Annotated in this window: 53 protein-coding genes and 2 pseudogenes (2 of these 55 cut by a window edge); 29 read left to right on the top strand and 26 right to left on the bottom strand. The window is 66.5% G+C overall.

Annotated elements, in window-relative coordinates; translation table 11 throughout:
* The 5 genes in view from ABZZ22_RS00275 to ABZZ22_RS00295 are tightly spaced (at most 30 nt apart) and all read left to right on the top strand, a layout consistent with a single transcriptional unit that may run on beyond the window.
* Positions 1 to 658, top strand: partial view of an MFS transporter gene (locus tag ABZZ22_RS00275; RefSeq protein WP_354925492.1) — the 3' portion only. It extends 608 nt beyond the left edge of the window; the window shows 658 of its 1,266 coding nt (coding positions 609-1,266); the start codon falls outside the window, past its left edge; it ends in the stop codon at positions 656 to 658.
* 30 nt (positions 659 to 688) lie between these two features.
* Entirely contained in the window at positions 689 to 2,239 is a 1,551-nt protein-coding gene (locus ABZZ22_RS00280) for a bifunctional 3-(3-hydroxy-phenyl)propionate/3-hydroxycinnamic acid hydroxylase (RefSeq protein ID WP_354925494.1), read from the top strand.
* Positions 2,240 to 2,269: 30 nt separating this feature from the next.
* On the top strand, positions 2,270 to 3,259 hold the full coding sequence (tsdA, locus tag ABZZ22_RS00285) for a gamma-resorcylate decarboxylase (protein ID WP_354925497.1): 990 nt from the start codon (positions 2,270 to 2,272) through the stop codon (positions 3,257 to 3,259).
* Positions 3,256 to 4,326 (top strand): maleylacetate reductase, encoded by a 1,071-nt coding sequence (locus tag ABZZ22_RS00290; protein ID WP_354925499.1) that lies wholly within the window; start codon positions 3,256 to 3,258, stop codon positions 4,324 to 4,326. Before tsdA ends, ABZZ22_RS00290 begins: the two co-directional genes overlap by 4 nt.
* Before the next feature lie 10 nt (positions 4,327 to 4,336).
* Positions 4,337 to 5,218: an intradiol ring-cleavage dioxygenase gene (locus tag ABZZ22_RS00295; RefSeq protein WP_354925502.1), complete on the top strand. Its 882-nt coding sequence runs from the start codon at positions 4,337 to 4,339 to the stop codon at positions 5,216 to 5,218.
* Between the two features lie 262 nt (positions 5,219 to 5,480).
* Here the strand turns inward: ABZZ22_RS00295 and ABZZ22_RS00300 are convergent, their stop codons facing one another.
* Positions 5,481 to 6,038 carry a TetR/AcrR family transcriptional regulator gene (locus ABZZ22_RS00300; protein ID WP_354925505.1) on the bottom strand — a complete coding sequence of 186 codons (558 nt, stop codon included), beginning with the start codon at positions 6,036 to 6,038 and terminating at the stop codon, positions 5,481 to 5,483.
* 308 nt (positions 6,039 to 6,346) lie between these two features.
* Here ABZZ22_RS00300 and ABZZ22_RS00305 point away from each other — a divergent pair, with 308 nt between their 5' ends.
* From ABZZ22_RS00305 to ABZZ22_RS00325, 5 genes are read left to right on the top strand one after another with little or no spacing between them, the layout of a single operon-like run.
* Positions 6,347 to 7,099 carry an ATP-binding cassette domain-containing protein gene (locus tag ABZZ22_RS00305; RefSeq protein ID WP_354925508.1) on the top strand — a complete coding sequence of 251 codons (753 nt, stop codon included), beginning with the start codon at positions 6,347 to 6,349 and terminating at the stop codon, positions 7,097 to 7,099.
* A gap of 20 nt (positions 7,100 to 7,119) precedes the next feature.
* Positions 7,120 to 8,160 (top strand): ABC transporter permease, encoded by a 1,041-nt coding sequence (locus ABZZ22_RS00310; RefSeq protein ID WP_354925511.1) that lies wholly within the window; start codon positions 7,120 to 7,122, stop codon positions 8,158 to 8,160.
* Between the two features lie 32 nt (positions 8,161 to 8,192).
* Positions 8,193 to 9,209, top strand: coding sequence for a substrate-binding domain-containing protein (locus ABZZ22_RS00315; RefSeq protein WP_354925513.1), 1,017 nt, complete (start codon positions 8,193 to 8,195; stop codon positions 9,207 to 9,209).
* Between the two features lie 55 nt (positions 9,210 to 9,264).
* Positions 9,265 to 10,137, top strand: coding sequence for a cyclase family protein (locus tag ABZZ22_RS00320; RefSeq protein WP_354925515.1), 873 nt, complete (start codon positions 9,265 to 9,267; stop codon positions 10,135 to 10,137).
* Positions 10,138 to 10,141: 4 nt separating this feature from the next.
* Entirely contained in the window at positions 10,142 to 11,863 is a 1,722-nt protein-coding gene (locus ABZZ22_RS00325; protein ID WP_354925518.1) for a glycoside hydrolase family 3 N-terminal domain-containing protein, read from the top strand.
* Between the two features lie 266 nt (positions 11,864 to 12,129).
* Here ABZZ22_RS00325 and ABZZ22_RS00330 read toward each other — a convergent pair whose 3' ends face one another.
* From ABZZ22_RS00330 to ABZZ22_RS00350, 5 genes are all read right to left on the bottom strand, one after another.
* Positions 12,130 to 12,819, bottom strand: a complete 690-nt coding sequence (locus ABZZ22_RS00330; RefSeq protein WP_354925521.1) for a GntR family transcriptional regulator — start codon at positions 12,817 to 12,819, stop codon at positions 12,130 to 12,132.
* 106 nt (positions 12,820 to 12,925) lie between these two features.
* On the bottom strand, positions 12,926 to 14,293 hold the full coding sequence (locus ABZZ22_RS00335; protein ID WP_354925524.1) for an MFS transporter: 1,368 nt from the start codon (positions 14,291 to 14,293) through the stop codon (positions 12,926 to 12,928).
* A 133-nt stretch (positions 14,294 to 14,426) separates the two neighbouring features.
* Complete coding sequence (locus tag ABZZ22_RS00340) at positions 14,427 to 15,368, bottom strand: 3-carboxyethylcatechol 2,3-dioxygenase (protein WP_354925527.1); 942 nt, start codon at positions 15,366 to 15,368, stop codon at positions 14,427 to 14,429.
* Positions 15,365 to 16,303 (bottom strand): alpha/beta hydrolase, encoded by a 939-nt coding sequence (locus tag ABZZ22_RS00345; protein ID WP_354925530.1) that lies wholly within the window; start codon positions 16,301 to 16,303, stop codon positions 15,365 to 15,367. The genes ABZZ22_RS00340 and ABZZ22_RS00345 overlap by 4 nt, the downstream gene beginning before the upstream one ends.
* Before the next feature lie 32 nt (positions 16,304 to 16,335).
* Positions 16,336 to 18,294, bottom strand: a complete 1,959-nt coding sequence (locus ABZZ22_RS00350; RefSeq protein WP_354925533.1) for an FAD-dependent monooxygenase — start codon at positions 18,292 to 18,294, stop codon at positions 16,336 to 16,338.
* A gap of 311 nt (positions 18,295 to 18,605) precedes the next feature.
* Between ABZZ22_RS00350 and ABZZ22_RS00355 the strand changes: the two genes are divergently transcribed.
* A complete protein-coding gene (locus ABZZ22_RS00355; RefSeq protein ID WP_354925536.1) occupies positions 18,606 to 19,202 on the top strand; it encodes an isochorismatase family cysteine hydrolase in 597 nt (198 codons plus the stop codon).
* A gap of 179 nt (positions 19,203 to 19,381) precedes the next feature.
* Positions 19,382 to 19,603: a hypothetical protein gene (locus tag ABZZ22_RS00360; protein ID WP_354925538.1), complete on the top strand. Its 222-nt coding sequence runs from the start codon at positions 19,382 to 19,384 to the stop codon at positions 19,601 to 19,603.
* A 181-nt stretch (positions 19,604 to 19,784) separates the two neighbouring features.
* On the opposite strand, the gene ABZZ22_RS00365 is transcribed toward ABZZ22_RS00360, so the two are convergent.
* Together ABZZ22_RS00365 and ABZZ22_RS00370 are read right to left on the bottom strand one after the other, a co-directional pair.
* Positions 19,785 to 20,747: an amidohydrolase family protein gene (locus ABZZ22_RS00365; RefSeq protein WP_354925541.1), complete on the bottom strand. Its 963-nt coding sequence runs from the start codon at positions 20,745 to 20,747 to the stop codon at positions 19,785 to 19,787.
* Complete coding sequence (locus tag ABZZ22_RS00370) at positions 20,747 to 21,685, bottom strand: VOC family protein (protein ID WP_354925543.1); 939 nt, start codon at positions 21,683 to 21,685, stop codon at positions 20,747 to 20,749. Before ABZZ22_RS00370 ends, ABZZ22_RS00365 begins: the two co-directional genes overlap by 1 nt.
* Before the next feature lie 243 nt (positions 21,686 to 21,928).
* Between ABZZ22_RS00370 and ABZZ22_RS00375 the strand changes: the two genes are divergently transcribed.
* The 6 genes from ABZZ22_RS00375 (at position 21,929) to ABZZ22_RS00400 (ending at position 27,632) form a co-directional block, all read left to right on the top strand.
* Complete coding sequence (locus ABZZ22_RS00375; RefSeq protein ID WP_354925546.1) at positions 21,929 to 22,840, top strand: LysR family transcriptional regulator; 912 nt, start codon at positions 21,929 to 21,931, stop codon at positions 22,838 to 22,840.
* A 526-nt stretch (positions 22,841 to 23,366) separates the two neighbouring features.
* Positions 23,367 to 24,755 carry a Rieske 2Fe-2S domain-containing protein gene (locus ABZZ22_RS00380; protein ID WP_354925548.1) on the top strand — a complete coding sequence of 463 codons (1,389 nt, stop codon included), beginning with the start codon at positions 23,367 to 23,369 and terminating at the stop codon, positions 24,753 to 24,755.
* A gap of 3 nt (positions 24,756 to 24,758) precedes the next feature.
* Positions 24,759 to 25,313, top strand: coding sequence for an aromatic-ring-hydroxylating dioxygenase subunit beta (locus ABZZ22_RS00385; protein WP_354925551.1), 555 nt, complete (start codon positions 24,759 to 24,761; stop codon positions 25,311 to 25,313).
* Positions 25,310 to 25,525 carry a ferredoxin gene (locus tag ABZZ22_RS00390; RefSeq protein ID WP_354925554.1) on the top strand — a complete coding sequence of 72 codons (216 nt, stop codon included), beginning with the start codon at positions 25,310 to 25,312 and terminating at the stop codon, positions 25,523 to 25,525. The genes ABZZ22_RS00385 and ABZZ22_RS00390 overlap by 4 nt, the downstream gene beginning before the upstream one ends.
* The gene (locus ABZZ22_RS00395) at positions 25,522 to 26,772 is read left to right on the top strand and encodes an FAD-dependent oxidoreductase (protein ID WP_354925556.1); all 1,251 of its coding nucleotides are present in this window, start codon (positions 25,522 to 25,524) and stop codon (positions 26,770 to 26,772) included. Before ABZZ22_RS00390 ends, ABZZ22_RS00395 begins: the two co-directional genes overlap by 4 nt.
* 56 nt (positions 26,773 to 26,828) lie before the next feature.
* Positions 26,829 to 27,632 carry an SDR family oxidoreductase gene (locus ABZZ22_RS00400; RefSeq protein ID WP_354925918.1) on the top strand — a complete coding sequence of 268 codons (804 nt, stop codon included), beginning with the start codon at positions 26,829 to 26,831 and terminating at the stop codon, positions 27,630 to 27,632.
* Here ABZZ22_RS00400 and ABZZ22_RS00405 read toward each other — a convergent pair.
* A pseudogene (locus ABZZ22_RS00405) lies at positions 27,625 to 27,762 on the bottom strand (IS256 family transposase); the annotation flags it as partial. The gene ABZZ22_RS00400 and the pseudogene ABZZ22_RS00405 sit on opposite strands and share 8 nt — an antisense overlap.
* A gap of 260 nt (positions 27,763 to 28,022) precedes the next feature.
* On the opposite strand from ABZZ22_RS00405, the gene ABZZ22_RS00410 reads away from it, so the two are divergent.
* Complete coding sequence (locus ABZZ22_RS00410) at positions 28,023 to 28,763, top strand: IclR family transcriptional regulator (RefSeq protein WP_354925920.1); 741 nt, start codon at positions 28,023 to 28,025, stop codon at positions 28,761 to 28,763.
* Between the two features lie 43 nt (positions 28,764 to 28,806).
* On the opposite strand, the pseudogene ABZZ22_RS00415 reads toward ABZZ22_RS00410, so the two are convergent.
* The 8 genes and pseudogenes from ABZZ22_RS00415 to ABZZ22_RS00450 all read right to left on the bottom strand — a co-directional run.
* Positions 28,807 to 29,499, bottom strand: a pseudogene (locus tag ABZZ22_RS00415) (SLC13 family permease); the annotation flags it as partial.
* Between the two features lie 19 nt (positions 29,500 to 29,518).
* Complete coding sequence (locus ABZZ22_RS00420; RefSeq protein ID WP_354925559.1) at positions 29,519 to 30,355, bottom strand: PaaX family transcriptional regulator C-terminal domain-containing protein; 837 nt, start codon at positions 30,353 to 30,355, stop codon at positions 29,519 to 29,521.
* A 32-nt stretch (positions 30,356 to 30,387) separates the two neighbouring features.
* Entirely contained in the window at positions 30,388 to 31,140 is a 753-nt protein-coding gene (locus ABZZ22_RS00425; RefSeq protein WP_354925562.1) for a maleylpyruvate isomerase family mycothiol-dependent enzyme, read from the bottom strand.
* A gap of 1 nt (position 31,141) precedes the next feature.
* Complete coding sequence (locus ABZZ22_RS00430; protein ID WP_354925564.1) at positions 31,142 to 31,975, bottom strand: fumarylacetoacetate hydrolase family protein; 834 nt, start codon at positions 31,973 to 31,975, stop codon at positions 31,142 to 31,144.
* Complete coding sequence (locus ABZZ22_RS00435; RefSeq protein WP_354925567.1) at positions 31,972 to 33,105, bottom strand: cupin domain-containing protein; 1,134 nt, start codon at positions 33,103 to 33,105, stop codon at positions 31,972 to 31,974. The genes ABZZ22_RS00430 and ABZZ22_RS00435 overlap by 4 nt, the downstream gene beginning before the upstream one ends.
* Positions 33,106 to 33,136: 31 nt before the next feature.
* Positions 33,137 to 34,795 (bottom strand): AMP-binding protein, encoded by a 1,659-nt coding sequence (locus tag ABZZ22_RS00440; protein WP_354925570.1) that lies wholly within the window; start codon positions 34,793 to 34,795, stop codon positions 33,137 to 33,139.
* Positions 34,792 to 36,882 (bottom strand): acetate--CoA ligase family protein, encoded by a 2,091-nt coding sequence (locus ABZZ22_RS00445; RefSeq protein WP_354925573.1) that lies wholly within the window; start codon positions 36,880 to 36,882, stop codon positions 34,792 to 34,794. Before ABZZ22_RS00445 ends, ABZZ22_RS00440 begins: the two co-directional genes overlap by 4 nt.
* Positions 36,879 to 38,474: an FAD-dependent monooxygenase gene (locus tag ABZZ22_RS00450; protein WP_354925576.1), complete on the bottom strand. Its 1,596-nt coding sequence runs from the start codon at positions 38,472 to 38,474 to the stop codon at positions 36,879 to 36,881. Before ABZZ22_RS00450 ends, ABZZ22_RS00445 begins: the two co-directional genes overlap by 4 nt.
* A gap of 138 nt (positions 38,475 to 38,612) precedes the next feature.
* On the opposite strand from ABZZ22_RS00450, the gene ABZZ22_RS00455 reads away from it, so the two are divergent.
* The 3 genes from ABZZ22_RS00455 to ABZZ22_RS00465 all read left to right on the top strand — a co-directional run bounded on the left by ABZZ22_RS00455 (position 38,613) and on the right by ABZZ22_RS00465 (position 42,855).
* Positions 38,613 to 40,064: an aldehyde dehydrogenase family protein gene (locus tag ABZZ22_RS00455; RefSeq protein WP_354925579.1), complete on the top strand. Its 1,452-nt coding sequence runs from the start codon at positions 38,613 to 38,615 to the stop codon at positions 40,062 to 40,064.
* Positions 40,065 to 40,141: 77 nt separating this feature from the next.
* Positions 40,142 to 41,245 (top strand): NAD(P)-dependent alcohol dehydrogenase, encoded by a 1,104-nt coding sequence (locus tag ABZZ22_RS00460; protein ID WP_354925582.1) that lies wholly within the window; start codon positions 40,142 to 40,144, stop codon positions 41,243 to 41,245.
* Between the two features lie 263 nt (positions 41,246 to 41,508).
* Positions 41,509 to 42,855: an aromatic acid/H+ symport family MFS transporter gene (locus ABZZ22_RS00465; RefSeq protein ID WP_354925585.1), complete on the top strand. Its 1,347-nt coding sequence runs from the start codon at positions 41,509 to 41,511 to the stop codon at positions 42,853 to 42,855.
* 82 nt (positions 42,856 to 42,937) lie between these two features.
* On the opposite strand, the gene ABZZ22_RS00470 is transcribed toward ABZZ22_RS00465, so the two are convergent.
* Complete coding sequence (locus ABZZ22_RS00470) at positions 42,938 to 43,102, bottom strand: isochorismatase family protein (RefSeq protein ID WP_354925588.1); 165 nt, start codon at positions 43,100 to 43,102, stop codon at positions 42,938 to 42,940.
* A 14-nt stretch (positions 43,103 to 43,116) separates the two neighbouring features.
* On the opposite strand from ABZZ22_RS00470, the gene ABZZ22_RS00475 reads away from it, so the two are divergent.
* On the top strand, positions 43,117 to 43,401 hold the full coding sequence (locus tag ABZZ22_RS00475; RefSeq protein WP_354925591.1) for a MarR family transcriptional regulator: 285 nt from the start codon (positions 43,117 to 43,119) through the stop codon (positions 43,399 to 43,401).
* 21 nt (positions 43,402 to 43,422) lie between these two features.
* Here ABZZ22_RS00475 and ABZZ22_RS00480 read toward each other — a convergent pair whose 3' ends face one another.
* The 6 genes from ABZZ22_RS00480 to ABZZ22_RS00505 all read right to left on the bottom strand — a co-directional run bounded on the left by ABZZ22_RS00480 (position 43,423) and on the right by ABZZ22_RS00505 (position 49,478).
* The gene (locus ABZZ22_RS00480; protein ID WP_354925594.1) at positions 43,423 to 43,899 is read right to left on the bottom strand and encodes a (2Fe-2S)-binding protein; all 477 of its coding nucleotides are present in this window, start codon (positions 43,897 to 43,899) and stop codon (positions 43,423 to 43,425) included.
* Positions 43,900 to 43,909: 10 nt separating this feature from the next.
* The gene (locus ABZZ22_RS00485) at positions 43,910 to 46,243 is read right to left on the bottom strand and encodes a molybdopterin cofactor-binding domain-containing protein (protein ID WP_354925597.1); all 2,334 of its coding nucleotides are present in this window, start codon (positions 46,241 to 46,243) and stop codon (positions 43,910 to 43,912) included.
* 199 nt (positions 46,244 to 46,442) lie between these two features.
* The gene (locus ABZZ22_RS00490) at positions 46,443 to 47,339 is read right to left on the bottom strand and encodes an ABC transporter substrate-binding protein (RefSeq protein ID WP_354925600.1); all 897 of its coding nucleotides are present in this window, start codon (positions 47,337 to 47,339) and stop codon (positions 46,443 to 46,445) included.
* Entirely contained in the window at positions 47,336 to 48,022 is a 687-nt protein-coding gene (locus tag ABZZ22_RS00495; protein ID WP_354925603.1) for an ABC transporter permease, read from the bottom strand. The genes ABZZ22_RS00490 and ABZZ22_RS00495 overlap by 4 nt, the downstream gene beginning before the upstream one ends.
* Positions 48,019 to 48,672 (bottom strand): ABC transporter permease subunit, encoded by a 654-nt coding sequence (locus ABZZ22_RS00500; protein WP_354925606.1) that lies wholly within the window; start codon positions 48,670 to 48,672, stop codon positions 48,019 to 48,021. Before ABZZ22_RS00500 ends, ABZZ22_RS00495 begins: the two co-directional genes overlap by 4 nt.
* A complete protein-coding gene (locus tag ABZZ22_RS00505) occupies positions 48,669 to 49,478 on the bottom strand; it encodes an ATP-binding cassette domain-containing protein (RefSeq protein ID WP_354925609.1) in 810 nt (269 codons plus the stop codon). The genes ABZZ22_RS00500 and ABZZ22_RS00505 overlap by 4 nt, the downstream gene beginning before the upstream one ends.
* Before the next feature lie 62 nt (positions 49,479 to 49,540).
* Between ABZZ22_RS00505 and ABZZ22_RS00510 the strand changes: the two genes are divergently transcribed.
* Both ABZZ22_RS00510 and ABZZ22_RS00515 read left to right on the top strand, forming a co-directional pair.
* Positions 49,541 to 50,062, top strand: a complete 522-nt coding sequence (locus tag ABZZ22_RS00510) for a PadR family transcriptional regulator (RefSeq protein ID WP_354925612.1) — start codon at positions 49,541 to 49,543, stop codon at positions 50,060 to 50,062.
* Positions 50,059 to 51,048: a zinc-binding alcohol dehydrogenase family protein gene (locus ABZZ22_RS00515; RefSeq protein WP_354925615.1), complete on the top strand. Its 990-nt coding sequence runs from the start codon at positions 50,059 to 50,061 to the stop codon at positions 51,046 to 51,048. Before ABZZ22_RS00510 ends, ABZZ22_RS00515 begins: the two co-directional genes overlap by 4 nt.
* Before the next feature lie 299 nt (positions 51,049 to 51,347).
* Here the strand turns inward: ABZZ22_RS00515 and ABZZ22_RS00520 are convergent, their stop codons facing one another.
* Positions 51,348 to 52,280, bottom strand: a complete 933-nt coding sequence (locus ABZZ22_RS00520; RefSeq protein WP_354925618.1) for a 3-carboxyethylcatechol 2,3-dioxygenase — start codon at positions 52,278 to 52,280, stop codon at positions 51,348 to 51,350.
* Positions 52,277 to 53,254, bottom strand: coding sequence for a zinc-binding dehydrogenase (locus ABZZ22_RS00525; protein WP_354925621.1), 978 nt, complete (start codon positions 53,252 to 53,254; stop codon positions 52,277 to 52,279). The genes ABZZ22_RS00520 and ABZZ22_RS00525 overlap by 4 nt, the downstream gene beginning before the upstream one ends.
* A gap of 124 nt (positions 53,255 to 53,378) precedes the next feature.
* On the opposite strand from ABZZ22_RS00525, the gene ABZZ22_RS00530 reads away from it, so the two are divergent.
* From ABZZ22_RS00530 to ABZZ22_RS00545, 4 genes are all read left to right on the top strand, one after another.
* The gene (locus ABZZ22_RS00530) at positions 53,379 to 53,762 is read left to right on the top strand and encodes an SDR family oxidoreductase (RefSeq protein WP_354925623.1); all 384 of its coding nucleotides are present in this window, start codon (positions 53,379 to 53,381) and stop codon (positions 53,760 to 53,762) included.
* An 81-nt stretch (positions 53,763 to 53,843) separates the two neighbouring features.
* Complete coding sequence (locus ABZZ22_RS00535) at positions 53,844 to 55,244, top strand: aromatic ring-hydroxylating dioxygenase subunit alpha (protein ID WP_354925626.1); 1,401 nt, start codon at positions 53,844 to 53,846, stop codon at positions 55,242 to 55,244.
* Positions 55,241 to 55,579 (top strand): non-heme iron oxygenase ferredoxin subunit, encoded by a 339-nt coding sequence (locus ABZZ22_RS00540; RefSeq protein ID WP_354925629.1) that lies wholly within the window; start codon positions 55,241 to 55,243, stop codon positions 55,577 to 55,579. Before ABZZ22_RS00535 ends, ABZZ22_RS00540 begins: the two co-directional genes overlap by 4 nt.
* On the top strand, positions 55,579 to 56,112 hold the start of the coding sequence (locus ABZZ22_RS00545) for an FAD-dependent oxidoreductase (protein WP_354925632.1). It continues 693 nt past the right edge of the window; the window shows 534 of its 1,227 coding nt (coding positions 1-534); the start codon lies at positions 55,579 to 55,581; its stop codon lies beyond the right edge, outside the window. The genes ABZZ22_RS00540 and ABZZ22_RS00545 overlap by 1 nt, the downstream gene beginning before the upstream one ends.

Consider the following 56,112-nt stretch of genomic DNA (forward strand, 5'->3'; position numbering starts at 1 on the left):
CGGGGCCACCGCCGGTGGTAGGGACCTCGGTGCGCTTCGAACCCTGTTCAGCCCCGGCGTGTGGGTCGCGACTGTCCTGTTCTGGTTGATCTCCTTCTGCGGGCTGCTTCTCGTCTTCGGGATCAGCACCTGGCTGCCCACGATCATGCAGGCCGCCGGCTACTCCCTGGGTGCCTCACTGAGCCAAGCGGCCGCGATGTGGGTTGGCGCCGGTGTCGGCATGGTCGCCGGTGGGGCGCTCGCTGACCGGATCGGCATCAAGAAGGTGGTGGTGGTCGCGTTCCTGGCGGGTGCCGCCGCGCTCCTTCTCATGAGCACCCGACCGCCCTTGGCCATCCTGTTCATCCTGATGTTCGTCAGCGGGCTCGGATTCATCGGCTCGCAGGTACTCACCAACGCCTTCATCGTCACCCGCTATCCCGACGATCTGCGCGGGCCGGCCATCGGCTGGGCGCTGTCGGTCGGTCGTATCGGCGCAATCGTCGGGCCGATGATGGGAAGTGTCATTCTCACGTCCGGCCTTGACGTCAAGTGGAACTTCTACCTGTTCGCGATTCCCGGCTTGGTCGGCGCGCTTCTAGCGCTGTGCGTGCCCGTGATCACCCGTCGTCGGCGCGCCGCGCTCGACGCTGTCGAATCCGTCGCCCGTCCCATCTGATCGGATCCGATCTCGAACCTGGAGTCACTCATGAATCTCGAAAATCTCGATACATCCGTGGACGTCGTCGTCGTAGGCGCTGGTCCGACCGGCCTGAGCCTCGCGGCGCTGCTGGGACAGCAAGGCCTCGACGTGGTCGCTCTCGAGCGCTACGAAGGGCTGTACAACCTTCCGCGAGCAGCCGCGTTCGATGACGAGACGATGCGGACATTCCAGAAGCTCGGCGTCGCCGAGAAGATGCTGCTGGGTACGAATGTCCAGAGCGGGTACACCTGGGTCAACGGTCAAGGCGACGTGCTGCTGGACATCGAGTATGACAATCCCGGCCGATGCGGGTGGCCCGCTCAGTACATGATGTACCAGCCGCACGTTGAGACGGTCCTCCACGAGCGGGTTCGTTCGATGCCGAGCGTGGAACTTCAACGCGGCGTCGCCGTCACCGCCGTGGATCAGGACGAACATGGCGTTACGGTGACCACGCAGACCGCGCAAGGTCTGGAGCGTCAGATTCGCGCCAGGTACGTCGTCGGCTGCGACGGAGGAAACAGCACGGTTCGTGAGAGCCTGCGCATCGGGCTCGACGACTACGGCTTCTTCGAGAATTGGCTCGTCTGCGACTTCGAGCTCCGCCGAGACGTGCCCGGTCTGCCCACTTTCCGGCAGGTCTGCAACCCCGCAGAACCGATCGCTATCGTCAACATCGGACCCCGGTTCCACCGGTTCTCTTTCCGGCTCGAGGCGGAAACCACCCGCGACGAGGCGACCGAGCCTGAGAAGGCATGGGCCAGAGTTCGCGACTACTTGACGCCAGCCGACGCCGAGCTGGTACGCACCGCGAACTACACCTTCCGCTCCTGCATCGCCCAGCGGTGGCGTGACCGGCGCGTTCTGCTCGCCGGGGACGCTGCACACCAGATGCCGCCGTTCCTGGCCCAAGGAATGGTTTCCGGGATTCGCGACGCGCGGAACCTCGCCTGGAAGCTCGAAATGGTTCTCGGAGGCTATCCGGACGAGCTCCTCGACACCTACCAGGCGGAGCGCGAGCCACACGTCCGATTCATCACCGAGAAGGCCATCGAGCTCGGCCGCGTTCAGACCATGCGCGATCCCGTCGCCGCGAAGCGCCGCGACGCCCAGATGATCGCGGCACGAAGGGCGAACCAGAAGCCTGACAAGTTGATCTATCCGGCACTGTCGGGAGGGCTGATCTCGAACAGTGGTGAGTTGCTCCCGCAAGGGCTCGTCTCGTCCGCAGAGCGCACAGCGCTGCTCGATGACGTCGTCGGAAGCGGCTGGTTGATCCTGGTCAATGGCGCGCCGGTCCTATCAGGAGTCCCAGCAGAGGATCGTGAAGCCTTCACTCGAGTCGGAGGTAGGGAAGTCGCGCTCGGACTGTCCAGCATGTTTGAGCCCGCCGACCTGTCCGATACCGGTGGCACCTATGCCAAGTGGTTTGCGGCGACCGGATGCGTCGCAGCCATCGTGCGACCCGATAGCTACATCTACGGGCTGGCGCACGACTCTCAGGAGCTCGCGGCGTTGACCAAGGAACTCCTGACCCAGCTCTCCGTCCCCGCCTGACCGCCACTCGAAGTAGAGAAGGAAGTTCACATGAACGGAAAAATCGGACTCGAGGAGCACTGGGCCATCCCTGAGACGCTCCAGGATTCAGCGGGCTTTGTGCCCGGGACCTTTTGGGATGAGCTCCAAGACCGGCTCCTCGACGTAAACGGTCGCCGCCTCAAGCTGATGGACGAGCACGGCATCGAGAAGATGATCCTCTCGCTCAACGCCCCTGCCGTGCAGGCCATCCCAGTGCGAGCTCGGGCCATCGAGGTCGCACAACGGGCGAATGACGCTCTGGCGAAACAGTGCGAGGAACACCCAGACAGATTCCGCGCCTTCGCGGCCCTACCGCTTCAGGATCCCGAGGCCGCCGCCGCAGAGCTGCGGAGGTGTGTGACCGAGCTCGGGTTCGTGGGCGCGCTGGTCAACGGCTTCAGCCAGGACGAGAGCATGGGTGGCGGTCAAGAGCCCCTGTACTACGACCTGCCTCGCTACCGGCCGTTCTGGGCTGAGGTGGCTGAGCTGGACGTTCCGTTCTATCTCCACCCCCGCAACCCGCTGCCGGCGGATGCCCGCATCTACGCCGACCACCCGTGGCTGCTGGGGCCCACCTGGGCATTCGCCCAAGAGACGGCGGTCCACGCTCTTAGGCTCATGGCGTCGGGGCTCTTCGACGAACACCCATCTCTCAAGATCATCCTGGGTCACATGGGAGAGGGCATCCCGGCCATGCTGTGGCGCATCGACAACCGAAACGCCTGGGTCGACCTTCCCCCGACCTATCCCGCCAAGCGGAAGTTGGCGGAATACTTCACCGAGAATTTCTATCTGACGACCTCAGGAAACTTCAGAACCCAAACTCTGATCGACGCGATGCTCGAGGTCGGCGCTGACCGCATCATGTTCTCCACCGACTGGCCCTTCGAGAACATCGACCACGCCGCCAACTGGTTCGACAGCGCTTCGATCTCGGAGGGTGACCGCCTCAAGATCGGTCGCACGAACGCGCTCTCCCTGTTCGGATTGGACCGATGACACTGAGACCCGATGGGTTCGTTCACGCCTCAGGACCCGTACGGGTCGTCTTCGGGCGCGGCGCGCTCGCCTCGGTCTCGGAAGAAGTCGAACGCCTGGGGATGAGGAGGGCTCTCGTTCTCACGACACCGCGGCAATCTGGCGAGGGAGAGGACCTGCTCAAGGGACTCGGACCCCTAGCCGTAGGGGTGTTCTCGCGCGCCACCATGCACACGCCTGTCGAAGTGACCGAAGAGGCGGTGTCGATCCTGAAGGAACTCGACGCCGACGGCATCGTTGCCCTCGGCGGGGGCTCGACGACCGGTTTGGGGAAGGCGATCGCGGCGCGGACTGGGGTTCCGCAAGTAGTCGTCGCGACGACGTATGCCGGCTCTGAGGTGACTCCTGTGCTCGGCGAGACGCAGGACGGAGTCAAGCGCACGCGAAGCGGCCCCGAGATTCTCCCGGAGACTGTTATCTACGATCCGTCGCTGACGGACGGGCTGCCGGTGCCGGCAAGCGTGTCGAGCGGGCTCAATGCCATGGCCCACGCCCTTGAAGGCCTCTACGCGCGGGACCGCAGCCCGATCTTCCGTTTGTTCGCCGTCGAGGGTCTGCGTGCCTTCCGAGATTCACTCCCAGTCCTTCAGCAGGAACCGCACAATGTGAGTGCCCGCGACCGGGCTCTCTATGCTGCCTGGCTCTGTGGCACAGTGCTCGGGGGCGTGGGAATGTCACTGCATCACAAGTTGTGCCACACCCTGGGCGGAGCCCTGGACCTCCCGCATGCAGAGACTCACGCGATCGTTCTGCCCCACACGATGGCGTACTTGGCAACTGAGGCAAGCGAGGAGCTGACGTCGGCCGTCGAACTCTTCGGCAATCCACTCGGTGGCGCCCTGCACGATTTCGCCTCGTCACTCCAAGCGCCGCTGCGCTTGGCGGATCTGGGTGTGCAGGAAAGCGACCTGGACGGCGTCGCCGATCTCGCCCTTCGGTCCCCGTACTGGTCACCAAAGCCCTTGGAGCGGGACGGCATCCGACGGCTGCTTCATGATGCTTGGGCCGGAAACCGCCCGACGAACTGAGGAGTTCAAGTTGAAGTACTTCACCGAGAAGGATTCGGTCGAGACCGTTCTCGCACGGACGAGCGTCGCTGCGGACGAGCGGCTGCAGGAGGTGACAGCCGCCTTGGTTCGCCATCTGCACGCGTTCGCGAAGGAGGTTTCCCTGACGGAAGCCGAATGGGGCGCGGCCGTGTCATTCCTGACGAAGACCGGCCAGATCTGCAGCGATGAGAGGCAGGAGTTCATTCTGCTCTCGGATGTGCTCGGTCTCTCCATGCTGGTTGACGCGATCAATCACCGAAGACCCGCGGGGGCCACCGAGAGCACTGTCTTCGGGCCGTTCCACGTTGCCGGCGCTCCCGTCCGAAGCATGGGTGACGACATCTGCCTCGACGGGAAAGGCGAAAGCTGTCGATTCACCGGTCGAGTCTTGAATCTCGACGGAACGCCAATCGAAGGAGCATGCGTCGACGTATGGTCCGACAATGCCGATGGCTTCTATGACGTGCAGCAACCCAACGTCCAACCCAAGTGGAACAATCGAGGACGTTTCATCACGGGACCGGACGGGCGCTATGAGTTTCTCGGAATCAAACCGACCTCGTACCCGATTCCCGACGACGGCCCCGTCGGCCAGTTGCTCACGCAACTGGGCCGACACCCGTACCGCCCGGCGCATGTGCACTTTCTAATCACCGCCTCCGGTCACGAACGCCTCGTCACCCACACGTTCGCGGAGGAGGACCAGTATCTGGCATCAGATGCCGTTTTCGGGGTGAAGGAGTCGCTCGTAGCGTCGTACGAACGGCTTGAAGCCGGGGCCACGCAGTGGCACTGTGAGTTCGACTTCGTGCTGACCCCAAGCAACGCAGTGCCTCCGCTCAGCACCAGTTCGACTCACATTCGTGGCTGATGCCGCGAACCTTGGAGGAGGCATCGAGTCGGTCGAGCTGGCGATGACGGTCGTGGAATTGGTCGGGAGTTCCGGAGCCCAGTTCGGTCCCTCACCTCCGCAGAGGGCGGGGCTGACAAATAGAACGCCCGACCAATCGGAGTCAAGCGACGGGAACTGAGCCAACCTCTAGTCTTCGCCTGTGGACGAGTTGGCAAAGTCGCATGGCAGCGGGTCTCGGTGGTGCCGGCGTGTCCAAGGAGTACCGGCGAACTGCGGAGATTCAGCCGAGCGGATCTAGTAGGTGCTCGTTGACTCGTGCCCGAAACTGGGCCGGCATGTCAATGACGGTCGGCTGATAGAGCCACTGGATCTGCAGCCCATCCAGGAGCGCCGTAAGTTCAATGGCCGCGCGAACTGGGTCTGAGTCGTCGCGCAGCTGCCCTGCGTCGGCGAGAGCCTCCAAGGCCGCCCCGATCCAGGAACGAACGGATTCGTAGCGGGCATGGAAGTACCCGTTCGCAGGATGGTTGGGATGCGTGGCCTCAGCACCTAGGACGGCGAAGAGACTGACCAATCCAGGTTGCGAAGCATTGTGCTCCACCAACGCGATCATTCTTTCGAGGAAGTCGCGAGGATTCGACCGGGGCTCCTGACTCCCATCGAAGAAGCGCATCCGATTGACCTCGTCGCGATGCTCCAGGACGGCCGCAAGGAGCGATTCCTTGGTCGCGAAGTGGTGCAACAGACCAGCCCTGGTGACACCGCAGTCCTGCGCGATCTGAGCCATTGTCGTGTTCCAATACCCGACCGTGCCGAACGCGGCGAAAGCCGACTCCATGATCGCAGCCTTGCGTGCGATGCCCGACGCGTACTGGCTTGGTCTCTGACTGCCCATGTCATCCTCGCTGGTTCGATTCGTCGTGCCGATACTTTCACCATCTTCTGAAGCGTCTGCTTCTGCCCCCGACGTCCGACTGCTGCTGGGCGTCTCTCGGCACACGCTGCCCGCTAGCTCACCGCAGAGGTGACTGAATCGAAAACCTACACCAACGTTAGTTTTCGTGTTACGGTCGTCACGCGCGCCGGCCAAGGTGCCGGACAGAAACGGAGAACGAACATGGCGATGCAGTGCAAGGAGCGCTCGCGATGACTGGGGCCTGCGTGGTTGGATGCCGACGTATCGCCAAGCGATTTGGACATGTCGACGCGCTTCGTGAGGCAAATACTGCCGTCGGTGCTGGGAAAGTCGTTGCGCTTGTAGGTGACAACGGCGCTGGTAAGTCGACGCTCATGAAGACCTTGCTCGGCATCAATCGACCCGATCGCGGGGAGGTGATCATCGATGACCGGCCAGTTCAGCTGCACAGCATTCGCGATGCGCAGGCGCTCGGGGTCGAAGCTGTGCATCAGGACCTTGCACTCGCGCCGCAGCTCTCGGTCGTCGACAACATGTTCCTCGGCCACGAGATCGCTAGCCGCGGACTCGGTGTCCTGGCACGTGATGAGATGGCTGATCGCGCGGCGAAGGCCCTTGCTGAACTCTCGATCCAGCTTCCATCACTAACCGTGCCAATCCGCGAACTGTCCGGTGGACAGCGTCAGGCCGTCGCTGTTGCGAGAGCCGTGATGTGGGCGCGTACAGCAGTGCTCATGGACGAACCAACGTCGGCGCTTGGAGCGCGGCAGTCCGAGATCATCGTCGATCTGATCCGTGCCGTCGCTGCTAGAGGTCTAGGTGTTCTCGTCGTTTCGCACGACCTGCCACGCATCCTCCAAGCGGCAGACACCGTCACCGTGCTGTGGCGAGGCGAGACCGTGCTCGACGCGCCGGCGAGCGACCTCACGGTGCCTGACCTGGTGGCGACCATGGTCGGCTACCGGAAGGACGGCGCGGCGTGAGCGCAACTGGATCGGTTACCATGACGGAGTTCGATGACAGAGCGCGTCGGGCCGCGTCGCCTCTCACCGTTTGGCTGAAGACGAGGGGCGCTTGGATCCTTCTCCTGGATCTGGCGCTGGTGGGTCTATTCACCGCGCTGTCCGAAGGACATGTGTTCTGGTCCGAGGCGAACGCGCAGGCCCTTCTCCTGGGCGTCTCTGAAACACTGCTCTTGGCTCTAGGGCTCGCGATGATGCTCGGTGCGGGGACATTCGATCTGTCTCTCGGGGCAAACCTCGTCTTGTCATCCGTCGTCGGTGCGATGGTGATGCACCGGTTCCAAAGCGCGCCGGGCGACCCAACGGCGTACGCGGTTCCATGGCTTGTGATCCTGACCGGTTTCGTCGCCGCCATCGCCGCCGGGATGCTCTTCGGGCTGGTGAATGGCCTGCTGGTCGCCTACGGCGGTGTAAACTCGCTCATCGCAACCCTGGGCACGATGGGGATCGGCACCGGTGTGGCCCTTCTGCTCAGTGGCGGGGCAGACGTCAGTGCCCTGCCTGTGGTCCTGCAGGCCGAGCTCGGACTTGGCACCGTCGGTGGGGTTCCATTGCCCGCGATCGCTGCGGCCGCGGTGGCGCTCGTGTTGTGGGCAGTTGTCCGGTTCACCCGCTACGGGCTGCGCGTGCGCGCCATCGGGTCGGACCGCACCGCAGCTGAGCGTGCCGGCATCCGTTCGCGCCGATACATCCTGTCGCTCACCGTCCTCGCTGGCGCCTTGGCAGGACTCGCCGGGTTCATCGACTTGTCGCGATTCGGGTCCACCGCCATCAACGGCCATGCGAATGACGCTCTCGGCGCGGTCACGGCCGCGGTCATCGGAGGCACTCTGCTCGAGGGGGGCCACATATCGATCACCGGGGCAATCTGGGGTGCGGCCCTGGCTGTGATCCTTCAGTCCGGCCTAGTCGTTCTCGGAGTGTCCGCCTTCTGGCAGCTCGTCGCCGTGGGCGGCGTCCTGCTGGCCGCAGTCCTACTCGACCGAATCGCCATGTTTCAGCGCAACCGGCCCGGGACCTGACGCGCAACAACGCTGTTCCATCTACATCCCAAATGGAGAAACCCGTGATTTCCAATCGGTCCACCAGGCATGCCGTCGCACTTCTCGCCGCGGCTGTGCTTTCCCTCGTTGCTGCAGCATGCTCCGGTGGCGATGCGGCCAGCTCGGGAAGCAACAATGACAAGATCGCAATTGCCGCGGTCCTTCCCAATACCTCAGATCCGTTCTGGGCAACGATTTCGTGCGGCGCTGAGGCCAAGGCCGACGAGCTTGGTGCTGAGCTGACGACCTACAACTCGACCTCGGTCGACGCGAACACCATCGCCTCCAACTTTCAGGCGGCCCAGCTCAGCTCACCCGACGGCATCCTGGTGAGCCCGTTCAACAACAACCAGTTCATCGGGCAGTATCAGAGTCTTATGAAGAAGGGGGTGCCGATCGTCACCCAGACTCCGACCGAGCCGACCAGCGAGTACAAAGCAGTCTTCAGCAGCACCGACACCGCAGGACTGGTGCAGGAGGTTGTGGACGTGATCCCAGATGGTGCTGGTACCGCGGTGTTCCTAGGCGGCGCGCCTGGGATCCCTCCGTTGGAGAAGCGGACGCAGCCGTTCGTTGACGCTCTGTTGGATGCCCGCACCGACCTGGCGCCATTGCCAACCGAGTACAGCGGGTTCGACATCAACAAGGCGACGACGATGGTCTCGGCTCTGATCTTGGCCCACCCTGACTTGAAGGTGATCATCGCGGCGGATGGACCGGATGGTCTCGGTGCTGCGGCAGCTATCAGACAAGCTGGCAAGACCGGAGAGATCGCTCTCATCGCCTTCGATGCCGTTCCTGGTGAAGTCGATGCCTTACGCGAGGGAACAATCTCCGCTCTGATCGCCCAGAACCCAACCGAGATCGGGGCTCGGTCGATCGAAGTCTTGGTCGCGTATCTCGAGTCCCATCGCGACGATGCAGCCGTGACGGCGACCGCCGCCGCGGCGATCGACAACCGAGTCCTCACGGCAGGGAACGTCGATGACCCGGATTCCGAGCCTTATCTGTACAAGACCGATTGCTGATCCCTCTGGGACGCGATGCATCTGCACCCCAACGGCACCTAAGGAGGCGGCGTACATGCCACGGCCGGCCCGCACAATGATGAGCCGAAGCGAGTTTGAGGAACTTCACACTCGCCTTCGGCGAACGGATCACGCGACTGTCGATGCCGCGAACACCGTGGCGGCATCGTCGCTCGTCCGCACCGGCGAAGTTGTATCGGCGGGTGAGGCGCCGGCGGTTGGCCCTGCGGGTCCAGTGGGGCGGGGGAGCCCGTATCGGCTCCATCAGTGGCGCGACCAGTTCAATGACTGGCATGCCGTCAACGACCGAATCGAGCTTGATATTCATGGTTCACCGTCGATGACGCATATAGATGCTCTATGCCACTTCGGGTGGGACGGCAATAATCATGAGCCGGTGTGGGGCGGTGACGACCTAGACGCGTTAGCCGACGGCATCGCGGGGCGAGGTGTGCTGCTTGACTTTGCGCGCGATGAAGCCTTAGGCGCGGTCCCACCGGGCTCGGTGGTGACTCCCGAGGACATCGAATTGACTCTCTCCGCCCAGGGAGCCCGAGTCGGCCGCGGCGACATGCTGTGGTTGCGATTCGGCAGAGTTGGCAAGCGCATCGCGCGCGAGTCTCTTGGGTCCCAGGCGGCGCCCGGGTTGAGCATCGAGTGCGCTGACTGGCTCGCCGACATCTCGCCTGCCTTGGTGATCACCGACTGCGGGTTGGATGGCACGCCGTCTGAGGTCGCCGAGGTGCCCGTTCCTTGGCACATCCTCCTGTTGACGAGCCTTCGGATCCCGATCGTCGACCTTGCGAACCTGTCGACCGTCGCTGCGGCCTGCGCTGAGGCAGGGCGCTGGGACTTCCTTTCGGTCGTCGCGCCGTTGCATCTGCCGGGTGCCAGCGGATCCCCCGTCAACCCACTAGCGATCTTCTGAGCTGATGTCCCACAACACCTTTGTACCCTCCTCCGTCGACCTGGCACGTATGCCCTTCCATCTGGACGTCGCCGCACAGGAGTGGGTTGAGTCCACATTGCGATCAATGACGCCCGAGCAGAAAATCGGCCAGCTTCTCTGCGTGTATCTCCGTGCAGACGACGTCGACAGCTGGTGGAGAGAGATGGCCGCGCACGGGATCCAACCAGGCGGTGTGCTGATGCTGCCCCGTTCAACGGCAAAAGCCGCCGCCGACACTGCTCGGCTCCAGTCCCAGAGCCCCGTGCCACTTCTTGTTGCCGGGAACCTCGAGTCTGGTGCGGTCAACTTCCTAACCGACACCGAGGCGTTCGCTCACCCGATGCAGGTGGCCGCGACCGGGGATGTTCGCGATGCTGTGCACCTGGCGCGGCATTGCGCCCAGATCGCCGTAGACGTGGGGGTCAACTGGGCGTTCGCCCCGGTGGTTGACGTCGCTATGAACCCGGCCAACCCGATCACCAATACCCGTACCTTCGGTGACAACCCGGAAACCGTCAGCGCATTCGGTGCGGCATACGTCCGTGAGTTGGAAGCCCAGGAGATCGCTACGTCACCGAAACACTTTCCAGGCGACGGAGTCGATGACCGTGACCAGCACCTCGTCACCACCACGAACGATCTGGACGCGTCACGGTGGCGCGAGACGTTTGGCGCGGTATATCGCTCGGTCATCGAAGCCGGTGCCCGCACGATCATGGCGGGCCATATCAGACAACCCGCGCTCACACGCGAGATCAAGCCGTCTATTGCGCCGCACGAGATCATGCCCGCGACGCTCGCTGCCGAACTACTTGGGGACGTGCTACGGGGCGAGCTCGACTTCAACGGACTGATCGTCTCGGACAACACAGCCATGACGGGGTTCACCGCGCTGCGTCCCCGGCGCGACGGGCTTCCAGCAGCGATCGCGGCTGGGGTCGACATGATCCTCGGCAACCTTTCGGTTGTCGACGATCATCAATTCCTCCTGAACGCGCTGACGTCGGGTGTGCTCGACAACGCGCGCGTAGACGACGCAGTGCGAAGGGTCTTGGCTACCAAGGCCTCGATCGGTCTACATCGCCCGCCCGACCCTACCCGGCAGAGACGTGGAGCGTCCGGAGTGAACATCCGAGATGATGTCGGTATCCGGGACGACATCGCACGTCGTTCGGTCACCCTAGTGAAGGACACCCAGCACCTTCTGCCGCTCGATCCATCTCGGCACCGTCGAGCGCTCGTCATCGTCTTGGGCGACGAGCCGACGTTCTACGACCCCAGCGGCCCCTTCGCGCCGCAGTTCATCGATGGGCTTCATCGGAGGGGACTAGAGGTAGACGATTGGCATGTACCGACCACCGACCTCGATGCCAACCGTGCGGACGATCTTCACATGCAGTACGACGTATGTCTGTACTTCGCCAATGTGCGCCACGCTGGAAATACGAATTCCCTCCGGCTTGCGTGGACCCCGTGGCAGGGTCCGGAAGCCCCACGGCACGTCGCCAGCCTGCCCACGGCCCTGGTCTCGATCGCTGACCCATACCTGCTACAGGACGTGCCGATGATCCGGACAGCGATCAATGGCTACACTCCGACCCCTTCAACCGTCGAGGCAACGCTTGCCGTGCTGTTTGGCGAGATGGCCCCTCGAGGTCGCAGCCCCGTCGATCCGTTCGTCGGTCGATGGGACGCCGCCCTCTGAACTGACCCTGACCGTCTCAAACGGCGCGGGGCTAGTGGATTCTCTTCGACAACGATTGCGGCGAGCCGGAAACGGACGCGCGGGCTTAGAGTCGGCCGCAATGCCGAGGTCGGTGAAGGACAGGTGAGTCTCCTCGACGATGAACGTCAGGAGTATCTGCATCGTCTTGCCCAGCACCGAAGGCGGAGCCACAGGCCCGCTTGGTATTTCGGACCTCAGCTCAGGCACCGACTCGGGCACAGGTGTCGTCATGGCCCGGTTCTGTTCTAGGCGGGTTCGTCCAGGTCGTCGCGGAACAGGGCGACGGTCTCGACGATGTGGGACTGCATTGCCACGCGCGCGACTTCGGCGTTGCGTGAGCGAATGGCGCTGCGGATGACGTCGTGGTCGTGGTTGCGGTGGGTCACGGCGTCGGAGAGGTGCTGGGCGCCGCCGATGGTGTTGATGAAGAAGTCGCTCATGTCCCACATGCGCTCGCTCAGCTCCGCCATCACCCGTGAGTGGGCCATGTGGTGGATGACGAGATGGAACTCGCGGTTGAGGAGCCGGTAGCCGCGTGAGCGGACTGTTGTGTCGCTGGAGTGCTCAAGGTCGGCTATGCGCTGCCATGACGCGTCGAGCTCCGCCAGCTGGGCATCGGTGCGCCGGGTGGCGGCCGCGGCGGCGATCTCGCCCTCGAACCGGCCGAACAGGTTGAAGAAGTCCAAGATCTCCTGGGAGGTGTAGTTCGCGACCCGGCATCCGCTTTGGGGGACGATCTGGACGATGCCGATGGCCTCGAGACGTCGCATGGCGTCCATGACGGGCTGCTTGGAGACGCCGAACTCGGCTTTGACCTCCTCGATGGAGATGCGCGACCCAGCGGGGTACTGCCCGGACAGGAGGCGCTCCTTGAGGTCGTCGAGGACGACGGTTCCCAGGCGCTGGCCCGTGCGGCGCACCGGCGGTTCGACCACGTTGTGACTCCTTCGACCTTGACGACTCCCACTCTAGGCGTTGGTGCGCCCGCTCCTGCGGTGTGCCGGGGTGCGGTGTGGACAACCGCAGGAGCGGGCGAGTTCCTCAGGCGCGCTGGCCGGCAGCCTGGGTGCGCGCGCTGCGGGTCGTCTTCTTCTCGTGCGTGACGACACCCGCGCCCTCAGGCTTGCCGAGCTCGCCTGGCAGCAGGAGCACCGAGACGACCGAGATGGCGGCAATGATGAGCAGGTAGATGACCACGGGGACGCTGGAGCCGTAGGAGGCGTAGAGCGCCGTCGCGATGAGCGGCGCGAACGCCGCGCCGAGGATCTGCGACAGCGTGTAGCCGACCGATGCGCCGGAGTAGCGGACCTCGGGGGTGAACACCATGCTGAACAGCGACCCGGTGACGCCGCCGGCCGGCGCCATCGCGATGCCGAAGACCATGATGATGGCGAGGCTGAAGTTGACCGCGGATCCGGTGTTGATGAGCGCGAAGGCCGGCGCGATGGAGAGCAGCATGAGGACAGCGCCGAGCAGGTAGGTGGTCTTGCGACCCCACTTGTCACCCAGCGCGCCGAACACGGCGTACAGGACGACCGCGACCACCGAGGCGAGGAACACTCCGAGGAGGACCTGCGAGCGGGCGATACCGACGTCCCTGGAGGCGTACCCGACCAGGTACGACATCGTGATGTAGGCGAAGACGCCCTGGGACAGGTAGGTACCCGCGACGAGAAGGATCTCCTTTGGGTGGCGACGGATGGCCTCGGCGACGGGGAGCTTGACGCGCGCGCTGTTCTCGCGGACCTTCTCGAACTCCGGGCTCTCGGCGATGGTGAGGCGGATGACTAGGCCCACGATGACCAGCACGGCCGAGAACAGGAACGGCAGGCGCCAGCCCCAGGCCAGGAACGCATCGGAGGCGAGCTGGGAAGCGAAGTAGAACGCGATGGTGGCCAGGCCGACCCCGGCTGGGGCACCCATCTGCGGGAACGCCCCGTAGAAGCCGCGCTTTCCCTCGGGGGCGTGCTCGACGGCCATCAACGTGGCGCCACCCCACTCGCCGCCGACGGCGAAGCCCTGCACGAGCCGCAGGACCGTCAGCAGGATGGGAGCAAGAATGCCGATGGTCGCGTAGGTGGGCATGAGACCCATGAGGACGGTCGCGGCACCCATGGTGACGAGTGAGATGACGAGCATCTTCTTGCGCCCGACGCGGTCACCGAAGTGGCCGAACACCACTCCGCCGACCGGGCGGGCGAGGAACCCAACGCCGAAGGTCGCGAACGACAGCAGGGTGCCGACGAGGGGGCTGGAGTTGGGGAAGAACAGCTCGGGGAAGACGAGGGCGGCGGCGGTGCCGTAGATGAAGAAGTCGTAGTACTCGACCGTGGTGCCGATGAAGGAAGCGGAGGCCACCTTGGCCGGGGAAGTTGGCCGCGTGGGCGCAGCAGCGGTTGTGCTGGTCATGTGGGTTCCTTGGATTGGCGGCACGACGAGGCGTCGTCCGGTTGGATGTGGTGGTGGTTGTTGGACCGGTCGTGCGTGCGGCGGAGTGCTCTCCGTGGTGGTTGCTGGGCGTGCGAGCTGAGGCGTCGGTGGCTCAGTCGTGGGTGACGGTGGTCATGGCGAAGCCGGCGATGAGCTCGCGGATGGGTCGGTAGTAGCTTTGTTGGACGGTGTAGGCACCGGTGGCGGCCATGGCGGCGTAGCCGGCTATCCAGGTGCGGACCTCGTGGCAGGAGTTGCCGGCGATGCGCGTCATCTCGTCGGGGTCGAACGCGTCGACCGGGGTGAGGTCGCCGGAGGCGAGGACGCGCAGCAGCTCGCGGTCCCACTCCGGCGCGAGGTCCTGGATGTCGGCCGTACTCGCGGCGAAATCGCGGGCGGCGTCGATGACGCGCTGCTGCCTGGCCTCGCGGGCATCGGGTGGCAGGGGCTGGTTCTCGCCCATGAGCATCGCCCGCTGCGGCGCAGTGGCGGTGGCCAGGCGCGGAACGGGCGGGTCGTGGGAAAGGCCGCCGGAGGAGATGATCAGCACTTTCTCGTCCCACGTGGCCAGGTGCCGGCCGAGTGCTTCGCCGAGCTGGCGGACGCGGTTGACGGGGGTGAAGGGTGGGGCGACGGAGTTGATGAAGATGGGGATGAATGGCTTGGCTGTGATGTCGCCGTAGACGATCTCCATCGGCTGGACGGTGCCGTGGTCGACTTCCATCTCCAGCGACACCGAGAGGTCGATGCCCTCGCCGATGACGGCCTCAGCCAGGCTGCGGGCCTTAGCCTCGGGGACGTCGAGGCGTCCGGCTTGGCTGCCGTAGTCGCCGATGCTGGTGGCGGCGTAGCCGACGCAGTAGGGCGGCATCAGGTTGTAGAAGAAGCCGTTGTAGTGGTCCGGGGCGAGGTTGACGACGATGTCGGGGTCGTAGTCGTGGACGAAGTCCTTCGCTGTGGCGAAGGTCTGGTCGAGCTCGGCGGTGACGTCGGCGTCGAGGTCGGCGAACTCCAGCAACGGGCTGTGGCTCATGGCCAACAGGGCAAGCGTCATGACGGCACCTCCTCGCTCTCGTTTGAGGGGTGACCGGCGGCCGACACGCGGCCGAGGAGGTGGTCGAGGTGGATGCGGTTGAACACGTCGGGCTTCTCGTACTGCGGCCAGTGGCCAGCCTCCTCGATGACCTCGAGGTAGCCGTTCGGGATGAGGGACGCGATGCGGCGGCCCTCGTCGACCGGACCGGAGGGGTCCTTGGTCGTCCACACCACCATCGCTTCTGCCTGGATGGCGGCGAGATCATCATCGGAGATCATGTTCCGCTTGCGGGTCTCGGGGTCCTGCAGGGCCATGTTCATCTCGCACGCCTTGAGCCAGTCGGGCTGCTCGAAGATGGCCTCGCGAGTGCGGATGAGGTCGTCGGTGACCATGGTCGGGTCGGCCATCAGCCACTCCAGGCGCGCCTTGACGCGCTCCCACGACGGGTCCTTCGCGGCCTCCATCGACAGCGTGTACAGCCGCTCCATGACATTCGGGTTCGCCATGGTGCCCCCCATCGTGTTCAGCACGATGCGGTCGACCCGGTCCGGGTGGTCGGCGGCGTAGCGGGCGGTGACCCAGCCGCCCAGTGATTCACCCGAGAAGTGGGCCATGTCAGCGCCGAGGGCGTCCAGGACGTGCGTGACCTGATCGACGTAGTGCGGGATCTCCAGCGGGTGGTCGGGCTTGGTGGAGTAGCCGTGGCCGACGAAGTCGATCGCCCACACGGAGAAGTGCTCGGCGTGTGCGGCGAGGTTGCGGACGTACGCCTCGGCGTGGCCGGTGATGCCGTGCAGAAACAGCAGGACGGGCTTGGACTGGTCCCCGGCGTGCAGGTAGCGGGTGCGGTACGGGCCGGCCTGGAGGAAGCCCTGGGAGAACTCGACCTGGTTCAGGTCGTTCCAGACGCTCGTGTACGGGCGGCTGGTCTGCGCGGAGGTCTGGGAAGACACTATGGTGCTCCTGGTTCGTCGGTTGTGCGCGGTCAGGTGTGCGGGGTGTCTTGGCCAGCGGGGGCGCTGGCCGGGGTGGACGCAGGGACGGTGATGTCGACCGACCGGGTGGAGTACTTCGCGTTGTCGCCGGCGCGGCGCGCGGCGTGGGTGTCGCCATGGCGGTCCGGGCGGTCGAGGACCACACACAGCGCGTTCTCGAGAAGCGCGGTGGCCTCGTCGATGTCCCACACCTCGGCGTTGTGGCGCCACGCGATGTAGCCGTCGGGACGCACGAGCAGGGCGCCGGCCTCGGGGATGTCGCGGACCTGCTGCCAGTAGCCGTACGGGTCGATGGCTCCGGGCTCCCCGATGACGACGGTCCTGAGAAACGGCAGGTCCAGCTTCGCAGCGGCGTTCTTCCACGCACCGCCAGCGATGCCGGTCAGCAGCGTCATCTGCCCCTTTCCGGTGACATCGAGGGTGGAGGTGCGGCGACCGGTAGTGTCGACGAGCCAGGCGTGCGGGAGCTTGGCGCCGGGGCGGGTGGTGGCCTGCAGGTACAGCTCGCGGTGCCGGGGCCACTCCTCCTCGCCGAGGGTCTCGTCAGACAAGACCGCGGAGGAGGTGTAGCGCTGGTTGAGCTCGACGCCGTGGGCGTTGAATTCGGTGTTCTTCAGCTCAAGCGCTTCGTACAGACGAGACCGGAGCGCTTCACCTTCGGGCGTGGGGGCCTTGAGCTTCGACAGCCCGGCGGTGACCGGGTCGGCGTCGTCGTGGTCGAACCACTCCCGCAGGCCGGCGTAGTCCTTGCGGGACTGGTTCGCGCGGGCGACGATCTGCTTCCCGACCGGGGCGCGCTCGTCCGAGTACGACTCCAGCAGGCCCGGGCCGGCGTAGCCCTTGACCGCGAATGCGATCTTCCAAGCGAGGTTGAACGCGTCCTGCATGGACGTGTTCGACCCCAGGCCGCTCGACGGCGGGTGGCGGTGCACGGCGTCGCCACCGCAGAACACCCGACCGTGCGAATAGCGCGTGGCGTGCTGCTGGTTCACGTACCAGATCGACTTGGTGAGGATCTCGGGCTCGAGGTTCGGGTCGCCGACCAGGGTGCGGATCTGGTCGATGACCTTCTCGTCCGACAGGTCAGGCTCGCCGGCGGCCATGTCGAAGCCCCAGCCGGCGATCCACTCCTCCCAGGGACGGATGGCGCGCAGGAGGCCCATCCCGATCTCACCGAACCCAGCGTGGGAGTTGAAGATCCAGTACAGGATGCTCGGCCGGTGCTCGACGTACTGGGTGAGCTTCGCCTTGAAGCGGATGTAGACGGTTCCAGCACGGGCGAGTTCACCCTCCAGCGGGAGGCCGAGCTGTTCGACAATGCGTGAGCGAGCTCCGTCGAAGCCGAGCAGGTAGCGGGCACGTTGGGTGAACACCTGACCGGTGCGGCCATCGCGGAAGCTGACGGTGACACCGTCAGCGTCCTGGGTGTGGTCGAGGTACTCGGTGTTGAAGCTCAGCACCGCGCCGCGTGAGGCGGCGGCGTCCAAGAGGATTGGCTCCATCTGCGGCTGGGGCAGGTCGAGCATCGTGCACGGGCTGCCCTTGAGATAGTCGCCGTAACGCAGGTCGCCGGTGCCCCAGGTCTGCAGGCGGACGATCTCCTCACCGGCCAAGCTGGTGGTGAACAGCGTGTCACCCATCTGCTCCCACGGGGTGGCCTGCTGGCGGGCTGTGTCCTCGAGGCCGAGGTCGCGCAGCACCTCCACGGCACGCTGGTTCGTGATGTGGGCGCGGGGGCCGTTGGCCACCCACGGGAAGACCGTCGCCGCGTGGACGCGTACGCCGTAGGTGGCCAAGGCGGTCGCGGCGATGCCACCGGCCGGCCCCAGGCCGACGACGACGACGTCGGTGTCGAAGCCGTCCTCGTCGGTGTGGAACGGCTCGAACATCGGAGCGGGGTAGCCGTCCGCTTCGACGGCCTGCACGTCTTCAGGGACAGGTGTGCTCATGGGGAACCTCGGAAGTCTGCAGCGCTCTGGCGCTGGCTTGGGAGAACTCCACGACGGGAGTCACTCGAACGCCCGCGTGATCGGCGTCACCCCGACTAGAATGCTAGTTGGCTATCGGGAATGTCAACCTTCGCGTGCCAGTTCGGGTACATGGCGCAACTGGCGCGCTGTGCATTCGGCGTGTAGGGGCGAGATCACGTGAACTTGGCGGGAAGGTTTGTGGTCACCGTCACACATGTGTCATTGTTCAACTAGAGTGCTAGTAGGTCAACAGCCCACTCTCGGGTCGAACCACGCTCAGGAGAACCGCCATGGACCTCAACAAGGCCACCACCGCTTTCCTCGCCTGCCACTGGGAGAACGACGTCGTCGGCGCGGACGGCGCGTTCGCGCCGTTCTTCCGCGCCGAGGTCGAGCGCCGCGGCGTCATCGACGTCGCCAGGCGCGTCATCGACGCCGCGCGCGCCGCAGGCACCCAGGTCGTCTACACCCGCGTCGCCTTCAAGGAGGGCCACTCCGACCTCGTCGCCAACATTCCGCTCCTCGGCGTCGTCGCCCAGCAGGGCAGCCTGCTCGACGGCACCCCCGCGACCGAAATCGTCGACGAGCTCAAGCCAGAGGCAGACGACTGGAACGTCGCCAACCCGAAGGTGTCCGCGTTCGCGTCCAGCGACCTCGACGAGCGCCTCCGTGACGCCGGCACCGACACCGTTGTCCTCTTCGGAGTCGCCACCAACATCTCGGTCGAGTCCACCGGCAGGTCAGCCGGCGACCTCGGCTACCGCGTCATCATCATCGAGGACGCCTGCGCCGCCGCCGACCAGGCCACGCACGATGCCACCATCGCGTCCTTCGGTCTCCTCGGAGAGGTCGCCTCCGCCGACGACGTCATCGCCGCCCTCGCCTGACGATCACGACGTAGTCCAAGGCCCCGGGCCACCCACACGCACAGCCGGACCCGATGTCCGGACACTGCACCACGCCCTCAGCACACCCCGAATGGAGACTCCCATGTCCGACATGCTCGCGCCAGCGAGCTGTTCTGGCAGATTCACCCCGGTCGCAAGGTGAAGGCGAGCCTCGGTCCGTGATCGGTGGCGGCGCATTCATCAACCGACAGTTCTGGAAGTTCCAGGGCTGGCTCCAGGGCTACAACGGGGGGCCGTTGAGGCAGCCCACTCAGCGCATCCATGACGCGCAGATGAAGGCTCTGCGCCAGGCGCTGGTGGACTCGCAGCTTGAGCCGAGCATGGACCCGTTCCGTGAGTTCTTCATCGGACGTAACCGGTCTGATCGTTCAACCAGATAGCAGCGGAGATCGAGCTCGACAGTGTCGGCATCGATCCTCGAACCGAGGGCACGACGGACGTCGGTCGAGCCCTGTTCCTCCTCCGCGACACCCAGCGGGAGACGCTGGTACCGTCATGTTTTCGAGTCGTTCCAGCGGAAGGGAACGCGCTGAAGCTGCTCAAGCCGCCGATGCGGGTGCATCAGAGACGCAGGAGTCTGCGTGCGTTGGCTTCCATGTCGATCGGCAGCCGTTCGACCTCGGCCGGAGAGGACGAGTCCCATCCTCCGAAGTTCGTCCCGAGGACGAGCCGCTCCGGATTCGCCGTTTCGATGAGTAGATCAGCGCTCTTGTCCGAATGGACGTGGACGTCGAACCACAGGCGGTTGTAGCCCTCGTCGAAATCAGCGAGGTCGACCGGAGCCGCGCCTGTTGCGACCCAGGCGCGGACCCGTCCGAGCAGGAACGGCACCGCGCCCCCGCCGTGACTGATGCAGATGTCCAGTTCGGAATGGCGGCGGAGCACACCACCGAGGAGGAGCGACGTCGTCGCGATCGTCTCCTCGAGGGGGTAGCCGATCGTGACGTCGCGCAGCCAGCGTCGCAGGCGGGGGTCTCCGTCAGGCCCGTCGATGCCGGGGACGACCGAGTGTATGAACAGTGGCACGTCGAGGTCCGAGCAGGCGGCGTAGAGGTCGTCGAGATCAGGGTGATCGAGGTCCTCAGCGGCGTCAGTGCCGATGACCGCGCCGACCACGTTCAGGTCCCGGACGGCCCGCTCAAGCTCCGTGACCGCTGCTCCGACATCGCTGACGGGCAACAGGGCGAGTGCCTTCAGCCGGGCGGGATCTGCACTCGTCCACTCGGACAGGAGCTCGTTGTACCTGCTTGCGAAGCGGCTGGCTACCTCGGCGGGCGTATGGGAGAAATACCACAGCGGGGACGCACTGACCACCTGCACCTCGATGCCGGCCTCGTCCAACTCGTCGAGCCGCTGCTCGGCAGTGCGGTCCAATCCCGGGATCTTCCCCAGCATGTAGTCGAACCCTCCGGTGGTGAGCGTCGCGATTCCCGCGGCGTCCCGGGTGAGAAACGGGCCGTGGTCGCCGACACTTCCGAGAAGTGTCTCGAAGAACAGGTGGGCGTGCGTGTCGATAGCCGACATCACGAGTGCTGCGGGTCGATGGGGTGGACGGTGGGGTTCATGCCGAGGTGTGAGTACTCGTGACCCCAGACTTCGCCCACCCAGCCCTCGGCGCTGTCGAAGTACTGAGCGGACCAGCTGCCGTCGTTGACCTGGATGGAGTCCCATCCGATCTCGAAGTCGAACCCCGTGGGGGTCCGGGCGTAGAAGGACAACATCCGGTCACCGATGTGACGGCCCATTGACGACGAGATGGGGAGGCCGGCCTTGTGTGCAGCGTCGTAAGCCATGCCGACTGCGTCCATATTCTTCGTCTCGATCATGACGTGCTGCAGCCCACTCATCCCGGTCATGCCCATCAGCCCGAGGCTGTGGTGGCGGGGGTTGGCGGCACGCAGGAACCACATTTCGCCGAACGGCCCACCGACACGGGTGATGTCGGACGTCTTCAGGCCGAGGACGCGGGTGAAGAATTCTACGGCCTGCTCGATGTCGGGAACGACGAGCACAGCGTGGCCCAAGCCCTGGCTGCCGGTCACGAACTGTGACTGATAATGACCACCGCGGAACCGTCCCTCGAAGGTCAGTTGACCGGAGAACAGCTCGTGCCGGTTGCCGAAGGGGTCCTTGAAATGGAACAGGTAGCGCACCGAGCGGTCGGCACGCTCCTCCGGCTTGGCCTCCGTGACCTCGACGCCGTGAGCTCGCAGCTCGGCAACAGCACCGTCGAGATCCGTGGCACTGTGGAGCTCCCAGCCGATGTAGGCCAGCTTGTGGTCGGGCCCCGGGTGGACGGCCAGCCTGTAGGCGCGGTCGTCCCATGACACGCGGAGCACGCTCTCGCCCGCGGAGTCGGATTTCTCCTCCACCTCCAAGCCGTAGACGTCGGGCCCGAGCGCGAGCCACTCGCTAGCTGCCGGTGATTCGACTCCGACGTAGCCAAGACTGTGAATCCGCATGTCCTGAAGTTCCTTTCTTGATCGTTCTCGGCCCGGTGGCGATCAGCGCATTGCTGTAATCTCGCACCTCGTGAGCGGCGCGAGACGGGGCCGCGGTAGTTGCATGGACAGCGTCACTGACCGCAAGCGAGAAGGGAAACAGGCAGTGGTGATAGTCGCTATCTGCAACCGCACACCCGTCGTGCCGGGCGTGCGGGAACCGAGACGATGACATCGCATATCGGGTCGCTCGACGCGAACCTGTTGGCGCCGCTGCAGGCGTTGCTAGAGCAGCAGCACGTCAGCCGAGCGGCTGAGCGCATGCACGTGAGCCAGTCAGCGATGAGTGCGACCTTGGCGCGTCTGCGCCGACACTTCGACGACGAACTGTTGATCAGGTCCGGTGCCGCCTACTCCTTGACGCCCCTCGCGCGGTCCCTGCTGCCCCTGGTGAACTCGGCGATCCAGGCGGTCGAGTCAGTGTTCGACGCCCGCGCTGGGTTCGAGCCGCGAACCAGCGACCGGCGCTTCACGATCGTGGCCTCCGACTACGCAGCCGGTGTAGTGAACCCTCCATTGCGGGCCATGCTGGCCGAGACCGCTCCTGACGTCGGTGTCCACTTCCACTCGGTCCCCGAGAGCCCCGTCCTGGACCGCATGGCCCTTGAGTACGACCTGATCATCGCCCCCGGCGAATACGGGCTGCGCGGGGACTTCCGGCCTCTCTTTCGCGACGAATTCGTTTGTCTGCTCGACCTGAATCACCCAGCGGCCGCCGAATCGGAGATCACTATCGACCAATTGTCGGAGATCCCCCATGCCGCTGCATCGTTCGCCCCGGACCTATCGACCGGAGCGGACCGGCTCCTCGATCAGCTCGGCGTGCACCGCCGGGTCGCCGTGGTGTCGGACGAGTGGTTGTCACTCCCGTGGCTTATCCGGGATACCAGCCTCGTCGCGCTGCTCCCGCGCCGCATCGCCTCGTGGTGGGCTGCGCGGGGAGGCTTCGTCCTCCGCGAGGTCCCTGGGGACGACCGCGGTGAGTTCATCGAGAACGTCTACTGGCATCCCAGCCGGCGCGGTGATGACGGGTTGGCCTGGCTGCGCAACCAGATGGTCGACGCGATCGCGGAGTCCGACGGCGAGCCCAGCCGCACACGTGGCCGCGAGCGCTGACGGGCGAACTCTTCGACACCCGCGCCGCGCGGAGCGAGCGCCGCATGGCGTACAACCGCTCGATGATCCCGCAGATCATGGAGTTGCTGCAGGCAGAGATGTTTGACCGAGCCGGCGGCCTGTTATGGCAGATCCGCCCCGGCCGCACGTGAAGGTGAGCCTGGCCCCGTGATCGCCGGGGGCGCGTTGATCAACCGACATGTCTGGAAGTCCAGGGCTGGCCCGAGGGCTGCGAAGGCGGGCCGTTGTGGCAGGTCACTTATCCCACTCAGCGCATGACGCGCAGATGAGGGCTCGTGTGCCCGTTTCGTGAGATCCTCGCCGGTTGCGATCCGGCGTGATCTGGGGCGTGGAATCGACCGCGTGGCGGGTTGAATGATCGACGTGATCGATGGGTCTGGATTGATGCCAGTCGTCTTTTCATAATGTGACCGGCGTCATACCGTGGACTCATCACGCGAGTGTCGAGCCGCACGCCTCGGGTCGCTGTGCCATCGCAACAACGCCAGTTCAGCAAGGGAGAAGCATGACCGTCACGACGCCTGCCACGTCAGCCCACGCCAGTGTTGCCGCGACCCTGGAACGGGTCGAGCAGTCTCTCGACAACGATCGCCTGCCCGTCGAGATCTTCAACGACGAGGCCGTCTTCATGGCTGAGATGGATCAGATCTTCGGCACCTGTTGGGTGTTCCTCGCGCACGAGAGCGAGATCCCGAAAGCCGGGGACTTCGTCCAGCGACGCATCGGGGTTGATCCGGTGATTGTCACGCGGGATGGCAAGGGTGGAGTCAACGTGCTCTCGAACTACTGCCGCCACCGCGGTACGCAGGTCTGCCAGACCGACGCGGGCAACTCCCGGTTCTTCAAGTGCCCGTACCACGGCTGGACCTACTCGAACGATGGCGACCTCGTGGGCACCCCGAACAAGCATGGGGCCTACGCCGAGAACTTGGATCCCAAGGAGTGGGGGCTGTATCGGGCGCCGCGGGTGGACAGCCGGTTCGGCTTCATCTTCGCCTCGCTCGCGGCCGAGGGCCCCACGCTGGACGAGTACCTCGGCGGCGCGGGGTGGATGCTCCAGATGATGGTCGGGCTGCACCCGGATGGAGTGAGGGTGGCGGGACCCCCGGAGCGCTATAAGCTGAAGGCCAACTGGAAGACGGGCTCCGAGAACTTCGCGGGCGACACCTACCACGTCGGGACGCTGCACTACAGCAATGAGGAAATCGGCCTCGCGCCCGACCTCAAGAGCAATGTCGAGGTGACCCGCTCCTACGACTTCGGTAACGGCCATTACGCCATCGGCTTCCCGTTCGTCGAGCTGGCCGGGCCGTTCGCTGCGTTCTGGGGCTACGACCCGGAGACGGCTGCCAAGTTCGACCTGAGCGGGCTTGACGAGACGCAGCGCCACATGGTGGAGAACGAGCCGCCGATCGTCGGCACGATCTTTCCGAACCTGAGCTTCCTGCGCACGCCGGCCCCGATCCGGGTCGGCGAGATGGAGATGGCCGTCATCACGACGTTCCGCCAGTGGCAGCCTGTCGGCCCGGGTGAAATGGAGCTGTGGAACTGGCAGTTCGTGTGGACCTTCCAAACCGAGGAGCAGGCTCTCGAGGCCTACACCATCGGTCAGTTCACGTTCGGTTCCGCCGGGACCTTCGAGGTTGACGACACCGTGGCCTGGGAGGGAGCTCCCAAGGCTGCGAAGAGCCCCTGGATGCGCCGGCAGGAGATGGAGTTCAGCTTTGGACAGGCCCATATGAGCCCCGTGAACCGCGAGGCTGACCCCACCTACAAGGGTCCGGGGATCAAACGCCCCACCGGCTTCGGCGAGCACAACCAGATCAGCTTCTACAGGCACTGGGTCAACACGCTGCGCCACGGCACGCAGGCGACGAGCGTTCAGGAGGGCTGACGCATGGCAATCACCGAGGCGAGTCCCGAGGCAACGGCGCGGGTCGACGCGATGGCTCCGGTCGACCCGGAGTTGCTCGCAACCGTTAACCAGTTCTTGGCGCTCGAAGCCAAGCTCTTGGACGAGGGCCGGGAGGAGGACTGGTTGGAGCTCCTCGACGAGGATCTGCTCTACGTCGTCCCCATCAGGCTGGCCACCGAGGATCGGGCCGATGAGATCCAGCGCGGTGCCTTCCGCATCCGCGACACCAAGTACCACGTCCGCACCCGCCTCCAGCGGCTCGCGACCGGACACGCCTACTCCGAGATCCCGCCGTCGCGGACCATGCGGCTGGTGGGCTCCGTCCTGGTACAGCGCACGGCGGACGCGGATATCGTCGACGTCACCAGCGCGCTGCTCGTCTACCGCCAGCGGGGCATCGACGACCACTTCGACCTCATTCCCTGTCGACGGAACGACACGCTGCGGCTCACGGCCCAGGGCCCTCGGCTGCTCACTCGTGAAGTGATCCTGACCGAAGTAGGCATCGCCACGCCCAACCTCGGAGTCTTCTTGTGACCGGACAGGTCGAGATCCTGCTCGACACCAACCTCTGCAACGGCTACGGCGTCTGCGTGACGATCATGCCGGACGTGTTCGACACCCCGGCGGGTAGTCCGGTCGCGGTGCTTCTGCGAGACCGGGTCGAGGCAGACGAGAGCGACGATCTCGACGAGGCCATCCGCGCCTGTCCAGCGCAGGCGCTGGCCAAGCGCGAGCTAGCGTCATGACGACGAAAGGTCGCTCCCTGGAGAACGTGGTCATCGTCGGCGCTTCCGCGGCGGGCCTGAGTGCTGCCGACGGACTGCGCGAGGGAGGGTACGACGGACGCATCGTCATCTTGGGCGATGAGCAACATGAGCCTTACGACCGGCCGACCCTGTCGAAGAAGCTGCTTGTCTCGCAGGGGGAGCCGCAGCTGCACGCGCTGCGCACACCGGAGCGGCTGGAAGCCGACGGCGTGACCCTTCTGCTCGGCCACCGAGCGGTCGGCCTCGACGTCGACCGCCACTACGTCGTGACCGAGAACGGCGACGCCGTCCCCTCGGACGCCGTGATCATCACGACCGGGAGTCGGCCGCGGACCCTGATGACTACTGAGGCGGAGACCCTCCCCGTGCTCCGCACTCCCGCAGACCTCGGCCTCCTGCGCGGAGCGGCGGCACGCTACGGCCAGGTCACCCTGATCGGCGCTGGACTGATCGGACTGGAGATCGCTTCCAGCCTGTCCGGGCACGACGTCGAGGTGACCGTGATCAACGACCTCGAGCTCCCGTTGCGCAACATCCTCGGAGAGCCCGTGGCTGAACAGGTCCGCGAGCTGCATCGGCGTCACGGCGTCGATCTCCTGCTGGGTGTCAGCGTCGAGAGCGTCAGCGGTGGCCCCGGGTCGTACTCCGTCCAACTCTCCGACGGCAGCACTCACCGCACCTCGTTTGTCCTGGTCGGCATCGGCGTAGAGGCCAACGACGAGTGGCTCGACGGGTCAGGCGTGGCGCTGGATGCGGGTGTGGTGGTGGATGCGACGGGTCGCGCGAGCGTTCCAGGAGTCTGGGCGGCCGGCGACGTGGCTCGCCTGTTGTCGCACCCCTCGCTGCCCGAGTCGACCCGCGTCGAACACTGGACACACGCCATCGAGCACGGCCGCCACGTCGGCCTCAACGTCGCGAGGGCATCCCACGACGCCTACACCGCCGTGCCCTACTTCTGGACTGAGCAGTACGGACGGCGGTTTCACGGCTACGGCCGCCTTCGGCCGGACGACACGGCACAGCTCGTCGAGGGAGCCCTCGACGAAGAGGAGTACCTGGTCCTGTACGGCAGCGGCGAGAAGCTCCACGCCGTGGTCTCGTGCGGGTGTGTCCGGTCCCTCAGGGGCTACCGCAAGCTCCTCGAACGCAACGGCACCTGGCGCGAAGCTCTGGACCTGGCCGGCCACTGCGACCCAGTCCACGACGTCGGCCTCCACACCGGCTGACGCAACATCTGACGTAAGGAAGAACGTTGAAGCTTCTTGACGACCACATCGTCCTCGTGACCGGCGGTGGTTCCGGTTTGGGGCTGGGTGTCGCGCGGCACCTGCTGACGGAGGGTGCGCAGCTCGCGGTGCTCGAAGTCGACCCTGACAAGGTGAAGGCTCTGAGTGAGGAGTTCGGTGACAGCGCGCTGGTGCTTCAAGGAGACGTGCGCAGCATCGGAGATCTCCAGGACGCGCGCAGCGCGATCGTGGAGCGTTTCGGCAGGTTGACCTCGATCGTCGCGACCCAGGGGATCTGGGATGGCAATGTTCCGCTGGTCGACATCCCTGTCGAGCAGATCGACGCGTTGTTCGATGAGGTCTACTCCATCAACGTCAAGGGCTATGTCCTGACCGCGAAGGTGTTCCTAGATCTGATCCAGGCCGAGCGGGGTGGCCTCGTGCTGACGGCGTCCCAGGCGGCTTTCGCTGCTGATGGTGGCGGTACCGCGTACACCTCCAGCAAGGGTGCGGTGCGCAGCCTGGTGAACCAGCTCGCGTTCGAGCTCGGACCGGAGATCCGAGTCAATGCTGTGGCGCCTACGGGGATCGCCAAGAGCGAGATCCGGGGGCCCGCAGCACTCGGTCTCGAGCAGTCCAAGCAGTCCGACATCCCAGCCGACACGTTCCGGTTCGAGTTCGAGTGGCTGACTCCGCTACAGCACCTGCCCTCGCCGGAGGAGTACGGCCCGCTGTACGCCTTCCTCGCGTCGCGCCACAACACGGTGATGACAGGACAGACGCTCATCGCTGACTCCGGCACGTTGAACCGCGCCCTGGGGTCGATGACCGCCTTGGTGAGGTCGATGCCGGACCGCTGACCGAGTCGGCCTCCGCGGACAGCAATGACTGGATGAAGGTGCCGAGCAGGTCGCGCAACAGATCAGGGCACGCCTGGGCCAGCTGTTCCTCGAGCATCCGGGCAGGGTCAATACTGGGATTGACGGTCATCGTGGTGTCCTTCTTCGAGTCGGCTTTGAGAGATCACTCGAAGAATCACGCGGTGGAGGTCGTCTACGTCAACGACACGCACACCGCGGAGCCGTACACCACTCTGCTGGACGCAACTGAGCGCTGTAAGCCAGTGCGAGCACTCCCGGGCAGAACCAGGCTGACTTCGTTCTGGCCTCGAGCGGCGCGCAGGCACAGGCTCGCCACGTTAGACTTGTCCCGTGACCGATGACGCCAGTCCCCGTCAGGGGATCCAGTCCGTGGAACTGGCGATGACAATCGTGGAAGCGATCGAGCGTGGCCTTGGCCCCATGAGCCTCACGCAGATTGCTGCAGCCGCCGACATGGGCCCCAGCAAGGCTCACCGGTATCTGGTGAGTCTTTGTCGAATCGGTTTAATCACCCAGTCAAGGAGATCGGGCTTGTACGATCTCGGGCCTGCGATGCGCCGCATCGGCGTTGAGTCGCTACGGCGGATGGACGAGGTCGGACTGGTCTCGGAACACCTGCCGGACCTTCGGGACCGAACGTCGCATGCAGTCAACCTCGCGGTCTGGGGCGACAACGGACCTGTGCTCGTGCGATGGGACTACGGGTCCTACGCCCTACCAATCACGGTGCGCGTTGGTGCGACGATGCCGCTGCTCACGTCATCGGTTGGCAGGGTTTACTTGGCATACCTTCCGGAGTCGCTGACAGCTCCTGTCCTCGAGAGTCAACTCTCGACGGTGCAAGGCGGCCTGCCCACGCCTGCAGACCTCGCCGAGCTCCGGACCGAAGTACTTCGGCGAGGTGTAGCCGAGACGTCAGGCGGCGTCATCCCCGGAGTGACCTCGTTGGCGGCGCCGGTCTTCCCAGCGGGGGAGTCCATCCCGTTGGTGATCGCCTTGGCGATCCCTGCTCGGCTCGCGGACCGCGAAACGCTTGCAGCCGTGGAAGTAGAACTACGGAATACCATCGAAGCCATCTCCCAGGACTTGGGCACGACCGCGAGCGCATAGTTCGCCCTGGATCGTCGACCGACTCCTCGAGCTCCTTTCCGCCGGGGATCTCGTCTACCTCGGAGCGGAACACCAGTTTGGTGAGGAAGACCCGGGTCGCGACGAGCATCACCGCGGCGACCGGTACACCGACCAGCATCCACTGGGCGAAGCCGACCTGGATATTGTGCGCGTCATCGAGGTACGCCCGCATCAAGGCCATCGGGGCTGGCCGATGAGTGTCGCCATCGACCCCATCGTTAACTCCGTAGGCGATGCCCAGGAGGACACCCGCGGTGAGTTTCGGCGTCTGGAGGTCGGGGTTGAGACTCCGGATGAGGCCCGGGATCGAGGTTCCGATGGGCACTATGATGACCGCCGTCGCGGTGTTGCTCACCCACATCGAGATGAACGCGCTCGCGCAGGTGAGGCCGAGCACGATATGGGCGGGACGTGGGCCCACTGCTAGTACGGCGCGCAGAGGCACGCGGCGGTGCAGATCCCAGCGCTGGGCGGCCAGGCCCAAGATGATGCCGCCGAGCATCAGGAAGATCACAGATCCGGCGTACGGCGTCGTGGTGGCCGTGATGTCCGCGACGCCAAGCAAGGGGAAGGCTGCAACTGGGATGAGGGCCGTGACTGCTAGTGGGACCGCTTCGGGTATCCACCACACAGCCATCAAGCATGCGATCGCGGCGACTGTGCGGGTGTCGAGGGCGAGGCTGCCCGGCATCAGGACGAAGACCAGAGCAGCCACGACGGGTCCAGGTAAGTGCTCAGACGTGTCGTCGGTCTGCCATCTCAGCGTCGGTGACCTCGTGGCCGATCACGTCACTGACGTAGGCACGGGCGGCGGGTCCGAGGACGGCGTGCGCCTCGTGGAACAACTGGTACGCGTCGTATCCCGGCCATGGGTCGGGTGTCAGCTGAGGCGGTAGCTGCGGGTCGCGGAAGGGGAAGTGGCGATACCGCGCGATGAGATGCGTGCGTGCGGCGAGCGCCTCGGCGCCTTGGAGTCGTGATGCCTTCTTCGGCAGGTCGCGATGGTCGGCGACGAACTGGTCATACTCCTCTCCCAGACTGGCGAGGTCCCAGCACTGTTGGGCGAGTGACCGGTCGTGCTCGACGCCGTCGGAGGAGCAGATCAGCACTTCGGCATGCTTGGCGTCCAGGTCGGCGAGCAGGCCGCGCGCAGTTGCGCGACGGTCGTCGGGAGTGAGCCAGGTCGAGGTGCTGAGCGGACCGAAGCCGTGCCACGCCAGAGCTTTTCGGAGCTGGTCACGGTCGTGGCGGTCGTTCTCGGAGAGCTGGTAGATCACCAGCGTCCACTGCCCGGACCAGTCCTGTGGCGGCGCCGCGAAGATACGCTCGCGCCCCTCATCGAGGACCTCGAGCATGCTGTCGGTCAGCTGGTAGCGGCTTTCACGGCCCGTACGCTGCACCGTGAACCATCCCTCCCGGCGAAGCCGCGACATCGTTACCCGCACCGTTGGCGGAGCGATGTCGAAGGCCTCGAGGAGGGTGATGAGATGACCGAGCTGTATGCCCTCGTCGACGAACCGTAGGTACTCCCCGAAGAGGTCGAGCACGAGACTGCGTGGTTTGACCGGCATGGAACTCATCATGCCGGTAGATCTGTCCAGCGTCAGATCCATCGCGGTGCCTCGATGGGCGAGCCACCCGGCCAGGCAAGGTCGACGGCGCGGCGTTGTGGTGCCATTCGACCTGTAGCCCAAGCAGCCAACGCCGCGACTGGTCCTTCGACGACGACTCCGCTCTCGCCGCCGGTCCAATGCTTCGGGACGCTTCCATCGGTGGCTCTGAGCGAGGGGAGGCCCTGCTCGTCCCGGGTACGCCAGGTGCGGTGGATGTCATCGAGCAACCGGGTGAGTACGTCGGTGGGGATGTCTCCCACCTGGGCGCCGCCGGCCAGGTCGACGGCGTGCAACCAGACCTCGCGGGTGCGCATCCACACCGTCTCGGAGACGGGGACGTCGCGTCCCTGGGCCGTGACGACACGGAAGGACCAGCGGTCAGCGGGAAGGTCGCGCCAGCGGACGTCGAGATCGATGGCAGAGTGCTCGACCAGGTTGCGCAGCGCTTCAGGGTTGAGTGTGGAGCCATAGTCGATCTCTTCGGCGCGAGCTCCGGGGGAGGAGTACATCGGGTTCGGCTCCCCGGTGGCTGCCCACTCGACCAGACGCGCGATCGCTCGGGCGTTGTAGCCCACATGCGCAACCACGTGGCGGCGCGTCCAGCCCAGTAGGAGCGACGCCGCGTCGAGGTCGTCGTCCGAGAGCTGGTTGAGTGCCCGGCGGAACATCGACGTGCCGAGCCTGGCGTTCGCCAGGTCTCGGATCACGTCGGTGTCCTGCACGAGGTCGGTGCGTGCAGGCACGTCAGCGACCGGCATTCACAACCCGGTTGCGGAGCTCGCCGATGCCCTCGATGCCTACCTCGACGACGTCGCCGGCTCGCAGGTAGCGCGGTGGCTTGCGGGCATGCCCGACACCTCCCGGGGTGCCGGTGAGGATGATGTCGCCGGGCCGCAGCGTGGTGATGGTCGATACATAGGCGACCAGCGCGGCCGGTCCGTGCACGAGGTCGTCGGTGGCGGCCTCCTGCATCTTCTCGCCGTTCACGGTCGTCCAGATCCGGCCCGACGGCTTCCACTCGTCGCCGGTGACCAGCACCGGGCCGAGTGGCGTGGACCGCTCCCACATCTTGCCCTGAAGCCACTCCTTGGTGCGGAACTGGAAGCTCCGCATGGAGATGTCGTTGGCCACGGTGAAACCGGCGATGGCTGCGGCCGCGCTGGTCTCGTCTGCGTGCCTCACCTCGGTGCCGATGACGATCGTCAGCTCGGCTTCCCAGTCCAGCTGCTCGTCCTCCTCGGGTGCTTCGATGTCGTCGTTCGGCCCGGTGAGGGTGTCGGCGAACTTCGCGAAGAGCGTCGGGTACTCCGGCAGGTCACGACCCATCTCGAGGATGTGGGTGCGGTAGTTCAGGCCGACGCACACGACCTTCCCGGGCGTGGGGACCAACGGAGCGAGGTCCAGGTCGGCCCACGCGTGCTGAGGACCGTCGGCCGCTGCCGCGATCTCCCGCCAGTCTTCGTGCGCCAGCAGTTCGCCGACGTCCGCACCATGGGCCGGGTCGACCTCGACGGCAGTGTCGCCGTCTACGCGCACGACCCGGTGTCCACTGTTCGTACGGATGGTTGCGAGCCTCATGCGTGCTGGTCCTTGTCGTCGGTGATGTGGGTGCGGGCGAAGCCGAGGCTCTCGATGATCGGCTGGTCGCCGAACCGGAAGAGGTCGAGCCCGTCGTCAGTGCTGAGGCACAGAGCGCTCCAGGACGGCACGACGAGCATGTCGCCGCGCTCGACCTCGTGACGCTGGCCGTCGATGGTGACCACGCCGGCGCCGTCGAAGACCTGGAAGACGCTGGAGCCGACCTCGCGCCGCTCAGTGGTCCGCACGCCGGCGCGAAGCCGGTGGAACTCAGCGCGAATCGTCGGCATCACGTCTCGGCCGGTGGTGGGGTTCACGTAGCGTACGGCGGCGTGCCCCTGCTCGACGGTTGCCGGGTGGCCGGCGGACTCCAGCTCGAGCTGGCCCTCGAGCGCTGCCTCGGTGTGCTCCCAGCGGTAGGCGGCGATCGGGGAGGACTTGGTGTCCTCCAGGCCCGACAACGGGCGTAGCCCGGGGTGGCCCCAGAGCTTCTCGGAGCGGGACACATCAGGGGTCGACTCATCGGTGACCCGGTCGCTGCCGAACTCGAAGAAGCTGGTGTCGGTGTAGTGCACGAACGGGATGTCGAGGCCATCGATCCAGGCCATCGGCTTGTCGGTCTCGTTGTGGTGGCCGTGGAAGTTCCAGCCCGGAGTCAGCAGGAAGTCGCCTCGGCGCATCGCGACAGGGTCGCCGTTCACGACGGTCCAGACGCCCTCACCCTCGACGACGAAGCGGAAGGCGTTCTGAGAGTGCCGGTGCTCCGGGGCCACCTCGTGCCCGCCGAGGTACTGGATCGCGGCCCACAGGGTCGGGGTCGCGTACGGGCGGCCGCCGAGCCCCGGGTTGGCTAGGGCGATCGCTCGGCGCTCACCCCCGCGGCCGACCGGGATGAGTTCGCCTGCGCGGGCGGCGAGGGGAAGCAGCGTCTGCCACTTCCACACATGGGGTACGGCCTGGGGCTTCGGGGTCGTCGGCATGAGATCGCCGATCTGCGTCCACAACGGGATCAGGTGCTCGTCGTCGAAGTCGTTGTAGAGGCGCTCGATCTCGCGCTCTTCCTCGGGCGTCGGCGGCGGAGGCGCCACGGTGCCGGCCACGAGGTCGGGGTCTTGGGTGTGCGTGTTCATGTCCACTCCCTTGTCGGAATCGGTCTGCAGTTCAGGTCGTGGTCAGGCGTGAGCCGATGTCTTCGCGCAGTGCGCGCTTGTCGATCTTGCCGACCTTGGTCATGGGCAGCGCAGGAGCGACCTCGAGACGCTCGGGCAGTTTGAACGCCGCGATCCCGGAGTCGTGAAGGTGCGCGCGGATCGCTTCGAGGGTGACCTCATGGCCCTTGTGCGGCACGACGTAGAGGCACAGACGTTCGCCGAGCACCGGGTCCGGCATCGCAACGGCGGCGACGAGATCGATACCGGGGATCGCGTAGACCAGGCTCTCGATCTCCTCGGCGCTGATCTTCTCGCCGCCTCGGTTGATCATGTCCTTGTCGCGGCCTTGGACGATCAGGTTGCCGTCGGGTCGGCGTACGACGATGTCCCCGCTGCCGTACCAACCGCCCTCGAGGAACGACCGGGAGTTGTGCTCCGGGGCACGGTAGTAGCCGCACGGGGTGTAGGGACCGCGGGTGTAGAGAGCACCGGGAGTGCCGTCGGGGACGTCCTCGCCGAGCGGGTCGAGCACGCGCACCTCGTCGGCCTCGTGCACGGGGCGGCCCTGTGTGGTGCAGATGGTCTCCTCGGGGTCATCGAGGCGGGTGGTGTTGATGAGGCCTTCGGCCATGCCGAACACCTGCTGCAAGGTGCAGCCGAGGACCGGCTTCACCCGCCGGGCGAACTCGTCGGGCAGGCGCGAGCCGCCGACCTGAAGAACCCGCAGGCTGTCGAGCTGGTTGCCACCGACCTCCTCCTGGTGCTGGATCCAGCGCTGAGCGACGGCCGGCACCGCGGCGGCGATCGTCACCCCCTCCCGTGCCATCGTCGCGAAGGCGCGGACCGGCTCCGGGCTCGGCAGCATCACCGCTCGTCCCCCGAGGAGCAATGCTCCCAGGACTCCCGGGCAGGCGAGCGGGAAGTTGTGGCTCACCGGCAACGTGCCGAGGTAGACGTCCTCGGACCCCATCGCGGCGGCCTCTGCGGTGGCCGTGATGTTGCAGAGGTAGTCGTTGTGCGTCCGGGTGATCAGCTTGGGCAAGCCAGTGGTGCCGCCGGAGATGAGGAAGCAGGCGGGGGAGTCGGGCTCCGGGTTCCAAGTCTCGACGAGCGAGCGGCTCGCGGCCGCATCGTCGGGAACGGCGAGGAGCTCGTCGAGACCGTACGCCCCGTCACGGGGAACGCCGAGCACGACGACCTTCTCGAGGTCGGGCAGCTCGCCGGCAAGCTCGTGCGCAAGCTCCTGATGGTCGAAGTCGCGCAGGACATCGGGGACGACGATCGCACGGCTCTCCGAGAGGGAGGCGAGATGGGTGAGCTCGTGCCGGCGATGAGCCGGCAGTGCCATCACAGGAATGATGCCCGCGCGGAAGCAGCCGAGAGTCAAGGCCATGAACTCCCAGCCGTTCGGCAGCTGGACCAGAACTCGGTCATCCGGCTCGAGCCCGATCTCGAGGAGACGCTCAGCGGTTGCGTCGGCGCGCCGGGCCAGCTCGCCGTAGGTCATCCGGACCTCGCCATCGACGATCGCGACGCGGTCGGGGTGGCGGTCGGCTACCTCGAGGTAGGCCGCGCCGAGGGTGACGTCCTTCCAGTAGCCGGCCTGCCGGTATCGATCCGCCATCTCGGCCGGCCAGGGCACCGTTCCTTCGCGGGTGGGGATGCTCATGGCTGCGTACTCCTCTGGGCTTGTTCTGGCTTCTTTGCCGTGTCCTGCGGCTCTGCGACGAGGACGGCGTCGAGGGCGATCAGACCGGCCGCGCTCGCACGGAGCGGGTTGACCTCGACCTCGGCAAGGTGTGGGTTGTGGACCAGCAGGTCTCCGAGAATGCCGAGAACGTCTCCGAGAACGCCGCGGTCCACGGACGGCTCGCCGCGGTAGCCGTCGAGCATGATGCTGGCCTGCAACCGATCGGCGAGGGAGACGAGACCATCGCGCGGGCACGGAACGGCCGCGATCGCCACGTCGGCGTACACCTCGGTGGCCGTTCCGCCGACGCCGACCATGACTACCGGCCCGAAGACCGGATCGCGACGGGCACCGACAATCAGATCGACCCCTGAACCGACCATCTGCTCGACGAGCACCTCGCCGCTACCCAGCGCGGAGAGCTCGTCGAAAGCCTCGTCGAGGACAGACTGGTCGCTGATGCCGAGGCGTACGCCGCCGATGTCGCTCTTGTGAAGGATGGTCGCGTCGGAGACCTTGACCACGACCGGGCCGCTGATGTCGGCGAGGGCCTGGCGGGCCTCGTTCCGGGTTGAACAGATCCGCCTGGCCGGGGTCTGCACACCAGCATCATGAAGAATGCGCTTGGCTTCGTCCTCCGACCACGGACCTGCCGCCACGTCGAGAACCGGCCCGCTGATCCTGGCTTCGCTGCCGGCCGCGGCCTGCCGGCGGGCGTCCTCGGCGAGTGCGGAGACCGCGGTCGCGAGCGCGCGCGGTCCGACGACCAGAGGCACCCCCGCCGCGGCCGCCTTACCGACGGCTTCGGTGACATCGGGGCCGGGTCCATCGATACCGACGACGACGGCATGCCCGGACTCGTGGGCCGGAACCGCCGACGCCACCAGGTCGACGACGGGCTCGGTCAAGGCATAGACCGCAGTGACGTCGATCGCGGGATCGGCGGCGACGATCGAGACGAGCTCGTCGTGCTGCGGTCCGGGGCGGCCGGTGTCGACCGGGTTTGCCTGGTACGTCATGGGTGGCAGTAGTGCGGCCACTGCGTCCTGGGTCTCCTGGCTGAGTGTCGGGAGACCGACGCCCGCCTCGTGCAGGGCATCGGCGATCACCAGTCCGGGGCCGGCCTGAGCGGTGACCAGCCCAGCGGCAGGCGTCGGATTCGGCGTCAGGCGCCCAGCGGCGAGCACGGAGGTGGCAGTGACGAGCTCGTCGACGTGGTCGACGACTACTGCGCCGGCCTGGCGGAGAAGCTCGCGGGTGGTTCGCCAGGAGGTTGCCAGCGCACCAGTGTGGGACTGGGCGAACTCTCCGATGTCGTGCTTACCGACCACCATGGCGATCACAGGCTTCTCGCGGGTCGCCTCCCGGACGGCCGCGAGCAGAGCGTCGCCGTCGGTGACGTTCTCCAGGTGCAGTGCGATCGCCCGGGTGTTGGGATCCTGAACGAGATAGGTCAGCACCTCAGGGGCGGCGACATCTATCCCGGCACCGATACCGACGCCCAGGCTGAGGCCGCAACCCTCGCGCTGGAACGCGAAGGCCAATGCATGGTTGAGACCACCGCTGGCAGCGACGACCCCGACGGAACCGGGCTCGAGCGTGCTGACCCCAGGCACGAAACTGGCGAGCAGCGCACGCGACGGCGAGAAGAATCCGGAAGTGTTGGGCCCGAGCAACCGGACGCCGCTACGAGCGGCCGCCTCTTCGAGCCTGGCCTGATGCGCGACGCCCTCTCCGCCCGCCTCGGCGAACCCGCCGGCGCAGACCAGTGCCGCCCGGACCCCTGCCTCGCCGCACTCGGCCACGACGTCGGCGCATGCCGAGGCCGGGACGCACAGGACCGCGAGGTCGATGCCGTCAGGGGAGGCGTCGACCGCACTGCCTACGGTTGCGTGCATACCCTCTGCGCGGGCGTTGACGAGGGCCACGTGGCCGTCGTACGCGGACAGACTGGCTGCCATCACGCCGCCGAGCTTGTCAGGGACGGTGGAGGCACCGACCACGACGACCCCGCGAGGAGCGAAGAGGGGCTGGAGGGGGTGTTCTGGCGCGTGAGTGATGGTCATTTCGTCTCCTTGGGAGCGGCGACCGCGTCGGCGCGTCCGGAGAGCAGAACCGTCTCGGCCGCATCGTCTGCGGCGAGGTCAGGCCCGCTCATGATGGTCACGAGGCTCTCCTGCAGGCGGGCGGCTTCGGCGAGGAGCGTGCGCGGGAGGCCGCTTCCGGCGATCACGACGACGCCGGTCTCGGGCAGCTCCTTGCGTGCGGAGGCGACGCCGCTCTCGGTCGCGGGAGCCTCGATGATGGGAGCCGTGATGATGGGAGCCGTGATGGACCGGCCGTCCCGGTCGACGAGATGAGCTGTCCCGTTCTCAGCGCTGACCAGCTCGAGGCGTCGTCCGAAGGTCGTCGTCGAGGCCGAGTGAGTCTCGATGGTCGAGTCCAGAGCGGCGGCGCCGTGCTGCTCGATCCATGCGGCTCGGACCTTCTCCACGAGCCCGGGGTCTCGTTGGGCCATTTTCTCCACGCCGATGCTGCGGGAGAAGAAGTGGAAGGTGAAGGTGAGCGGATCGAGCGTGCGCTGGTACGTCCCGAAGTGCTCCCACCACGACAGGCTCGGGCGCGCGGCCCTCTGGATCTTGCCGACCGAGGCCTTGCGGATCTCCTGGTAGGCGCCGAGCGCGTCGGAGAGTGAGATCCCCTCGGTGGCGGCTCGCGCTATTTGGGCGGCCAGGACCACGGAGTCCTCCATCGCCATCTTGGTGCCCGAGCCGACGGAGAAGTGAGCGGTGTGGACCGTGTCGCCGAGCAGCACGACGTTGCCACGCCACCAGTCCCGCGTACGCCGGGTGCGGAAGTTCCCCCACCGGGAGTTGTTCGCGACCAGTTTGCCCTCGCCGATGTCGTCGGCGAAGAGCTTTTCCAGGTAGGCCTGGGTCTCGGTGTCGGACGGACCGGGATGCTGCGTGACGTCGAAGGCGTCCATGCCCGCGCGGCGCCAGGTCTCCTCATCGGTCTCGACGATGAAGGTGCTGAGCTCGTTGCTGATCGGGTAGCCGTGCACCGCGAAGTTGCCGTGCTCGGAGACCCGGTGCACGAAGGTGAGCCCGTCGAAGAGATGGGTCGTGCCGAACCAGATGAACTTGGCCGTGGCGGTGTCGATCTCGTGTCCCAGCGGCTCCTCGCTGTCGAGGTGCTCGCGAACGGAGGAGTTGGTGCCGTCGGCGCCGACCACCAGGTCGTACTCGTTGCGCAGTTGGTCCAGCGGGGGAGCGGTCGTGCCGAAGCGGAGATCGACGCCGACGTGCTCTGCGTTGTCCTGAAGCAGGCCGAGCAGAACCTTGCGGTGGATCGCTGACATGCCGTTGCCGCCGAAGCCGTGCTGCTGCTCGTTGCTCAGCACGTCGATGCGGTCCCAGTGACGGCCGTGGTCGCGCAGCGCATCTCGCAGCACCGGGTCCGCCTCATCGATGGCGCGCAGAGTGGCGTCGGAGAAGACCACGCCGAACCCGAATGCGTCGCTGCGCTGGTTGCGTTCGAAGAGCGTCACGGCGGCCTCGGGAAGAGCGCGTTTGACGAGCGTGGCGAGGAAGAGTCCGCCTGGGCCCCCGCCGACAACGGCTATCCGTGGCGAGCTGCCGAGCTTGGGTGCGTCCATGACTCCAACATAGATGTCGAGAAAGTTATGTGCAACATCTTGACGTGGTCCGACGAAAAGTTGTTATCTAGTGTTGCGAGTCACAACGCGGTGCTTGCTCTGATGTGCCGCGGCCACTTCATGAACCAAGGGAAGACCATGACCCTCACCGATTCGTTCAGCCCGCCGGCCGTCAACCACCTCAACGGTGCCGCCGGCTCGACGACCTACCGCGACCACCAGGACCCGGGCCGCCTGGACAGCGTCGCTTCGCGCATCGCTGTCGGAACCGCCGCGGATGTCGACGCGGCCGTGCAGCGTGCCCACCGGGCCTTCCAGCAGTGGCGCGATGTTTCCCCCGCCGAGCGCGCCGCCGCTCTCATGAAGGCCGCCGAGGTGGTCCAGGCAAGTGCCGAGGAGCTGGCCCCGCTGCTCGTCCGCGAGCACGGTGGCGTGCTCTGGGAGGCGCAGACCGACTTCATGCTCGGCACCGGGGTCCTCCAGCACACCGCCAGTCTCGTCGAGGAGTTCTTCGCGCCGACCACGTACGACGACGAGCAGTCCTACATCAGCATCGAGCGAGTGCCGCGCGGCGTCGTCGGTGCCGTCGTGCCGTGGAACATGCCCGTGGTCCTCACCATGATGAAGCTCGCTCCGGCGCTCGCGACCGGGAACACGCTGGTGCTCAAGCCGTCCCCGTTCGCGGCTGCGGCGCTGACCATGCTGCTCGAGCGGATGGCCGCCGTGCTGCCCGAAGGCGTGATCAACGTCGTCCACGGCGACACCGAGGTCGGCGAGTCGCTCACCAGCCACCCGCTGGTCCGCAAGGTCGGCTTCACCGGTGGAACCGCCACCGCGAAGCACGTGATGACGAGCGCGGCGGGGACGATCAAGAACATCACGCTCGAGCTCGGCGGTAACGACCCGGCCGTCGTCCTCGACGACGCCGACCTGAACCTCACCCTCGACCGGATGCTGCCCGGCATCTACACCCGAACCGGCCAGATCTGTTTCGCGGTCAAGCGCGTCTACGTTCCGCGCTCGTCCTACGACACATTCGTCGACGCGCTGTGCGACCGGGTCTCGGGTTACAAGGTCGGGCACGGTCTCGACCCCGAGGCGTCCTTCGGGCCGCTCAACAACAAGGCCCAGTTCGACCGGGTCCAGGAGCTCATCCGGGCTGCCCGGGACAGCTCCTCGAAGGTGATCGAGCTCGGCACCAAGCTCGAGCCCGACAGCTGGGACAACGGCTACTACGTCCTGCCGCACGTCGTTCGCGACGTCGAGCACGACGCGCTGATCACCTCCTGCGAGCAGTTCGGCCCGATCATCCCCGTGGTCGCGTACGACTCTGAGGAGCAGGCGCTCGCCTGGGCCAACGACAGCGAGTACGGCCTCGGGTCGTCTGTCTGGACCAGCGACCCCGAGCGCGGCCTCGCCCTGGCTCGCAAGATCGAGGCGGGCAGCACCTTCATCAACACTCACTCCTTCGAGTCGCTCGACCTGCGGATGCCGTTCGGCGGTGTGAAGCAGAGCGGCATCGGCCGTGAGTTCGGGACGGCCGGTATGGCGGAGTACGTCGAGGAGCACTCGATCCGCCACCTGAAGTGACCCAGCAACCAACCTCGGGTGCGCCGGCCGTTCGTAACGGCCGGCGCACCCATCCAGCAATCCCCGGGAGGGAACCCATGGTCAGCATCACCGCAGCAGTCGCCCGCGAGCACGAGAAGCCACTGACGTTGGAGAGCCTCGAGCTCGACGATCTCCGTGGCAACGAGGTGCGCGTCCGCATGGTCGCCACCGGCATCTGTCATACCGACGCGATCGTCCGCGACGGTGTCTACCCGACTCCGCTTCCGGCCGTCCTCGGCCACGAGGGGGCGGGGGTCGTAGAGGCCGTCGGTGAGCTCGTCACGTCCGTCGTCCCCGGGGACCACGTGGTCATGTCGGCCGCCTACTGCCGCCACTGCGACAAGTGCCGCACCGGTCAGATGGCCTACTGCGAGAACCTCTTCGCCCAGTGCTTCGGAGGCAGTCGCGAGGACGGCACCACATCGCTGACCAGCAGCGGCGAGCGGATCTCCTCGCACTTCTTCGGCCAGTCGTCGTTCGCGACCCATGCGAATGTGGTCGAGGCGAGCATCATCAAGGTCGACCAAGAGGTCCCACTGGACAAGCTGGCTCCGCTGGGCTGCGGTATGCAGACCGGTGCGGGCGCCGTGCTCAACGAGATCCGGCCCCGGGCGGGCTCCTCCTTCGCTGTCATCGGCACGGGTGCGGTTGGGATGGCGGCGGTGATGGCAGCTCGCGTGGCGGGGTGTACGACGATCGTCGCGATCGACCGTCACCAGTCCCGTCTCGACCAGGCGCTCGAGCTCGGTGCGACCCATACCATCAACACCACCGACCTCGATCTCGCCGAGGGACTCAAGAGCATCACCGACGGTGCCGGCGTGGACGCGATTCTCGATACGACCGCGCTCCCGAAGCTCCTGGTGGCGGCGGTCGACGCGCTGGCGATCCGGGGCACGCTGGCACTCGTAGGCGCGGCTGCTCCGGGCACCGAGGCGCCGTTCGAGATCGGCGGCTCGCTGGTCAAGGGGTGGACGTTCAAGACGATCGTCCAGGGCAGCTCGGTGCCGCAGGACTTCATTCCGCGACTGGTGGCGCTGTGGAAGGAAGGTCGTTTCCCGCTCGACAAGCTGATCCAGACCTACTCGCCAGAGCAGATCAACGACGGCTTCACCGACTCCGAGTCGGGCAAGGTGATCAAGCCCGTGCTGGTCTGGTAGCTGCCAACCTGGCCTCGGCCGCCGGCGACCTCGGTCGCTGGCGGCCGAGGTGTTTGGGAGAAGAGTTTCCCCCGTCCTCCGGCTCGATTGTGAGGGCGAGCGTCGCGCTGGGCTGGGTTCTTCTGGGCGAACTAGGCGGGCGGCGGCAAGACAGGTTAAACATGTGTCATGTAATTGACGGACACCGCGATTTTGTTACAGACTGATGATGTGACCGAGCCCACACAGGGGTTCGGACTGTCAGATCCTTGAAGGAGGGCCCGATGTCAACGGTCCAGAATCTCCAGCGCACCCAGACGCCAGCGCAGCGGCGCCGGGTGCTCGTCGTAGTGGCACTCGCCTTCGCGACGATCGTTCTCGACGGCTACGACCTGATGGTCTTCGGCGCGATGGTGCCGGCGCTGCTGGAATACCCGGAGTGGGGGCTCACGCCTACGCGGGTCGGCCTGATCGGGAGCTACACCACATTCGGAATGCTTGTCGGGGCGCTCGGTGTCGGGTTCCTGACCGACATCCTCGGACGACGGCGCATCGTGCTCGCCTGCATCGCCTGGTTCAGCCTGGCGACCGTCGCGACGGCGATGGCTTCGACTCCTGAGGCGTTCGGGCTGTTCCGCTTCCTGGCCGGTATCGGTCTGGGCGGTGTGATGCCTACGGCGATCGCCCTCACCGTCGAGTATGCCCCGCGGGGTCGCCAGCAGCTCTACAACGCGATGATGTTCGTTGGCTACTCGGTCGGTGGCGTCCTGGCTGCTGTCGTTGCGATCGCGCTCCTGGCCGAGATGGGCTTCCGTAGCCTGCTGTGGGTCGGAACTGCGCCTGCGCTCGTTCTCATTCCGCTGGTGTACTTCCTGCTGCCTGAGTCGATGAGCTATCTCGCGCGGCGAGGCCGACTCGAGGAAGCGCAGCAGTTGGCCGAGAAGTATGGCGCAGACATCGAGGTTCCTGATGTGGACTCCACCAAAGGCGGCCGCGCGACCTCCGCGGTCTCGTACCTCCTGTCGAAGGGTCGCCGCGGTCCGCTGATGCTGTTCTGTGTCGCCTCGTTCATGGGCCTGCTGCTGGTCTACGGCCTCAACACCTGGCTGCCCGCGATCATGCGCTCGGCCGGCTACCCCCTGGGGTCCTCGCTGAGCTTCCTGCTCGCCCTCAACCTCGGCGCCATCGTCGGCACCCTGGCTGCGGCCGCCGTGGCGGATCGGATCGGTTCGCGGATCGCGATCAGCCTGGCGTTCCTTGCCGCCGCCATCACGCTGGTGTTCCTGAGCCTGCAGCCGACGGCAGCGCTCATCTACGTGTTCATCGCTTTGGCTGGTCTCGGCTCGATCGGCACCCAGATCCTCGTGAACGGCTATGCGGCGGCGTACTTCCCGGCCTGGGCGCGTGGAAGCGCCGTCGGCATGACCCTCGGTATCGGCCGGATCGGCGCCGTGGTTGCCCCGACCATGGTGGGTCTGATCATGGATTCGAACCTCGGGTTCCAGTGGAACTTCTATGCCTTCGTGATTCCGGCTGTGCTCGGGTTGGTCGCGATCGTGCTGGTGCCCCGACGATCCGAGACCGCGGTCTCCTCGTCCCCGCAGGTGGCCCGGGGGTCGCGGACTGCCTAGACGCGCTACGCCGATATCCACCGCTGGCCGCCAGCGGCGCCCTCATGGTCGGGTGTCGCGGGCGGCCAGCGTTGGATCTGGATTAAGCCGTGATCTCGGCCGTCTCAATGATCTCAGCGATGTTGGTGAGCGCGAAGTTGAGTGCCGCGTGCTGCCAGTCATCGCCGAGGCTCGACGTCGCGTCGGAGGCCAGCACCACCCGGTAGCCGTGGTCGGCCGCGTCTCGGACGGTGTGCTCGACGGCCACAACGAACCAACGCGATGCTCGCCCGGCTCTCCCATGTCGTACGACGACTGGAAGAGCGCGGGCTCGTCGAGCGGTTCCGCTGCCCGGAGGACGCCCGTGCGACCCACGCCAGGCTCACCGACTCCGGCTGGGACTCCGTCGTGGCGTCAGCCCCCGGGCACGTCGCCAATGTTCGCGCCAACGTCCTCGGTGATCTCTCGCCGGACCAGGTCCGTCAGCTGACGAAGATCGGCGACGTGTTTCTGGCTCGCTTGGACCCAGACGGCAAGATGACCTCGTTGTATCGACAGATCGGCTGACGCGGCCGCTCCGATCGCCGATCACATGCGCGCGGCGCCGGCCTTGACCGCCTTCCGGATGCGTGCGTAGGTGCCGCACCGGCACACGTTGCGGATCGTGTCGAGGTCGCTGTCGGTGATCTCGCGCCCGTCGGCGTGCACCTTGTTGACCAGCGCCACGGCCGCCATGATCTGACCTGGCTGGCAGTAGCCACACTGGGCGACGTCCTTTTCGAGCCATGCCTCCTGCATGGGATGCAGATCGCCGGGGACGGTGTCAGCCAGGCCCTCGATGGTGGTGATTTCATCGCTCTCTGCGACCTGGGAGACCGGCACCGCGCACGGATTGAATGCCTTCCCGTTGATGTGTGAGGTGCAGGCCTTGCAGACGTTGATGCCGCAGCCGTACTTCGGTCCCTTGATCCCGAGCACGTCGCGCAGCACCCACAGGAGGCGTACGTCGTCGGCTACGTCGACCGTGATCTTCTCGCCGTTGACGACGAAGGTGTGTTCAGGCACTGCAGTCTCCTCAGTAGACGTAGTCCAGGCCGTTGGTCGGTGACGCCGGGACGGGCGGCACGAACTCCTTGACCTCGAAGCCGATGGGGTTGTCGTGGTTGATCGGGAACCGCTTGGGCACCGTTCCGGTTGCCCGTGCATAGGCGCAGGCGATGGCGGCGCACGACACCGCGACCCCCGCCTCGCCGGCACCGCCGGGCTGCTCGGAGTCGGAGGGCATCACGACGACCTCGAACTCCGGCGGGATGTTCCACTCTCGGGTGTAGAAGTAGTTGTCCCAGCTGGCCTCGAGGAAGTGGCCGTCCTCGAGGTGGCAGCTGCTGGTCAGCGTCATCGCCAGACCGTCGGAGAAGCCACCCATCATCTGCGCCTTCAGGCCGGTGGGGTTCACGACCAGCCCGGCATCGACGACCAGGATCGCCTTCGTGACTCGAGGTCCGGTGACGGCGTCGCGGACCTTCCGGTTCACTGTCTCCGGACGACAATCGATCTCCACGAGGCAGGCAGTGGCGCCCTTGTACTCCTTGTGGATCGCGATGCCCTGGGCGGTGCCGGCCGGCATGGAGCGGCCCCAGTTGCCGAGCTCGGCGACCTTCTTCAGGACCTTGCGCGTGCGGTCGTCCTTGAGGAACTCGAGTCGGAGGTCCAGCGGGTCCTTGCCCATCGCCTTGGCGATCCTGTCCACGACGAGCTCGTTCGCGGTGCGTACGTCTGCTGAGTAGGGGTTCCGCATGGCGCTGGTGTTGAAACGCTGGTCGGTCTCGTTGAGCAGCTGTGTGACGACGCCGAAGTCGTAGGGCAGCTCGGTGCTCAACGTGAAGATCGTCTCGCTGACCCCGAGGTTCCCGAGTCCGGGTGGCAACGACACGGCGGTTGCCGTGAGCATCTCCCCGAATCCGTGCCGCCAGTCCGTGGAGACGCTGGTGTGCCGCTGCTCGAAGGTCAGCACCTGCCCGGCGAGGTGGGTCGCTCGAATCCGCGACGTCGCCATCGGACGCAGGCGTCCTTGGCGTGGCTCGTCGGCCCGGTGCCACATCAGTCGGACCGGCTTGCCGATCGCCTTGGAGGCCTTCGCTGCCTCGATCGCGCCGTCGCCGAACAGTTTGTGACCGAACGACCCGCCGCTTTCGACGACGTTGAGCTTGACCTTGGCCTGCGGGAGACCGACGGCCTCGGCGATCCTGCCCTGGGTGACGATCGGAATCTTCAGCCCGGCCCAGATCTCCGCACGATCGCTGCGTACGTCCGCCACTGCGCAGTTCGGCTCGAGCGCTGCGCTGCTGCGGAACATGAACTCGAAGTCCATGTCGATCGTCTTGGCCAGCAGCGGGATCTTCGGCACAGCCAGTGGGATCTCCGCCTTGCGCAGGTTCGCGAGTACGGAGGCGTCGTCCTCGCCGTCCACGCTGCCCGCGTTCCAGTCGGCCTCGAGTGCGCGGATGCCGTCGATGCACTGGCCGAACGTCCGCGCCCGGACAGCGATCCCGGTGTCGATCATTACGACGTCGGTGACGCCGGGCATCGCTTCCACCTCGGCCTTGTTGCGGATGGCCTTCGGGGTGCCGTTCAGCGTGGGTGCACGACAGATCATCGTCGGCAGCGCCCCGGGGACGTCGTAGTCCATGGCGAACTTCTTTCGCCCAGTGACGATGTCCATGGCGTCCACCCGCTTGGTCGGAGTGCCGATGACCTTGAACTCGGAGGACGCCTTGAGCTTCACATCGGCATCGACCTCGACGGTCGTGCTGGACGCCGCCTTGACCGACAGCTCCCCGTACGTCCGCGACGAGCCGTCCGGCGCCTCGATGACGCCATTCTTCGAGCGAAGCAGCGTGACCACCGAGCCGAGCTCGATCGCGGCCGCCTCCAGCAGGGCGCCCTTCGCGATGGCCGCGGCTACCCGTACCGGCGTCATCGTCGACACGGTCGTATTCGAGCCACCCGTCAGCTGGTTCCAGATGAGCTCGGGGCGCGCCGGCGCGAGCGAGACGTGGACGTGTCCGACCGGTAGGTCGAGCTCCTCGGCCAGGAGCATCGCGGTCGAGGTGGTGATGCCCTGGCCCACCTCGGCGCGCGGGATCTCGAAGTAGGCATGCCCGTCCTCGCGGATCTCGACGGTGACCAGCTGCGACGTCGGCCTGGCCGCATCCGTCAGGAGGTCGTTGAGGTCATAGGCCTCTGGAATCTGCGGCGGTGACGGGACGGCTGCGTGCGCAGGTGCGTCGAGGTTCAGGTCAACGGCCACCGCGAGCGTCGTGCCGGCGATCAGATATCCGATGAATCCTCGGCGAGTGGTGCCGCGCCTAGCAGACGGATGGGTTGAGCGCAGTGGTTCGGAGGCCACGGGGGAGTCCTTTCGGTGTTCGGCTTGGGTCCGGGGCGTCCCCGGTTCCTCCCCTTGACTCGAGCCATCCGCCTCCCAACGAAGTGACCTGCGTCACCCATTTCATATAACAGATTCGCGTGGTCCGGCAACTTTTTGGCACATATTTTGCGGCGCAGCTGCCTCCGGTCCACGGTCTGCGGAAAGGTTGCGGTTCGTGTCAGAGGAGCCGTTCGTTCGTGAGCCAGTCCTTGGCGATGACCGCTGCGTGCAGTTCCTCCTCGACACTGCGAGCGTTGAGATCGACCAGGTCGTCGGCAGACATCGCGGCGCTGACCCTGTCGATGATGGCTGCTGCTTCGCCGGTGACGTCGTTGCTGGCGAGCGGGACGACGTGTGATGCGAGGAAGAGCCCCTTGGGGTCCTCCAGCGTGACCAGATCGTTCTCCTTGATCGACGGGTCCGCGGTGTAGATGATGGCGAGCTGGATCTCGTCGTCCTCGAGGGCCTTGACGGTGAGTGGACCGCCTCCGTCCTCGATCGGAGTGAAGCCGACATCGACGCCATAGGCCGACTTCAGCCCCTTCGGGCCGTTGGGCCGACTCTCGCCTTCGGAGTTGCCGCCGAGCGTGAGAGGGTCGGTGACCTTGGCCAGGTCGTCGATCGTGTTCAGATCCCATGCGTCCGCGAACTTGCGGGCCACGACATAGGCGTCCTGATCGGTCGCGCCGGACTGCTCCAGGGCCCGCAGCCCCTCGGGAGTGGCCTGCTCGAGCGCGGCGTAGACGTCGTCGGAGAGGCGGGCATCGGTCTCCGGCTGCCAATACTGCAGCAGCGGACCGGTGTATTCCGGGAAGAGGTCGATGCTCCCGGACTCGATCTCCGGGACGTACGCCTCCCGCTGGCCGATGCGGAACTGCCGGTCGACCTCGTAGCCGCCCTCCTCGAGGGCCTGGGCGTACGCCTCGGCGATGATCTCGTTGGAGTAGTAGTCCTGGGATCCGATCACGATGGTCTCGTCGGATCCGCTGCCGGAGTCGAGCGGGTCGCTGCCGCCGCAGGCGGTGAGGGTCAAGAGGGCGGCTGCCGAAGTGGCCGCGAGCAGGTGCTTGTTCATGCGATTCCTTTCAGGGTTGGTGCGCCGGGCCGAGCACGGCGCGTCACTCGCCGCTGCACGGTGGCGAGGGCGAGATCGAGGATCAGAGCGACGGCGCCGACGAGGAGGGCCCCGGCGAGCATCTCGGGATAGTCGCGGGCCTTGAGCCCGGCGTAGAGGTAGCGGCCCAGGCCGGCATCGGCGACGTACGCTGCGAGGGTTGTGGTCGAGACGACCTGGAGGGTCGCGGAGCGAAGTCCGCCGACCAGGACGGGTGCGGCCAGGGGCAGCTCGACGCGCGTGACTATCTGCGTCTCGCTCATCCCGATGGCTCGTGCCGAGTCAACGATGGCCCGGTCGACCGCCTCGACGCCCGCATAGGTGCCGGCGAGCAGGGACGGGAACGCGAGTGCGATGAGTGCGATCACGGGTGCGACCAGACCGATGCCGATCGCGAGGCCGAGCAGCGTGAGCAGACCAAGGGTGGGGACGGCCCGTACGGAGCCGGCCAGGCCGACGACGACCACGCGGCCCCGTCGGGTGTGGCCGATGAGGACGCCCAGCGGAACAGCCGCCACGGCCGTGAGGGCGACGACGAGAAGAGTGATACCGAGGTGCTCGAGCAACCTCCAGCCGATTCCGGTCTCGCCGGCCCAGTGGGCATCGTCGAGGATCCAGGCGATGGCGTCGATGAACAGGTTCATGCCGCGGCTCCCGTCGGTGCCGCGTGACTCCACGGCGTCAGCACCCAACCGAGAAGAACCAGCAGCTGATCGAGGACGAGTGCCAACGCCACGACGACCACCAGGCCGGTGACCACCTCGCCGGCGATGCCCCGCTGGAACCCGTCGGTGAAGAGCGTGCCGAGGCTCGGGATGCCCGCAAGGGCGCCGATCGTGACCAGGCCGATGGTGCTGGCGGTGACGACGCGGACCCCGGCCAGGAGCACTGGAGATGCCAGAGGCAGGTCCACGCGCCAGAGCAGGCTCCGATCCGTGTGGCCGACCGCGACTGCTGCGTCCCGGACACCTCGGTCGACCGACTCGAAGGCATCGACCGCGGTCCGTACCAGCATGGCGATGCCGTAGAGGGTCAGGGCGATGACCAGGGTGGCCGGTGAGCGCAGCGGGATGGCGACGACAGCAGGAATGATGATCAACAGGGGCAGCGACGGCACGGCGTAGAGCAGGCTCGCGGCGGTGAGCACCGGTTGCCCCAGTCGCGGGCGGGTGTGTGCCAGCCGGCCCAGCGGCACCGCAACGAAGACGCTCAGCAACACAGCCGGGACCGTGACGTAGAGGTGCTGGGTGGTGAGGTCGACGACCTGCGGCCAGTTGTTGCTCAACCAGGTCATGACAGCACTCCGAGCGGCTTGCCGCGCTCGTCGACGACGAGACTCCGGCCGCCGATCTCCTTGGTTCGCAGCCGACGATCGGCCTGATCGGCGCCGACGAACTCACGTACGAAGTTGTCAGCCGGGTCAGCCAGGATCTGCTCGGGGGAGCCGGTCTGTGCGGTGATGCCGCCGGCCCGGAGTACGACCACCTCGTCGGCGAGGCGGAAGGCCTCGTCGATGTCGTGGGTGACTAGCACGATGGTCTTGCCGAGGTCGGCCTGCAGGCGGATCAGCTCGTCCTGGAGCTCGCGCCGAACGATCGGGTCGACGGCGCCGAACGGCTCGTCCATCAGCATGATGTTGGGCTCGGTCGCCAGCGCACGGGCCACCGCGACACGCTGCTGTTGCCCGCCGGACAGCTGAGCCGGGTAGCGCCTCCCGAGTGCGGGGTCGAGCCCGACGCGCTCCAGCAGTGCCAGCGAAACCGTTCGAGCCACGCCCTTCCTGGTCCCGTTGAGGACCGGCACCGTCGCGACGTTGTCGATCACCGTGCGGTGTGGTAGCAGGCCGCCGGCCTGAGGGACATAGCCGATGGAGCGGCGCAGGGCGACACCGTCGAGGCTGCGTACGTCCTCGTCATCGATCAGCACCGATCCTGACGTCGGCTCGATCATCCGGTTGACCATCCGCAGCAACGTGGTTTTGCCGGAGCCGGACGAGCCCACGAGGGCGACGGTGCGGTGGGACGGCACGACCAGCGAGAAGTCAGCCACGGCCACGGTGCCGTCGGTGTACGTCTTGCCGACCGAACAAAACTCGATCATGCGCCACTCCTGAAGTCGGGAATGTTGGGACAATACATCGAATCGAGGTATTATTCCGCGGTGTGAGCATCGTCGACGTCATGGTCCTCGGCTTCTTGGCCGAAGGACCCCAGCACGGCTACGAGCTGCGTCGGAAGATCGAGCAGCTGTACGGCCACACCCGCCGCATCAGCGACGGCACGCTCTATCCCGCGGCCGACCGACTCGAACGCAACGGCTATGTGGTCAAGGAGTCCAAGCCGGGGCGTGGTCGGGCCGGCCGACACACGCTCACCCTCACCGATGCAGGGCGGACGCATCTGCTCGACGCGATCCGCACCGCCGACGGCCACGACATCACCGACGCGAGCCGGTTCTACGTCATCCTCACCTTCCTGTCGCTGCTACCGGACCGTGCCGATCGGCACGCGGTCCTGCGTCGGCGACTGTCGTTCCTGGAGACGCCGGCGAGCTTCTTCTACGACGGCGAGCGCCCGGTTCGGGCCGAAGAGGTCGCCGACCCCTACCGTCGCGGGCTCCTGCTGACCGCGCGTGCCACCAGTGCCGCCGAGCGGGCCTGGATCAGAGAGGAGATCGACTCGTGAACTCGAGAGAGACCATGCGAGCTGTTGTGCTGGAGGCGCCCGGGCCGGTGGAGGCCCTGCAGGTCCGGGACCTGCCCCTTCCGGAGCCCGAACCGGGCTGGGTGCGGATCCGGGTCAAGGCGTTCGGGCTCAACCGCTCAGAGCTGCACACCCGACTGGGCTTGGCCGGGGACTCGGTGAGGTACCCGCGTGTGCTGGGCATCGAAGCCACCGGCGTCGTGGATCTTGCGCCGGGCGGTGAGTTCGAGCCGGGGCAGCAGGTGATGACGATGATGGGTGGCATGGGACGTACGTTCGACGGTGGCTACGCCGAGTACACCTGTGTCCCCGCGGGACAGGTCATCCCGTTCCGCTCCGACCTCGACTGGGCGACCTTGGGCGCGGTGCCGGAGATGCTGCAGACGGCGTACGGGTCGCTCACTGTCGGGGTCGACATGAAACCCGGTCAGAGCCTTCTGGTTCGAGGAGGAACCTCGTCGGTCGGGATGGCTGCCGCGGTGCTCGCCAAACGGCATGGTCTTCGCGTTCTCGCCACGACCCGGAGTGCGGCCAAGGCCGAGGCGCTCGAGGCGATCGGGGTCGATGACGTGCTGGTCGACGACGGCGACGTCGCGGGCCAGGTGCGGCGCCTGCTTCCGGGGGGTGTCGATGGCGCGATCGAGCTGATCGGTACGCCGACGCTCCGCGACACGCTACGGTCCACCCGCGTCCATGGCACGGTCTGTTTCACCGGGATGCTCTCGAACGTGTGGACCGTCGAGGAGTTCTACCCGATCGACTATCTCCCCACAGGTGTTCGGCTCACCGCGTACGCCGGTGAGGCCGACGATCTGCCGGCGGACGTTCTCCAGGGATTCCTCGACGATGTGGCCGCCGGTCGTGCAGTGGTGCCGATCGACACGACGTACGACCTCGACAGGATCCGCGAGGCTCACCAGCGGATGGAGGACGGAACGACCAGCGGGAAGCTCGTCGTGGTCGTCTGAAAGAGCGTCGAGTTCGGCGGCGCGCGTGATCGCCGCGTTGCCGGGGAAAGTCATCCGTAGAGGACTCGTGCGAAGTTGCCGGCGTGCGATCGTGATGAGTGAGGTTCGCCCTTCATGCCGCAGAGGACCGAAGACTTCCCGAATCTGATGGGTGAGACGTCCGTCGGTGGTGTCGATGCGTGGGCGGGGCAGCGCACGGGTAGAGGCGAGTGGTGAATCCTTGTACGATCGCGCCGCTGACCCGGCTCGACTCGGACGAATCGCCGGTCACCCGCGCTGCGGCGAGCAGCGTCGCGGGCTCACTGGGCGGTCGCCACGGCGAAGCCGGCGATCCATTCGGGAATGGCCCGGTAGAAGCGCGACCCCATCGTGTACGAGCCCGAGGCAGCAAGCGAGGCGAAGGCGGCGATCCAAGTGCGCACCTCGTGGCTCGATCCACCTCCTTGCTCGCCCATCCACTGTGGGGTCCAGGTGTCGAGCTCCTCCAGCGAACCCTTCTCGAGCAGGTCGAGCAGCAGGTTGTCCCACTCGGGATTGATCGGGATCATCGAGCTCACGCCAGAGGCGTAGTCGCGGCTGGCCTGGACGACCCGTTCCTCGCCCTTCGTGCGCTGCTCGGGCGTGGGTGGCTTGCCCGCGATGAGCGCCTCGGCCACCCGCGAGGGAGCGCCGTCCAACACCGGGACTGGAGGGTCGTGGGAGAGGCCGCCTGAGCCGAGGAAGAGCACGCGACGATCCAGGTCCGCGGCGGCCTCGCCGATCGCGGTTCCCAGAGCCCGGATGCGAGAGATGGGGCCGAGCGGGGTGGCGACGCCGTTGACGAAGACCGGTACGACCGGGACGGCGGTGATGCCGCCGAAGAGCACCTCCAGCGGCTGCACGCAGCCGTGGTCGACCGTCGTACGCGCCGAGACCGTCAGGTCGACTCCCCGGCCGAGCACTCCCTGGGCGAGGGCCTTGGCCGCCTCGGTGTCGACCGATAGGGGACCCGCCTGCGATCCGAAGTCGCCGACGGAATGGGCCTCGGTGGCCAGGCAGAACGGGGGCATCTCCCTGTAGAAGAACCCGTTGTAGTGGTCAGGGTGGTAGAGCACGACGAGCTCGGGATCGAAGTCGCGGACGAACCTCCGCGCTTCGTCGAGCGCGGCGTCGACCTCGTCGACCACCTCCCGCGCGGGGTCGTTCTTGCCGATCAGCGGGGAGTGGGACAGGCCCACAGCAGCGGCGGTCACGGGGTCTCCTTCGGGTGGATCACGATCTTGCCGACGAGGTTCCCATCGGCCATGAGCTGGAATCCCTTGTGGATCTCGTCGAGGGGAAGGGCGCGGTCGACGACGGGTCGTACGCCGGTGGCCTCGACCATGCGGAGCAGTTCCTGGAACTCGACGAGAGTGCAGCCCGTCGAGCCCAAGATGCGCTGCTGGAGGTAGAAGACGCGGCCCAGGTCTGCCGGCGGGTTCATCCCGGAGGTGGCGCCCGCGACGACCACGGTGCCACCTGGGCGCAGGGCCTTCAGCGAGTGCGACCAGGTGGCTTCGCCGACGGTCTCGATGACGACGTCGGCCTTCTCCGGGAGCCGGCCACCGGACTCGATGCCGCGCGCTCCCCACGACTCCGCCTGGGTGAGCTTGTCAGCCGAGCGCGAGGTCGCGTAGACCACTGCGCCCATCGCCAGGGCCAGCTTGATCGCCGCCGAGGCGACCCCGCCCCCGGCCCCCTGCACCATCACCCGGTCGCCGGCACGTACGCCTGCCTGGGTGGTGAGCATCCGGTAGGCCGTGCCCCAGGCGACGGGCAGGCAGGCGGCGTCGTCGAGGCTCAGCGAGTCGGGGAGCGGGAGCAGGTTGCGGGTGGGCACCTGGAGCCATTCGGCGAAGGCACCGTCGTGCTTCTCCGACAGCAGGGCGCGCTGCGGGTCGTGAGTCTCGTCGCCGCGTCCGCGGTCGGGCGTGGCGATCACCGGGTAGACGACGACAGGGGTGCCGTCCTCGTCGTGCCCGGCGGCGTCGCAGCCGAGGACCCGCGGAAGGTCCTCGGGTGCGTGCCCGACGCCGCGCAGCGTCCACAGGTCGTGCATGTTCAGCGACGAGGCGGCCACGCGTACGAGCGACCAGCCGGGGCGCGGTTCCGGTTTCGGGACATCTTGGAGGACCAGTCCGGATAGGGGGTCGGTCGGACTCTGTGCGACGGCTACGGCTGCGTGCATGCTCCTACCGTGCGACCGAGGGGATGAGTCGAGCAGGCCACGTGCCGGGCAACGGAACGCGGCGTTCCATGGTTGAGGTCAACCTCGTCGGCGCATTCAACACGCTGCGGCTCGCGGCCGAGGCATGGTCGGCAACGAGCCCGACGAGGACGGCGGACGCGGCGTCGTGGTGCTCACCTCGAGCGTGGGCGCCTACGAGGGCCAGATGGGCCAGGTCGCGTACGCGGTGTCCAAGGCGGCATCGTCTCGATGGTGGCTGCCCGCGGCCCGCGCCCTGGCCCGCAGCGGCGTACGCGTCGCCGGGGTCGCTCCAGGGGTCTTCGACACCCCGTTCATGGACGTCCTCAGCGACGAGGCGAAGGCGGCGCTCGGCGCGTCGGTCCCGCACCCGTCCCGCTTCGGGAAGCCCTCGGAGTACGCCGCTCTCGTCCGTCACGTGGCCGAGAACCCGATGCTCAACGGCGAGACGATCCGCCTCGACGGTGCGCTGCGGTTGGGGATGAAGTGAGCGGCGGAAGGCCCGGAGATCATGTGCCGGGCGTCGGAACGGTGCCAGCGGCGGCGGGTCTCCCTCGTGTTCGGTAGCCCCATGACTTCCACCATCGAGCCCGAGACCGGTGCGGGCGCCTGCCAGGGCGCCGCGTGCGGCGACGCACCGCAGCGAAGGGCGACGGCAGCGCCGGCGGGTGCGCTGCGCCGGCCCGCCGAGCTGAGCCGCAACATCGACGTCTCCGGTCTCGTCGACCGTGAGGGCGGACTCCTGGACCGTGCGGTATTCACCGACGAGGAGCTCTACCGTCAGGAGCTGCGCCGGGTCTTCGCGCCGAGCTGGCTTTTCCTCGCGCACGCCGACCAGTTCCACAAGCCGGGCGACTTCTTCACCACGTACATGGGTGAGGACCCGGTCATCGTGACGATGGATAAGAACCGCGAGGTCAAGGCGTTCCTCAACTCCTGCCGTCACCGCGGTGCCCGGGTGTGCCGCGCCGATTTCGGAAAGACCCGGAACTTCACCTGCACCTATCACGGCTGGTCCTACGACCTGGAGGGCAAGCTCGTCAGCGTCCCCAACCAGGGCGGCTATCCGGACTCGTTCCGCCGCGAGGACTGGGGTCTGGTCGAGGTGCCGCACGTCGAGTCGTACCACGGCCTGATCTTCGGCACCTGGAACCCTGACCCCGTCCCGCTGCGCGATTCGCTCGGCGAGATGGCCTGGTACATGGACGCCATGCTCGACCACGACGAGGACGGGACGGTCGTCGTCGGCGGTATCCACAAGTGGGTGCTCGAGGGCAACTGGAAGCTGGCGGCCGAGCAATTCGTCACCGACTGGTACCACGTCAACATGAGCCACGCTTCGGCGCTGATGGTGCTCAGCCCCACCGGCAAGGGCCCCAAGGACGAGGTCGTGCACCGCACCGGCCGGCAGTACGTCGACCCGAACGGCCATGGCGCCGGCTTCCCGGTGCACCCGAAGAACCGGTTCGACGCCAGGACCGTCCACGAGTGGACCGACTACGCCGTGCTGCGGGAGCGGCTCGGTGACGCCCGTGTCGAGGGACCGCTGACCAACGGGCATGCCACGGTGTTCCCCAACTTCTCCTACCTCCCGGTCAACGGCTCGATCCGGGTCTGGCACCCCAAGGGTCCCGACCGGATGGAGGTCTGGGCTTGGATGGTCGTGGACAAGTCCATGCCCGAGGAGGTCCGCGAGGCGCAGCGGCTCTACAACCTGCGTACGTTCGGCCCCAGCGGCATCTTCGAGCAGGACGACGGCGAGAACTGGTCGGAGTGCCAGGCGATCGCCCACGGCTTCATCACCAACGGGGTCCCGCTGAACTACCAGATGGGCATCGGCTCCGAGCGCGAGGACGGGGTCCACCCCGGGGCCACCAGCGAGCTCTACAGCGACGCCGCCGGCCGGTCCTTCTACGCCCGCTGGCGCGACCTGATGAACACCCCCGCCTGGCACGAGGAGGCCCGCGCATGACCATCACCGGCATCAAGGTTGCCGAGCTGGACGACATCCCTGAGGGCGAGGGCATCGCCGTGAGCAAGGAGGTCACCGGCACCGACGACGACATCGCGCTGCTGCGCGACGAGGACGGCGGCGTGTACGCCCTCAACGACACCTGCACCCACGAGGTCGCCTCGCTGGCCGAGGGCTGGGTCGAGGACGGCCGGGTCGAGTGCCCGCTGCACTCCTCGAAGTTCTGCCTGAAGACCGGCGCCGTCGAGGGCATGCCCGCGACCAAGGGGACCGTCGCCCACCGGGTCGAGGTCCGTGGCGGGGAGCTGTGGCTGTTCCCGAACGAGGCCCCGTGATGACGCAGGTGGTCATCGTCGGCGGCGGCATCGGCGGGGTCTCCTGCGCCGCGGCGCTCCGCACCCACGGGTACGCCGGGGAGCTGGTGCTGATCGAGAGCTCGGAGCTTCCCTACGACCGTCCGCCGCTGTCGAAGGACTACCTGGCCGGGCAGCGCGACCTCAAAGAGATCGCGCTCCATCCCGCCGAGTGGTATGCCGAGCAGCGGATCGAGCTGCTGGCCCCGGCCGAGGTCGCGGGCCTGACCCCGGCCGAGGACGAGGTCGGCGTCGTCCTCGTCGACGGTCGTCGGCTCGAGGCCGACCGAGTCGTGCTGGCGACCGGCGGCCGGGCAGCGGTGCCGCCGGTCCCGGGTCTCCACGACGCCCGCGAGGCGGGCCGGGCGCACGTGTTGCGCGCGGCCGCGGACGCCGACCGGCTCCGGGCCACGCTCGTCCCCGGCGCCCGCCTGTTGGTCGTGGGCGGCGGCCTTATCGGTGCCGAGACCGCCTCCACCGCCCGCGAGCTCGGCTGCGAGGTCGTGCTGGTCGAC

This window comes from Nocardioides sp. NPDC006273, assembly GCF_040613495.1.
In the GTDB taxonomy this organism is placed as follows: domain Bacteria; phylum Actinomycetota; class Actinomycetes; order Propionibacteriales; family Nocardioidaceae; genus Nocardioides.

Bases quoted from the DNA above. Each gene is read 5' to 3' on its own strand.
- ABZZ22_RS00310 (WP_354925511.1), top strand. From the start codon at position 7,120: ATGACGGAGTTCGATGACAGAGCGCGTCGGGCCGCGTCGCCTCTCACC.
- ABZZ22_RS00505 (WP_354925609.1), bottom strand. From the start codon at position 49,478: ATGATCGAGTTTTGTTCGGTCGGCAAGACGTACACCGACGGCACCGTG.
- ABZZ22_RS00500 (WP_354925606.1), bottom strand. From the start codon at position 48,672: ATGACCTGGTTGAGCAACAACTGGCCGCAGGTCGTCGACCTCACCACC.
- ABZZ22_RS00280 (WP_354925494.1), top strand. From the start codon at position 689: ATGAATCTCGAAAATCTCGATACATCCGTGGACGTCGTCGTCGTAGGC.
- ABZZ22_RS00300 (WP_354925505.1), bottom strand. From the start codon at position 6,038: ATGGAGTCGGCTTTCGCCGCGTTCGGCACGGTCGGGTATTGGAACACG.
- ABZZ22_RS00530 (WP_354925623.1), top strand. From the start codon at position 53,379: ATGGTCGGCAACGAGCCCGACGAGGACGGCGGACGCGGCGTCGTGGTG.
- ABZZ22_RS00475 (WP_354925591.1), top strand. From the start codon at position 43,117: ATGCTCGCCCGGCTCTCCCATGTCGTACGACGACTGGAAGAGCGCGGG.
- ABZZ22_RS00290 (WP_354925499.1), top strand. From the start codon at position 3,256: ATGACACTGAGACCCGATGGGTTCGTTCACGCCTCAGGACCCGTACGG.
- ABZZ22_RS00385 (WP_354925551.1), top strand. From the start codon at position 24,759: ATGGCAATCACCGAGGCGAGTCCCGAGGCAACGGCGCGGGTCGACGCG.
- ABZZ22_RS00320 (WP_354925515.1), top strand. From the start codon at position 9,265: ATGCCACGGCCGGCCCGCACAATGATGAGCCGAAGCGAGTTTGAGGAA.
- ABZZ22_RS00460 (WP_354925582.1), top strand. From the start codon at position 40,142: ATGGTCAGCATCACCGCAGCAGTCGCCCGCGAGCACGAGAAGCCACTG.
- ABZZ22_RS00490 (WP_354925600.1), bottom strand. From the start codon at position 47,339: ATGAACAAGCACCTGCTCGCGGCCACTTCGGCAGCCGCCCTCTTGACC.
- ABZZ22_RS00365 (WP_354925541.1), bottom strand. From the start codon at position 20,747: ATGTCGGCTATCGACACGCACGCCCACCTGTTCTTCGAGACACTTCTC.
- ABZZ22_RS00335 (WP_354925524.1), bottom strand. From the start codon at position 14,293: ATGACCAGCACAACCGCTGCTGCGCCCACGCGGCCAACTTCCCCGGCC.
- ABZZ22_RS00420 (WP_354925559.1), bottom strand. From the start codon at position 30,355: ATGCCGGTCAAACCACGCAGTCTCGTGCTCGACCTCTTCGGGGAGTAC.
- ABZZ22_RS00450 (WP_354925576.1), bottom strand. From the start codon at position 38,474: ATGGACGCACCCAAGCTCGGCAGCTCGCCACGGATAGCCGTTGTCGGC.
- ABZZ22_RS00430 (WP_354925564.1), bottom strand. From the start codon at position 31,975: ATGAGGCTCGCAACCATCCGTACGAACAGTGGACACCGGGTCGTGCGC.
- ABZZ22_RS00525 (WP_354925621.1), bottom strand. From the start codon at position 53,254: ATGCACGCAGCCGTAGCCGTCGCACAGAGTCCGACCGACCCCCTATCC.
- ABZZ22_RS00370 (WP_354925543.1), bottom strand. From the start codon at position 21,685: ATGCGGATTCACAGTCTTGGCTACGTCGGAGTCGAATCACCGGCAGCT.
- ABZZ22_RS00340 (WP_354925527.1), bottom strand. From the start codon at position 15,368: ATGACGCTTGCCCTGTTGGCCATGAGCCACAGCCCGTTGCTGGAGTTC.
- ABZZ22_RS00445 (WP_354925573.1), bottom strand. From the start codon at position 36,882: ATGACCATCACTCACGCGCCAGAACACCCCCTCCAGCCCCTCTTCGCT.
- ABZZ22_RS00455 (WP_354925579.1), top strand. From the start codon at position 38,613: ATGACCCTCACCGATTCGTTCAGCCCGCCGGCCGTCAACCACCTCAAC.
- ABZZ22_RS00380 (WP_354925548.1), top strand. From the start codon at position 23,367: ATGACCGTCACGACGCCTGCCACGTCAGCCCACGCCAGTGTTGCCGCG.
- ABZZ22_RS00540 (WP_354925629.1), top strand. From the start codon at position 55,241: ATGACCATCACCGGCATCAAGGTTGCCGAGCTGGACGACATCCCTGAG.
- ABZZ22_RS00350 (WP_354925533.1), bottom strand. From the start codon at position 18,294: ATGAGCACACCTGTCCCTGAAGACGTGCAGGCCGTCGAAGCGGACGGC.
- tsdA (WP_354925497.1), top strand. From the start codon at position 2,270: ATGAACGGAAAAATCGGACTCGAGGAGCACTGGGCCATCCCTGAGACG.
- ABZZ22_RS00440 (WP_354925570.1), bottom strand. From the start codon at position 34,795: ATGAGCATCCCCACCCGCGAAGGAACGGTGCCCTGGCCGGCCGAGATG.
- ABZZ22_RS00535 (WP_354925626.1), top strand. From the start codon at position 53,844: ATGACTTCCACCATCGAGCCCGAGACCGGTGCGGGCGCCTGCCAGGGC.
- ABZZ22_RS00305 (WP_354925508.1), top strand. From the start codon at position 6,347: ATGACTGGGGCCTGCGTGGTTGGATGCCGACGTATCGCCAAGCGATTT.
- ABZZ22_RS00395 (WP_354925556.1), top strand. From the start codon at position 25,522: ATGACGACGAAAGGTCGCTCCCTGGAGAACGTGGTCATCGTCGGCGCT.
- ABZZ22_RS00435 (WP_354925567.1), bottom strand. From the start codon at position 33,105: ATGAACACGCACACCCAAGACCCCGACCTCGTGGCCGGCACCGTGGCG.
- ABZZ22_RS00315 (WP_354925513.1), top strand. From the start codon at position 8,193: ATGGAGAAACCCGTGATTTCCAATCGGTCCACCAGGCATGCCGTCGCA.
- ABZZ22_RS00325 (WP_354925518.1), top strand. From the start codon at position 10,142: ATGTCCCACAACACCTTTGTACCCTCCTCCGTCGACCTGGCACGTATG.
- ABZZ22_RS00465 (WP_354925585.1), top strand. From the start codon at position 41,509: ATGTCAACGGTCCAGAATCTCCAGCGCACCCAGACGCCAGCGCAGCGG.
- ABZZ22_RS00355 (WP_354925536.1), top strand. From the start codon at position 18,606: ATGGACCTCAACAAGGCCACCACCGCTTTCCTCGCCTGCCACTGGGAG.
- ABZZ22_RS00495 (WP_354925603.1), bottom strand. From the start codon at position 48,022: ATGAACCTGTTCATCGACGCCATCGCCTGGATCCTCGACGATGCCCAC.